The organism is Actinomadura chokoriensis (genome assembly GCF_039529475.1).
In the GTDB taxonomy this organism is placed as follows: Bacteria; Actinomycetota; Actinomycetes; order Streptosporangiales; family Streptosporangiaceae; genus Spirillospora; species Spirillospora bangladeshensis.
The window spans coordinates 723,874-781,544 of sequence record NZ_BAAAMW010000001.1; the positions used below are offsets into that span (position 1 = coordinate 723,874).

The 57,671-nt window shown below is 72.4% G+C and carries 45 protein-coding genes and 1 other RNA gene (1 of these 46 running past the window's edge); 14 read left to right on the plus strand and 32 right to left on the minus strand.

What is annotated here, in order from left to right:
• The 8 genes from ABFX46_RS03505 to ABFX46_RS03540 form a co-directional block, all read right to left on the minus strand.
• On the minus strand, positions 1 to 1,694 hold the 5' portion of the coding sequence (locus ABFX46_RS03505; protein WP_346039866.1) for an MmpA family trehalose lipid delivery protein. Its footprint begins 13 nt before the window's first position; the window shows 1,694 of its 1,707 coding nt (coding positions 1–1,694); the start codon lies at positions 1,692 to 1,694; its stop codon lies off the left edge, out of view.
• Positions 1,695 to 1,760: 66 nt separating this feature from the next.
• Positions 1,761 to 3,890, minus strand: coding sequence for an acyl-CoA dehydrogenase family protein (locus tag ABFX46_RS03510; protein WP_346039867.1), 2,130 nt, complete (start codon positions 3,888 to 3,890; stop codon positions 1,761 to 1,763).
• A 68-nt stretch (positions 3,891 to 3,958) separates the two neighbouring features.
• Entirely contained in the window at positions 3,959 to 5,320 is a 1,362-nt protein-coding gene (locus ABFX46_RS03515; protein ID WP_346039868.1) for a hypothetical protein, read from the minus strand.
• A 75-nt stretch (positions 5,321 to 5,395) separates the two neighbouring features.
• Entirely contained in the window at positions 5,396 to 6,223 is an 828-nt protein-coding gene (locus ABFX46_RS03520; RefSeq protein WP_346039869.1) for an EI24 domain-containing protein, read from the minus strand.
• 11 nt (positions 6,224 to 6,234) lie between these two features.
• On the minus strand, positions 6,235 to 7,101 hold the full coding sequence (locus ABFX46_RS03525; RefSeq protein ID WP_346039870.1) for an SDR family NAD(P)-dependent oxidoreductase: 867 nt from the start codon (positions 7,099 to 7,101) through the stop codon (positions 6,235 to 6,237).
• Positions 7,102 to 7,150: 49 nt separating this feature from the next.
• A complete protein-coding gene (locus ABFX46_RS03530; protein ID WP_346039871.1) occupies positions 7,151 to 9,322 on the minus strand; it encodes a hypothetical protein in 2,172 nt (723 codons plus the stop codon).
• Positions 9,319 to 10,068 carry a hypothetical protein gene (locus ABFX46_RS03535; RefSeq protein ID WP_346039872.1) on the minus strand — a complete coding sequence of 250 codons (750 nt, stop codon included), beginning with the start codon at positions 10,066 to 10,068 and terminating at the stop codon, positions 9,319 to 9,321. The genes ABFX46_RS03530 and ABFX46_RS03535 overlap by 4 nt, the downstream gene beginning before the upstream one ends.
• A gap of 42 nt (positions 10,069 to 10,110) precedes the next feature.
• A complete protein-coding gene (locus ABFX46_RS03540) occupies positions 10,111 to 10,749 on the minus strand; it encodes a Crp/Fnr family transcriptional regulator (RefSeq protein ID WP_346039873.1) in 639 nt (212 codons plus the stop codon).
• Positions 10,750 to 10,801: 52 nt separating this feature from the next.
• Here ABFX46_RS03540 and ABFX46_RS03545 point away from each other — a divergent pair, with 52 nt between their 5' ends.
• On the plus strand, positions 10,802 to 11,668 hold the full coding sequence (locus ABFX46_RS03545) for a TIGR03619 family F420-dependent LLM class oxidoreductase (protein WP_346039874.1): 867 nt from the start codon (positions 10,802 to 10,804) through the stop codon (positions 11,666 to 11,668).
• Positions 11,665 to 12,120 carry a nuclear transport factor 2 family protein gene (locus ABFX46_RS03550; RefSeq protein WP_346039875.1) on the plus strand — a complete coding sequence of 152 codons (456 nt, stop codon included), beginning with the start codon at positions 11,665 to 11,667 and terminating at the stop codon, positions 12,118 to 12,120. The genes ABFX46_RS03545 and ABFX46_RS03550 overlap by 4 nt, the downstream gene beginning before the upstream one ends.
• 9 nt (positions 12,121 to 12,129) lie before the next feature.
• On the opposite strand, the gene ABFX46_RS03555 is transcribed toward ABFX46_RS03550, so the two are convergent.
• The 7 genes from ABFX46_RS03555 to ftsE all read right to left on the minus strand — a co-directional run bounded on the left by ABFX46_RS03555 (position 12,130) and on the right by ftsE (position 19,455).
• Entirely contained in the window at positions 12,130 to 12,876 is a 747-nt protein-coding gene (locus ABFX46_RS03555; protein ID WP_346039876.1) for a peptidoglycan recognition protein family protein, read from the minus strand.
• A gap of 444 nt (positions 12,877 to 13,320) precedes the next feature.
• Positions 13,321 to 13,693: a transfer-messenger RNA gene (ssrA, locus tag ABFX46_RS03560) on the minus strand.
• A 307-nt stretch (positions 13,694 to 14,000) separates the two neighbouring features.
• Positions 14,001 to 15,923 carry a penicillin-binding transpeptidase domain-containing protein gene (locus tag ABFX46_RS03565; protein ID WP_346039877.1) on the minus strand — a complete coding sequence of 641 codons (1,923 nt, stop codon included), beginning with the start codon at positions 15,921 to 15,923 and terminating at the stop codon, positions 14,001 to 14,003.
• Between the two features lie 8 nt (positions 15,924 to 15,931).
• A complete protein-coding gene (gene smpB, locus ABFX46_RS03570; protein WP_163058001.1) occupies positions 15,932 to 16,432 on the minus strand; it encodes an SsrA-binding protein SmpB in 501 nt (166 codons plus the stop codon).
• A 4-nt stretch (positions 16,433 to 16,436) separates the two neighbouring features.
• Positions 16,437 to 17,606, minus strand: a complete 1,170-nt coding sequence (locus tag ABFX46_RS03575) for a S41 family peptidase (RefSeq protein WP_346039878.1) — start codon at positions 17,604 to 17,606, stop codon at positions 16,437 to 16,439.
• A 123-nt stretch (positions 17,607 to 17,729) separates the two neighbouring features.
• Positions 17,730 to 18,635, minus strand: a complete 906-nt coding sequence (gene ftsX / locus ABFX46_RS03580) for a permease-like cell division protein FtsX (protein ID WP_131944149.1) — start codon at positions 18,633 to 18,635, stop codon at positions 17,730 to 17,732.
• A gap of 130 nt (positions 18,636 to 18,765) precedes the next feature.
• Complete coding sequence (gene ftsE, locus ABFX46_RS03585) at positions 18,766 to 19,455, minus strand: cell division ATP-binding protein FtsE (RefSeq protein WP_131944148.1); 690 nt, start codon at positions 19,453 to 19,455, stop codon at positions 18,766 to 18,768.
• Positions 19,456 to 19,876: 421 nt separating this feature from the next.
• On the opposite strand from ftsE, the gene ABFX46_RS03590 reads away from it, so the two are divergent.
• On the plus strand, positions 19,877 to 20,062 hold the full coding sequence (locus ABFX46_RS03590) for a hypothetical protein (RefSeq protein ID WP_163058261.1): 186 nt from the start codon (positions 19,877 to 19,879) through the stop codon (positions 20,060 to 20,062).
• A gap of 34 nt (positions 20,063 to 20,096) precedes the next feature.
• Here the strand turns inward: ABFX46_RS03590 and ABFX46_RS03595 are convergent, their stop codons facing one another.
• Positions 20,097 to 21,155, minus strand: a complete 1,059-nt coding sequence (locus ABFX46_RS03595) for a DUF8094 domain-containing protein (protein WP_346039879.1) — start codon at positions 21,153 to 21,155, stop codon at positions 20,097 to 20,099.
• A 158-nt stretch (positions 21,156 to 21,313) separates the two neighbouring features.
• On the opposite strand from ABFX46_RS03595, the gene prfB reads away from it, so the two are divergent.
• From prfB to ABFX46_RS03610, 3 genes are all read left to right on the plus strand, one after another.
• Complete coding sequence (gene prfB, locus ABFX46_RS03600) at positions 21,314 to 22,426, plus strand: peptide chain release factor 2 (RefSeq protein WP_346039880.1); 1,113 nt, start codon at positions 21,314 to 21,316, stop codon at positions 22,424 to 22,426.
• 142 nt (positions 22,427 to 22,568) lie between these two features.
• A complete protein-coding gene (locus ABFX46_RS03605) occupies positions 22,569 to 23,552 on the plus strand; it encodes a DUF8094 domain-containing protein (protein WP_346039881.1) in 984 nt (327 codons plus the stop codon).
• A gap of 591 nt (positions 23,553 to 24,143) precedes the next feature.
• A complete protein-coding gene (locus ABFX46_RS03610) occupies positions 24,144 to 24,941 on the plus strand; it encodes a DUF8094 domain-containing protein (RefSeq protein WP_346039882.1) in 798 nt (265 codons plus the stop codon).
• Between the two features lie 44 nt (positions 24,942 to 24,985).
• On the opposite strand, the gene ABFX46_RS03615 is transcribed toward ABFX46_RS03610, so the two are convergent.
• Both ABFX46_RS03615 and ABFX46_RS03620 read right to left on the minus strand, forming a co-directional pair.
• Positions 24,986 to 29,827, minus strand: coding sequence for an NAD-glutamate dehydrogenase (locus ABFX46_RS03615; protein ID WP_346039883.1), 4,842 nt, complete (start codon positions 29,825 to 29,827; stop codon positions 24,986 to 24,988).
• 192 nt (positions 29,828 to 30,019) lie between these two features.
• Complete coding sequence (locus ABFX46_RS03620; RefSeq protein WP_346039884.1) at positions 30,020 to 31,603, minus strand: serine/threonine-protein kinase; 1,584 nt, start codon at positions 31,601 to 31,603, stop codon at positions 30,020 to 30,022.
• A gap of 182 nt (positions 31,604 to 31,785) precedes the next feature.
• Here ABFX46_RS03620 and ABFX46_RS03625 point away from each other — a divergent pair, with 182 nt between their 5' ends.
• Positions 31,786 to 32,382 carry a hypothetical protein gene (locus ABFX46_RS03625; RefSeq protein WP_346039885.1) on the plus strand — a complete coding sequence of 199 codons (597 nt, stop codon included), beginning with the start codon at positions 31,786 to 31,788 and terminating at the stop codon, positions 32,380 to 32,382.
• Positions 32,383 to 32,412: 30 nt separating this feature from the next.
• Here ABFX46_RS03625 and ABFX46_RS03630 read toward each other — a convergent pair whose 3' ends face one another.
• The 5 genes from ABFX46_RS03630 to ABFX46_RS03650 form a co-directional block, all read right to left on the minus strand.
• Positions 32,413 to 34,368: an acetoacetate--CoA ligase gene (locus tag ABFX46_RS03630; RefSeq protein WP_346039886.1), complete on the minus strand. Its 1,956-nt coding sequence runs from the start codon at positions 34,366 to 34,368 to the stop codon at positions 32,413 to 32,415.
• Positions 34,369 to 34,667: 299 nt separating this feature from the next.
• Entirely contained in the window at positions 34,668 to 35,378 is a 711-nt protein-coding gene (locus tag ABFX46_RS03635; RefSeq protein ID WP_346039887.1) for an HAD family hydrolase, read from the minus strand.
• A gap of 143 nt (positions 35,379 to 35,521) precedes the next feature.
• Positions 35,522 to 37,153, minus strand: a complete 1,632-nt coding sequence (gene pruA, locus ABFX46_RS03640; RefSeq protein ID WP_346039888.1) for an L-glutamate gamma-semialdehyde dehydrogenase — start codon at positions 37,151 to 37,153, stop codon at positions 35,522 to 35,524.
• A 329-nt stretch (positions 37,154 to 37,482) separates the two neighbouring features.
• Positions 37,483 to 37,986, minus strand: a complete 504-nt coding sequence (locus ABFX46_RS03645) for a DUF6912 family protein (RefSeq protein WP_346039889.1) — start codon at positions 37,984 to 37,986, stop codon at positions 37,483 to 37,485.
• Between the two features lie 24 nt (positions 37,987 to 38,010).
• Complete coding sequence (locus tag ABFX46_RS03650; RefSeq protein ID WP_346039890.1) at positions 38,011 to 38,658, minus strand: HAD family hydrolase; 648 nt, start codon at positions 38,656 to 38,658, stop codon at positions 38,011 to 38,013.
• A gap of 61 nt (positions 38,659 to 38,719) precedes the next feature.
• Between ABFX46_RS03650 and ABFX46_RS03655 the strand changes: the two genes are divergently transcribed.
• On the plus strand, positions 38,720 to 39,916 hold the full coding sequence (locus ABFX46_RS03655) for an acyl-CoA dehydrogenase family protein (protein WP_346039891.1): 1,197 nt from the start codon (positions 38,720 to 38,722) through the stop codon (positions 39,914 to 39,916).
• Between the two features lie 718 nt (positions 39,917 to 40,634).
• Here ABFX46_RS03655 and ABFX46_RS03660 read toward each other — a convergent pair.
• Both ABFX46_RS03660 and ABFX46_RS03665 read right to left on the minus strand, forming a co-directional pair.
• Complete coding sequence (locus ABFX46_RS03660) at positions 40,635 to 41,531, minus strand: N-acetylmuramic acid 6-phosphate etherase (protein WP_346039892.1); 897 nt, start codon at positions 41,529 to 41,531, stop codon at positions 40,635 to 40,637.
• Positions 41,528 to 42,505 carry a MurR/RpiR family transcriptional regulator gene (locus ABFX46_RS03665; RefSeq protein WP_346039893.1) on the minus strand — a complete coding sequence of 326 codons (978 nt, stop codon included), beginning with the start codon at positions 42,503 to 42,505 and terminating at the stop codon, positions 41,528 to 41,530. Before ABFX46_RS03665 ends, ABFX46_RS03660 begins: the two co-directional genes overlap by 4 nt.
• 61 nt (positions 42,506 to 42,566) lie before the next feature.
• Between ABFX46_RS03665 and ABFX46_RS03670 the strand changes: the two genes are divergently transcribed.
• From ABFX46_RS03670 to ABFX46_RS03685, 4 genes are all read left to right on the plus strand, one after another.
• The gene (locus tag ABFX46_RS03670; RefSeq protein WP_346039894.1) at positions 42,567 to 43,874 is read left to right on the plus strand and encodes an N-acetylglucosamine kinase; all 1,308 of its coding nucleotides are present in this window, start codon (positions 42,567 to 42,569) and stop codon (positions 43,872 to 43,874) included.
• A gap of 364 nt (positions 43,875 to 44,238) precedes the next feature.
• Positions 44,239 to 46,440: a transglycosylase domain-containing protein gene (locus ABFX46_RS03675; protein WP_346039895.1), complete on the plus strand. Its 2,202-nt coding sequence runs from the start codon at positions 44,239 to 44,241 to the stop codon at positions 46,438 to 46,440.
• A 99-nt stretch (positions 46,441 to 46,539) separates the two neighbouring features.
• Entirely contained in the window at positions 46,540 to 48,192 is a 1,653-nt protein-coding gene (locus tag ABFX46_RS03680) for a glycoside hydrolase family 3 protein (protein WP_346039896.1), read from the plus strand.
• Positions 48,193 to 48,274: 82 nt separating this feature from the next.
• A complete protein-coding gene (locus ABFX46_RS03685) occupies positions 48,275 to 48,793 on the plus strand; it encodes a hypothetical protein (protein ID WP_346039897.1) in 519 nt (172 codons plus the stop codon).
• Between the two features lie 86 nt (positions 48,794 to 48,879).
• Here the strand turns inward: ABFX46_RS03685 and ptsP are convergent, their stop codons facing one another.
• From ptsP to nagA, 7 genes are read right to left on the minus strand one after another with little or no spacing between them, the layout of a single operon-like run.
• The gene (gene ptsP, locus ABFX46_RS03690; protein WP_346039898.1) at positions 48,880 to 50,562 is read right to left on the minus strand and encodes a phosphoenolpyruvate--protein phosphotransferase; all 1,683 of its coding nucleotides are present in this window, start codon (positions 50,560 to 50,562) and stop codon (positions 48,880 to 48,882) included.
• Positions 50,563 to 50,565: 3 nt separating this feature from the next.
• Positions 50,566 to 50,838 carry an HPr family phosphocarrier protein gene (locus ABFX46_RS03695; protein WP_131943106.1) on the minus strand — a complete coding sequence of 91 codons (273 nt, stop codon included), beginning with the start codon at positions 50,836 to 50,838 and terminating at the stop codon, positions 50,566 to 50,568.
• 12 nt (positions 50,839 to 50,850) lie between these two features.
• Positions 50,851 to 51,528 carry an HAD family hydrolase gene (locus tag ABFX46_RS03700; protein WP_346039899.1) on the minus strand — a complete coding sequence of 226 codons (678 nt, stop codon included), beginning with the start codon at positions 51,526 to 51,528 and terminating at the stop codon, positions 50,851 to 50,853.
• Positions 51,519 to 51,968, minus strand: a complete 450-nt coding sequence (locus ABFX46_RS03705) for a PTS sugar transporter subunit IIA (protein ID WP_346039900.1) — start codon at positions 51,966 to 51,968, stop codon at positions 51,519 to 51,521. Before ABFX46_RS03705 ends, ABFX46_RS03700 begins: the two co-directional genes overlap by 10 nt.
• A gap of 32 nt (positions 51,969 to 52,000) precedes the next feature.
• A complete protein-coding gene (locus ABFX46_RS03710; RefSeq protein ID WP_131943109.1) occupies positions 52,001 to 52,234 on the minus strand; it encodes a PTS sugar transporter subunit IIB in 234 nt (77 codons plus the stop codon).
• A 28-nt stretch (positions 52,235 to 52,262) separates the two neighbouring features.
• Complete coding sequence (locus tag ABFX46_RS03715) at positions 52,263 to 53,303, minus strand: SIS domain-containing protein (protein ID WP_346039901.1); 1,041 nt, start codon at positions 53,301 to 53,303, stop codon at positions 52,263 to 52,265.
• The gene (nagA, locus tag ABFX46_RS03720) at positions 53,300 to 54,460 is read right to left on the minus strand and encodes an N-acetylglucosamine-6-phosphate deacetylase (protein WP_346039902.1); all 1,161 of its coding nucleotides are present in this window, start codon (positions 54,458 to 54,460) and stop codon (positions 53,300 to 53,302) included. Before nagA ends, ABFX46_RS03715 begins: the two co-directional genes overlap by 4 nt.
• Before the next feature lie 448 nt (positions 54,461 to 54,908).
• Here nagA and ABFX46_RS03725 point away from each other — a divergent pair, with 448 nt between their 5' ends.
• Complete coding sequence (locus tag ABFX46_RS03725) at positions 54,909 to 55,649, plus strand: GntR family transcriptional regulator (protein WP_131943112.1); 741 nt, start codon at positions 54,909 to 54,911, stop codon at positions 55,647 to 55,649.
• Positions 55,650 to 55,673: 24 nt separating this feature from the next.
• Complete coding sequence (locus ABFX46_RS03730) at positions 55,674 to 57,044, plus strand: PTS transporter subunit EIIC (protein ID WP_346039903.1); 1,371 nt, start codon at positions 55,674 to 55,676, stop codon at positions 57,042 to 57,044.
• Positions 57,045 to 57,671 lie beyond the last annotated feature (627 nt).

A 57,671-nucleotide genomic window follows, 5' to 3' on the forward strand; every position in this document is an offset into this window, starting at 1 on the left:
CGTCGGTGTTGGGGGCTGCGGGGCTCGATACTGCCGAGTAACGGAAGGCTCAGAGTAGTACCTGTGGCCAGGATTGACCAGAAAACGACCAGACCCATGATGCCCCACGCGACCGCGACCGGCGCTACGGGCACGGTCTCCACGGGCGCCTCAGCGGCCTCGTCGATCCGGTAAACGACCAGGTCAGCGCCTCGCAGCACGGGCGTGGCCGCACCCGTCGGACGGACCGAACCGGTTTCTGCGTCGACCACGACGTACCGGACGCCGGCGTCACGGAGCGTCGCGGCCGGCGGCGCCCCGGTCCTCGCGACCGGCGCGAGCCGCACGGCCCTCGGATCCTCGGGCGGGACGGTGGTGCCGCCCACGGTGACGGCGTCGTCCACGATGACGCGCCGGTGCAGGTACCGGGGCAGCGGGTCGAGCACACGGCGGCCGTTGTTCCACGAGTAGCCGCGATAGGACGCCCAGGGCAGGACGAGCACATCGCCCGGCTCGCGGTCGCCGTCGATGATCCGCTTCGCGCGCGCCCAGTCGTCCGGGTAGTGGACGGCCCGCAGGTCGCCCGCCGCACCCCACGCCAGCGTCGGCAGCAGGAACACCGGCACGGCCATCGCCGCGGCGGCCGCTCCCGGCCACCGCGCCTCGGCGGCCCTGTCCGCGGCGGTACCGAGCCCGACCGCGACGACCACGGCGAGCGGCGCCGCGTACTGCTGCCCGTCCCGCAGCACGGCGAACCCGGGCCAGAGCCCGATGAGCCCTTCGAGGACGGGTGCGGCGACCGCCCCCAAGGCCGCGACGGCGAACCCGGTCACCGCCGCGATCGCGGCACCGCGCCACCATGCGGGCTCCCGGCACCAGCGCCAGTAGGCGGCGAGCGCGACGACCACGACGAGCAGCCAGATCGACGCGGTCACGGGCGCCCCGTAGCCGCGCGGCACCGTCTCGCCGTTCCACACGCCGCCGAGCAGGAGGAGGCTTCCGAGCGTCCCGAACGGCGTGTCCGCCCTGGCCGCGAACAGGCCGACGGCCGACCCGTCCCCCGGCAATCCCGCCGGGCGCAGCACCCCTGGGACCAGCCACGGCAGGCTCAGCACGCCCACGGCCGCCACGACCCGCAGACCGGCGCGGGCACGGGCACCGCCGGTCGCCAGAGCGACGGCGAGGGCCGTGATACCGGTGACGGTCAGCGCGGCGAAGCCGCCGATCGCGGCGGGGAGCAGCGTCCGGACGAGCCGGCGCCCGCCGCCGGGCTCGCCCGTCCGGGCGGCGGCCGCCACCACCCACGGCAGCGCCGCGTAGCCGAGCAGCAGCGCCCACTGGCCGAGGAGCAGCCGTTCGGCGACGAACGGGTTCCAGGCGTAGCAGACCCCGGCGGCGAGGCGCGGCAGGAGCCGGCGGGACGGCACCAGCGACGCCGCCGACGCGCACGCCATGACGAAGATCGCCAGCAGGACGAGCTTCTGCACGACGTCCGCCGGTAGGACATGCGCGAGCGCGGTCGCGAACGCGTCACTCGGGACGTGCCGGGGCACGATCCCGGTCAGCCCGAACGTCAGGTCCGTGAACGCCGGACCGGGCACGAACACCATGTCGTAGGACAGCACGAACCCCGGCGCGAGCCCCGGCCCCAGTGCCGCAAGCCCGAGCCCCAGCCCGGTCAGTGCGGCCGCGAGGTGCCGCGTCCGCTCGTTCAAATGGCCCGTTCTCCCATGTGAGCCTGGACGCTACCCGACCCGCCGCCCTGCCGAGGACCGCCCCCGCTACCGCGACGGGTCGGGGTCCCGGGGCAGCCCGAGGATCCGCTCGCCGATCACGTTCAGGTTGACCTCGGTGGTGCCGCCGCCGATGCTCATCGCGCGGGACGCGAGCAGGTACCGGGTCCAGCGGGCGCGCAGGCCGTCCTTCCAGCCGCCGGTCAGCGCGCCCTCCTCGCCGAGGAGCGTGAACCCGAACTCGGTGACCTGCTGGCCGTGCTCCATCGCGACCAGCTTCCGGACGTTCGCCGTCGCGCCCGGGTCGGTGCCCGACAGCTGCTTCAGCGTCGCGCGGAGGCCGAGCAGGTTGAACGAGTGCGCGTCGCAGGCGAGGCGCCCGAGGCCGTCCCGGACGACCGGGTCGCCGTCCAGGCCGAGCCCGGCGGCGAGGTCGAGGAGCTTCGGCAGATCGCCGCCGAGCTGGAAGCTGCTGGTCAGGCCGACGCGCTCGTTGGCGAGCGTGGTCCGGGCGACCCGCCAGCCGGCGTTGACGGGGCCGACGACGAGCTCGTCCGGGACGAACACGCCGTCCAGGAACACCTCGTTGAACACGGCGTCGCCGGTGCATTCGCGCAGCGGGCGGATGTCGATGCCGGGCGAGGTCATGTCGACGAGGAAATAGGTGATGCCGTCGTGCTTCGGCCGGTCGGGGTCGGTCCGGGCGACGCAGATGCCCCACTGCGCGTCGCGGGCGAGGGACGTCCAGATCTTCTGGCCGGTGATGGTCCAGCCGCCCTCGGCGCGCTCGGCGCGGGTGCGCAGCCCGGCGAGGTCGGAGCCGGCACCGGGCTCGGAGAACAGCTGGCACCAGATGATCTCGCCGCGCAGCGTCGGCGGCAGGAACCGCTCCCGCTGCTCCGGCGTCCCGTACTGGACCAGCGACGGGACGACCCACGCCCCGATCATCAGCGGCACCGGCCGCACCTTCGCCGCCTTCAGCTCCTGCTGGATGACGATCTGCTCCAGCGGCCCGGCGGCGCGTCCCCACGGCTTCGGCAGGTGCGGCGTGACCCAGCCGCCCTCCGCCATCGCCGCCCGCTGTTCGAGGGGCTCCATCGCGGCCAGTTCGGCGACGCGGGCGCGGATCTCCTCGCGGACGGGCTCGGCGTCCTCGTCCAGCTCGACGCTCATCGGCCGCCGGACGCCCTGCACGGCGAGCGCGGCGACGTCGGCCCGGTGCTCACTGGCCCGCCCGAGGAGCGCGCGGAGCGTCAAAGCCCGCCGGTAGATGAGGTGGGCATCGTGCTCATAGGTGTAGCCGATGCCTCCATGGACCTGGATGTTGCCCTCAGCGCAGGTGACCGCGGCGTCGGCCGCGAGCACTGCGGCGACTGCGACCGCATAAGCACGCTGTTCCTCGGGCTCGTCCAGCGCGCGCGCCGCGTCCCATACGGCGGCCCTGGCGCGCTCCACGGCGATGAGCATCCGGGCGCATTTGTGCTTGATGCCCTGGAACTGGCCGATGGGACGGCCGAACTGCTCGCGGAGCTTGGCGTAGGCGACGGCGTCGTCCAGTGCACGTCCCGCCACACCGCATGCCTCCGCGCCCAGCAGGACGGTGGCGAAGGCGTCTCCGTCCACGTCGGCGAGGAATCGCTCTTCGGGGACGGTCACCCGATCGACCGTGACCGACCCCACCGGGCGCGTGATGTCGAGGGACTCCAGCGGCTCCACGGTGACGTCGCTCTTATAGAGGACGACCCAGCCGTCACCGGCGTGGAGCACGAACACGTCCGCCAGCGGCGCGCCCAGCACCGGCTGGATCGTGCCGGACACGGTGGAGCCGTCCCGCTCCAGGCTTCCCGACAGCCCGACCGCACCCGTCGCGGTGCCGTCGGCGAGCCCGTGCACGTCGCTCCCGGCGGCGCTCAGGATCGTGGCCGCCAGCACCGTCGGGGTGTACGGGCCGGGGGCGAGCACCCGGCCGAGTTCCTCCAGCACAACGGCCTGCTCCACGAGGCCGAACCCGTCGCCGACGGGCTCGGGAAGGTGCACGCCCGGGAAGCCCTGCGCGGCGAGGGCGGGCCAGAACCCGGCGTCGCCCTCCCGCACCTTCTCCGCGGTGATGTTCCGCTCCGCGAACCCGCGCACCGACGCCGCCAGCGCCTCGTGGTCCTCGGTCAACCCGATCGCCATGGCCACACCTCTCCTCGGACGTGGCCCCAGCCTATTAGAACGCTATTCGGTTTGTCCCACCCGGTCGGTCAGGGCAGGACCTTCAGGTGGGTGAAGAACGCGTTCACGTCCGGCCAGCGCTGCTTGTGCGTGTTCGGCATGGACGCGAACACCACCGCCGGGGTCGGCCGGCCCGTGTCGATCACCGCGGTCGCGACGATCTCGCCGGTCGCCCGCACGCCCGTCCGCTGGTAGGTCAGGTAGGACGCGATCAGCCAGCCCTTGTGCCCGGCCACGTTCAGCGCCTGCGACGCCAGCGGCTTGGTCTCGTGCGGGAACGCGTAGTACTGCGCCTCGTACCCCTGCGCGACGAGGGCGGCGACGTTCTTCACGCTGTCCGGCCCCTGGTAGGCGCTCTGCATGCCCGGGTGCAGCGTGCCGGTGAGCAGCTGCCCGTACCAGAGCTGCTGGGCGTGCCTCTCGGTGACCAGGATCTGCTGCCCGGACCATCCCGCCGTGCCCAGCTTGTTCTGCTTCGTGGGCACCTGCCAGGGCGGCGCGAGCCGCGGGTACGACAGCCCGGAATGGGCGTCGTTCACCCGGCCGAGCATCCGGCTCGGCGTGCCGGGGAACCGCGCGAGCGGCTTGTCCGGCGGAAGCCGCACCTGCGCGGCCTCCGACTGCTCCGCGGCCGCCCGCTTGTCGGCGTTGCCCGCGGGCTCCGCGGAGTCGTCGCCGCCGCTCTTGGTGAGGTAGACGGCACCGGCCGCGATCAGGGCGACGACCAGCAGCCCGACGCCGCCGAACAGCACCAGCCGGGACCGGCCGGCGCCGTCGTCCAGCACGTCCCGGGGCGGCTTCGGGGAACCGCCGAGCTTGGCGTCGGCGGACTCCTCGTCGGCCATCCAGTCCGGCATCTGCCAGTTGCCGCTGCTCGGCTTGCCCGGCTTCGCGGGCTGCCCGGACCCGGTCGGGACGGCCGGGACGTAGTTCGACACGCCCCCGCCGGCCTCGCCGGCGCCGCCCTCGTCGAAGAGCGACCCCTCCCAGTGGCGCGCGTCCTCCTCAGACGCGGGCGCCGCCGCCGCGGGCGCGGGTGCGGACGCGGGCGTCGGCTCGGGCGCCTTCGCGGGGACGGGCGCGACCTTGACGTCCTCGGCGTCCCGGTCGCCCGGCTCGCCGGCCGGGGCCCCGAACTGCTGGGCCGGGGCCTCGAACTCCTGCTGCGGGGTCTGCTCGACCCGGCCCCACACGTCGTGCGACCCCCGGTCGTCGTCGTACTCGGACGACGCGGCCGGGGCCGGCATGAACGCCTCGGGAGCCTCGGGCTCGGGGAAGGCCGCCTGCGGGCCGGTCGCGCTCTCGGCGCCGGGCTCGGGCCGGGACTCGTCCCGCGGCTCGCTCTCGCTCATCTCGGTCCAGCGCACCCCGCGCTCCCCCTGATCGGACATGCGGCACACGTTACGCGAAGATCCGGACTGGACATCCCGCGCGTAATCACGCTCAGGACACGACTTCCTATCGCATCAGTGATGCTGTGTCATAGCGCCGCCACCCACCGCGACCAGCGGGTCGTCCGCAAGGCGTTCACGCGCCATGAGCGTGGCTCCGGCGACCGCGCCCGGCATGGCGAGCACCGCGCCCAGGGGAATGAGGAACACCACAAAAGTCGCGGCGCCGAACCCGGCCACCAGCGGCCGGTCGGCCCTCATCCGCGCGAACCGCTCCTTGCGGAGGATGCCGCGCCGCTCCAGCGCGACGGACGTCAGCTCGCCCGCGAGGAAGTAGCCGGACACGAGCGCCGCGACCACGGGGACGACCGTCTGCCCCACCACGGGCAGGAACCCGCACGCGAAGAACACGACGGCGAACGCCAGCGCGATCGCCCCGATGATCAGCGTGTCCTTGATCGCCCGTCCGATCCCGACGAGCAGCGGGACGTCCGGGTCCGGCGGCGCGCCGCCCTGCGACTCCTCCACCCGGACCGCGATGGCCTCGTAGAAGGGGTCCCCGACCAGCAGCGTCACCGCGGTGAATGTGATCATCGCCACGAACAGCGCGGACCCGTAGATCGCGATCCCGGCGACGACCCGCGCGGACGTCCGCGCCGCGTCCGCCCAGCCGTCGGCGAACTGCGTCACCCATCCGGCCAGGTCGTCGATCTGGAGCGCCAGGAAGACCAGCGCGGTCACGTAGACGGCCAGCACGATCAGCGCCGGGATCAGCCCGAACAGCCACTGCGCCGGATGCCGCGCCATCCAGCCGATGCCGCGCAGCAGGTAGCCGGCGCCGCCGAACAGATCCTTGACCGCGGACGGCTTCGCGGGCGCCTGCGGGATGTGCGGTTGGCTCACGCACCCAGACCCTATAGTGCAGGGAGCCCCACAAGCCGGGCCGAACGCTCCCAGACCGCCCGCGCCAGCTCCGGATCCTTCAGCGGACCCGCGGTCGGCAGCAGCCCGGCCCCCGGCGTCGAGCTGTAGAAGCCGCCGCTGCGGCCCTCGAACCCGGCGTCCAGCGCGAGCCGCAGCACCGGCCGCGCCCCCTGCGCCGGCGTCCGCACGAACGGGGTGTGCGACAGCAGCGCCCCGACCCTTCCGCTGCCGGGCACGTTCCGCAGCAGCGCCGTCGCGACGACGCCCGGGCAGACCGCGTTGGCGGTGACCCCGCTGCCCTCCATCCGGCGCGCGAGCTCCCGCGCGAACAGGATGTTGAGCAGCTTCGACCGCCCGTAGACCCGCATCGACTCCAGCGGCCCGTAGGATCCGGGCTCCGCGAGCCGCTCCACCTCGAACCGGTCCGCCTGCCGGTGCGCCTCCGACGCCACGACCACCACCCGCGACGGCGCGCCCTTCTCCAGCAGCCCGAGCAGCAGGTTCGTCAGCAGGAACGGCCCGAGATGGTTCGTCGCGATCATCCGGTCGTACCCGTCGGCGCTGACCTTGGCCCGCGTCAGGTGCGCGCCCGCGTTGTCGACCAGCACGTCCAGGCGGTCGAACCGCTCCTCCAGCGACGCCGCGACCCGCCGGACGTCCATCTGCACCGACAGGTCCCCGATGAACGTCTCGACCCGCGCGCCCGGCACGTCCCGTCCCAGCTCCTCGACGGTCGCGGCGGCCCGCATCTCGTTCCGGCACACGATCCCCACCAGGAACCCGGCCCGCGCCAGCCCCCGCGCGATCTCCCTCCCGATCCCGGACGTCCCCCCGGTGACAATCGCGACCCGACCCATCCCCCCACCGAACCACCCCACCCCACCCCCGGCAACACAACCCCCGCCGTCACCCGCCCCCGATGACCTTCCGCCGCAGCCGCACCCAGAGCACCAGCAGGAGCCGCTGCCACTCGGGCAGCAGCAACCGCATCAGGACGTCCTCCCGAATGTCCCGCCGATCCCTGCGGCTCCCGGCCCATGCCCGGACGAAGTCCACCATCAGCTCCCGTCGCGCCGGGTTCCCTTCGGCGACCATGACGATCAGCGAGACGATCCGCGGGCACAGGTCCGGTCGCGCCTCCGCCGTGTCGAGCCAGAGCATGACCAGGTCCGGGAACCCCCCGTAGCCGGCCTCCGTCCCGATCTCCACGGTCGTCATCAGCGACCATGCAGGCACACAGCGCAAGGGGTCGACCGCACCGGGCCCGGTGAGAATCAACGCGAGGCCGCCCGAGTCCCTCTCGGCCGCCAACTCCAGGAACAGCGCGGCACCGAAGAGCGCGAGCTGCTCCCGTCCGGGTGCCGGATCGGCACCGAGGTCCGCCCAGGCGAGAGCCGCCTGGACGACCGCGGCGCGGTGCCCGGCCGCCAGTTGCAGTGCCGCCTCCAGCGCGACGGAACGGACCGCGTCACCGCGGACCGCGAGCCGCGCGATCGCGCCGAGGACGTCGTGCAGCCTGGACGGGCCGCCGTCGGGCGAGTTCGCCAGCCGATCGAGCAGGATCCGCAACGCCACGCCCGCGAGGCCGGCGCCCTGCGAATCCAAGGAGAACCCGGCGGCGGCCCGGCACCACCCGAGCGCCGCCGCGAACACCTCCTCCTCATGGAACCGCGCCACTTCGAGGGCCGCCTCGGTCACCTCGTCGCGGACCCGGACGTCGCCGTGCGTCGCCAGATGCTTGAGCCGGGTCATGGCGACCGACGGATCCGTCCTGCCGAGCACCTGGCAGACCCGGGCGATCGTGAGCTTCAGCGTCTGCGGCCTCCGCCCGTCCCGCGACCACTCGTAGAGCCTGGTGCGCACCTGCCCGCCGACAACCGGATGCAGGCAGGTGCGGGCCAGCACGATGAAGGCGAAGTCCGCCCTGCGGTGATCCGCCCATGCACGGGCGGCCTCCAGGATCCAGTCCCCGAAGCCGTTGTCGGCGGCCAAGTCGGCGAAGACCTCGGTCGTCCTGCGCCGGAGCACCGCATCCAGCACCACCGCATCGTCGGTCGGCAGTCCGGACAGCCATGCCAGCAGGTCGGTCCGCGCCAGCGGATAGTGAGCGCAGACATGCCGCAGAACCGACGGCGCGTAACCATGCCGCCGGAAGACCAGCCGGTCGTCCACGCGGTCGGCGCCGAGCAGTTCGGTCAGCCCCGTCGACGGGCGCCAGGCCAGCCCGCCGCCCTCCACGTTCATCTGCAGGTGCCGGGCCAGCGAGAGCGCGGCCCCGTAGACGCTCGACTCGTCCGCCGGTGCGATCGCCGCGGCGGCGATCAGCAGCGTCTGGTCCCGCAGCCCGGAGTATTCGGTGAACCAGTCGCGCAGTTGCCCGTCCCAACCGAGGTAGGCCCGCTCGACCTCCTGCTCGTCACCGATGTCCTTCACCAGCTCGGCGAGGCGGCGCGCGTCCCCGGGCGAGGCGCCCTTCAGCAGTTCGGCGGCGCGCGGCCAGTCCGGCCAGCCCGTGTCCCCGAGGCCCACGACGGCGAGCCGCCGCCGGTAGACGGCGCCGGCGGGCGGCGGTTCGACCACAACGGTCCGGCAGGCGCCGGCGAACCGGCTCAGCTCCGCCTCGGTGCCCACCACGAGCAGGAGGCCCCTGCCTTTGCGGGACACCACCTCAATGCGGGAACGGAGATCCTTCTGGTCTCCTTCGTCGGCCGCGCGCACCAGGTACGCGCACCCGGCGCTCCAATCCTCCTCGGTGTCCTCCTCGGCGATCGTGGACGGGCGGACGGGCATGCCCGGATGGACGTCCCGCGACGTCGCGATGGCCGTGGTCGTCACGCCCGCCCCGGCCGGTCCGGCGAGCATGATCACGCGCTCCCGGCGGAGGACGTCCACGATCAACCCGTGGTTGCGGGCGGGCACGTAGTCGGCGACGCGGTCGCCGATCTCGCCTTCCGCGAGGTTCATCGCCCCGCGCCCGCGCCCGGCGTGGTAGTGCATGATCAGATCTCGGGAGACGGTGTTCCCGATCGCGTTCTGGGTCTCGTCTCCGGTGACGGCCACGTCGTCGATGTCCGTCATCGGTGCTCCTGCCGGAAGTCGCCGCCGACGGTGTTGCCGATCCCGTTCTGGACGCCGTCGCCGCTGATCGTGATGCCGCTGATGGACGTCCCGGACGTCGGCGGCGCGGGTGCGGCACGTTTCTCGGCCGCCTTCACACCGCCGTCCGCACGCAGAGTGGACGGCGCCGGAACGTACAGGTAGGCCAACTCGGCGTACTGCTTGACCCGTGCCTCCACCTCCGTGAACTGGCTCGCGCGCAGGCCGGTCCGCCCGCCCGCGACATAGTCGCCGAACAGGACCCGCGAGAGCATGAAGGCCGCGAAGGTCACCTCGGGGTCGCTGCGTTCGAGGGCGTCGCGAAGCGGACGGCTGTCGAGCAGGCGGCAGACGTCGATGACGGCGGTCGAGATGCCCGGCGCGTCCGCCCGTTCGTCGTCCACGAGCCCGACATGCAGCGCGACCCGCAGCCGGAGCCGCAGCCCGCGCGCCCGCAGCCCCGGGGCGCCGTCCGCCAGGGCCTCCTGGAGGCGCCGCGGGAAGGGGTCGACAAGCGCGGCCGCCGCCTCGTGCGGCAGGACGGCGAGGATCCCGTCCCCCGTGCTCTGTACGAACCGGGCGTTCCGCCAAGTCGCTCCCAGCCCGCTCGCATGGCAGGCGGCGGCCAGGACACGCCGGATCTCCAGATGCAGGTCCGGCAATTCGACATCGCGGTACGCGCTGAACTTCTCGGCGTCGACAACGAGAACGGCGCGGAACTCTTCCATGCCCACACCTTGCGGCGCGGCGGCGGCGAGCACTGTCAGAAATCAGACAGATCCCCGGCCTGATGCGGCCAGGGACTGGAGCAGGGGAAGGTCGGTGATGACGGTGCGGCCGCGTTCCGTCGAGACGGCGCCGAGGTCGCGCAGGCGCCCCAACTCGACCGCGACGACGCCGCGGGACAGGCCGACCGCCTGGCCGATCTCCGACTGGCCGAGGCCCACCTCCCCGCTCGGCACCGCGAGCCGCAGCAGAGCGCGGACGACCCGGGGACCGGCGGGCAGCGCCGCCGTCTCCGCGCGCCACTCCTCCCCTTCCCGCAGGCGCCGCAACGCGCGGCGCAGCAGGTCGGTCTCCGCGTCCGTCGCCCGCACCAGTGCGCGGAAGCGGTCCGCGGCCACGACGCGGGCGACGCACCGGTCCATCGCGATGACGGTCGCCGACCGGCCGTCCCCGCCCAACACGGCGATCTCGCCGAGGAGTTCGCCGGGTCCGCGGACGGCGAGCAGCAGCACCTCGCCGTCCGGAAGGGTGAGGAGAGCCTTGATCCGGCCCGATAGCAGGAGCAGGACATGCGACGGCGGGTCGCCCTGGCGGAGCAGGACGTCGCCCGGCCGGAACCGCCGCTCCGCGCCCGCCGCGACGAGGGACTCCCACGTCCGCACCGGGACGTCGACGGGGACCATGCACCCATCATGCCCCTGGCACTGGACTAGAACGCGTTCTAGTATCTCGGCCATGAGGTTCACCTATGCCGAGGCGATGACCGATCCGGCGTTCTACGCGCCGCTGGCCAAGGCCGCCGAGGACGCCGGTTACACGAGCATGTCGATCGCCGATTCCGTGGTCTACCCGAGGGAGTCCGACTCGACCTACCCCTACACCGCGGACGGCAACAGGGAGTTCCTGGAGGACAAGCCCTTCATCGAGACGTTCATCCTCATCGCGGCGCTGGGCGCGGTGACCACGACGCTGCGCTTCACGCCGTTCGTGCTGAAGCTCCCGATCCGTCCGCCCGTGCTGGTGGCGAAGCAGGCGACCTCGATCGCGTCCATGACGGGCGGCAGGCTCGGCCTGGGCGTGGGGCTCAGCCCGTGGCCGGAGGACTTCCAGGTGATGGGCGTCCCCTGGGAGCGGCGCGGCCGGCGGATGGACGAGGCGATCGACATCATCCGCGGCCTCAGCACCGGCGACTACTTCGAGTTCCACGGCGAGCACTTCGACATCCCGGCGATCAAGATGACGCCGGCCCGCCCGTTCCCGATCCTGGTCGGCGGGCACAGCGAGCCGGCCCTGCGCCGCGCGGTCGTCCGGGGGGACGGCTGGATGCACGCGGGCGGGGACGACCTGGACGCCCTCCTGGCCAGGCTGAACGACATCCGCAAGCAGGAGGGCAGGGAGAACGACCCGTTCGAGGTCCACGTCATCTCCATGGACGCCTACACGCCCGACGGCGTCAAGCGCCTGGAGGACAAGGGCGTCACCGACGTGATCGTCGGCTTCCGGTCGCCCTACGCCAAGGGCCCCGACACCCAGCCCCTCGCCAAGAAGATCGAGCACCTGGAACGCTTCGCCGAGACCGTCATCGCCAAGGTGGGCCCATGAAACAGGAACACGTTGCAGACGCCGTCGCCTGGAACGCCTCCACCGCCGACCACCCGGCCCGCCGCGCGGCCCGCGCGTCCATGGCGGCCGTCATCGAGGGCCGCAAACAGGACTGGCTGGCCCTCTTCGCCCCCGACGCCCTGGTCGAGGACCCGGTGGGCCCGTCGTTCCTCGACCCCACCGGCAACGGCCACCGCGGCCCCGAGGGCATCGAGGCGTTCTGGGACGACTTCATCTCCACCATCGCCGGCTTCCGCTTCACCGTGGCCGACTCCTTCGCCAACGGCCCCTGCTGCGCCAACGTGGCGACGATCACCACCACGACGCCCGACGGCTCCACCATGACCATCGACTGCGTCCTGATCTACACGGTGAACGAGACCGGCCAGATCACGTCCCTACGAGCCCACTGGGAGCCCGACCGAGCCATGGCCACCCTCACCCACCCCTGACGTGGCCGGTCACGCCTCGTTCCCGGCCGCGAGCCGGGCGGCCAGCGCCTCGGCGACCTGCTCGCCGATGTCGCGCGGGATCGCCGCGGCGATCCGCTCCGGGGTGAGCCTCGCCAGGACGGCGGCGGCGACGGCGTCCTCGTCGACGTCCGCCGGGGCCTGGTCGAGCAGGCTCCTGACCAGCGCCTTCGTCTCGGCCGCCCGGCCGTAGGTCTCCCGGAGCACGTTCTTGGCCTGCATCAGGTCCTTGGACGATCCGGGAGGCGCGTCGAGCGCGAGGTTCCACACCGCGAGGGCGACCTTCTGCACGTCCTTGTCGGTGAGGGGCATGTCGTCTCCTTCGATGAGCCGGGCGACATCGTCCCGGAAGCGCTTCATGTTCACGCTGTGCGGGTCGGGCTTCTGGGTGTTGACCTCCTTGTGGCCCTTCACCCGCGAGACCGGCAACCCGAACTCCCTGCACAGCTCGGCGCACAGCCGCTCGTAGGCGTCGATCTGGACGTCCGGCCACGGCTGCCGGCCGTCGTTCTCCGCCTCGATCCCGAGGCTGTTGGAGTTCGTGTGGTCGGCGGATGTGCAGGGCGCGTTATGCCAGCACCGCCCGGCCGCGATCACGTAGATGCGCCCGGACCGCCCGAGCCCGAACTGCGAGAGAGGCCCGTCCAGCCCCGGCCGCCCGTCCCGGACGACCCCCAGCGACGGATAATCGCCCCCACCGGACGCCCCGGCCGTGTGATGGCAGACGATCCCGCGCACATACGGCTGCGGACCATGGCCGCGCGACTTCCACCCGGACACCTCGGTAACGGGGTAACCGGTACGACGCGCAACTTTGGCAAGTTGCGTCAGGTACGGCAAGAGTCCCTCCCAACGCGGCACGGAGACCGGCGCCGAGCAGCGTACCGACTCCCCTCATCCCCCCAACGCAGACATGCCGCCCGACACCCGACAAGCAGCCCAACCACCCCGAACCAACCGCACCTCGACATGGAGCAACTGGCACCCCGCCCTGAAAAACGAAAACGGCCGCCTGCGCAAGCAGACGGCCACCCCGCAACGGCCGCAAGGCGATCAAGCACCGCAACCGGGAGGGGGCGTGGGGGCGGAGCCCCCACACCGGGGGTCTGGGGGTCGCCCCCCAGAAAGACAGAACCGAACGGCGAAGGCCCCCGCAAAGCGGGGGCCGAGCACACGTCGTCCAAGTGGAGGTGGCGGGAATCGAACCCGCGTCCTTCGGTGATAAGTCAGGGCTTCTCCGGGTGCAGCCTGCTTGGCGTTTTCTCAGTCCCGGCGCTCACGCAGGCGTGTCGCCGACGGACTCAGTCGCTGTTGGGTGTTCCTACCGGCCCCGCGACCGGGTCGGTAGGTGGAGTCTCCTTACGATGCCAGACCCCGGTTCGGAGACGCTACCGGGCTGACAGAGTTCGCTCCTCGCTCAGGCGGCGAGGGCGAACTCGGACTGCTTCTTGTTGGCAGTTATTGGTTTGCTGTCACAGGATTTACGAGGTCACGACAGCAACCCTCGACCCGCTTCCCCTGGCTCGAACGACCGAAGTCGAAGCCGGTCACCCCCATGTTGAGTTGTCAAAGCGGTCGTCCGGGGACGTCCGCACGATGACGTTACTAGGGTAACGCCTGTGCGGGCAACGTTATTTCCCCCTGGACGACCGTGAACCCCGGTGGGCGCGTGCTGTGTCGCGCCCACCGGGGTCGACCGGCAGGGTCGGGCCGGTCCGGACGGCAGAGCCTCCCCCGAGACGAGGCTCTGGTCTCATCACGGCGACTGGGTCCCGCAACCCCCCAAGCGGTGGCCCAGTCACCTGTAATGACGTCCCGGAGCGGCGGGTTGGTTGCGTCCCGCGCGTAAAGACATCCCCAACTCAGGGACGGCCGGTCAGGAACCGGGCGGCGAGCTTCGGGGTGTTGACGGGGCCTTCGACGGCGATCGCGAAGGCGCGGTCGCCTTCGGAGCCGACGAACCAGGAGACGGTCTTGGTGTCGCCGCCGCGCACGTAGGTGGCGAGGGCGGCGACGCCGGCGTCGGCGTAGCCGCCGCGGGCGTTGCCGCGGTCGGCGGTGCGGCCGAGGACGCGCTTGAGGCTGACGAGGGGTTCGGAGCTCAGCGTCTGGGCCGGCGGCGCCTGGACGGTCTTGGTGATGTCCTTGAGGACGTACGGGGGCCGCCAGGTGCCGTTGGACGCCGCGGCCGCGACGAGGGCCATGGCGAGGGGGCTCACCTCGACGTTGCCCTCGCCGACCATGGCGGCGGCCTTCTGCCCGTCGTTGACGGGCGTGGGCAGCGTGCCGGTGAACGCGGGGACGGTGAGGCCCCAGTCCTTGCCGATGCCGAACTTGGCGGCCTCCTGGACGAGGGTCTGCGCGTCCAGCTTGGCGCCGAGCTGCGCGAGGGCCGTCGTGCAGGACGCGGCGAACGCGTTGGCGAAGGCGGTCTCGCCGTGCGCCTTGCTGGTGAAGGTCTTGCCGCCGATGGTGGCGGTGCCGGGGCAGGCCGTCTCGGTGGTCTGGTTCATCCCGGCGTGCGAGAACAGGGCCTCGGCGGACACGATCCCGAAGGTCAGCCCCGGCGGGTAGTGGCCTTCGAACGCGCGGTTCTCACCGTTCGTCCCGTGGTTGGACGCGGCGAGGACCTCGCCGGTGCTCGGCCGGACCACGACCATGGACGCCGGGTAGGACAGCCCCTTGAGCGCGAAGTCGGCGCGGGCCTGGTAGCCGGGGTCGAGGGTGGTGCGGACCTCCTCGGGCTGCTGGCCCTCCCAGGACCGCAGCTCCTCGGTGTTCTTGCCGGACTCGTCCTGCGCCACGACGCGGACGGTCGGGGTGCCGGCGAGGCGGCGCTGCTGGAGCAGCTGGACGCCGCTGACGCCGATCGTGTCGCCCGGCTGGTAGGGGGCGCCGACCTGCTGGAGCCGGTCGGCGGTGGCGGGGCCGAGGTTGCCGATCAGCTCGGGCGCGTACGCGGGCGCGATCGGCGCCTGGATCGGGGCGAAGTGCAGGCCGGGGATGGTGTTGAGCCGCTGGATGAGCGCGTTGTGCGCGGGGACCTGGAGGGTCAGCAGGGGCAGGAAGTCCTGCGGCGGGGCGGAGCGGACGCGGCCGAGGAGGCGCTCGGCGTCGAGCCGGCGGCCGCCGTCGATCTTGGTCTGCTTGGCGAGCTGCTCCAGGGTCTTCGCCGGGTCGGCGAGCTGGCCGGGGTACACGCCGACGTTGTAGGCGCCGACCTCGCGCAGCAGGGAGCGGCCCAGCGTGTCGGTGATGGGCGCGCGCTTCGGCACCTCGGTCACCACGGCGAGCCGCTGCCCCGGCTTCAGCTTGGTGTTGATGACCGACGGGCTCCAGACGACCTTCCACTTGCCGCCGACGCGGCGCAGGTGCATCAGGCCGGGGTACTCCCACGGCTGGCCGTTCTCGCCGAGGTCGATCTTGACGGTGAAGCGGGCGTCGGCCTCGTCGCCCTTCTTGACGACCTGGTCGACGCCGCTGCCCTCCACCTCGGTGCCGAGGGACAGCCGCAGCGACGCCGCGTCGAGCTGCTCGCGGACGCGGCCGAGCGCCTGCGCGACCTGCTCCTTGTCGGCGCCGACGGTCTGGTCGGCGGCGGCCTCGTAGTTGCCGACCTGCCAGGCGATGAGGAAGTCGCGGACGGCGGGCATCGCCGACGGCTCGGCGCGGGCGCCCGGCATCATCGTCGCGACGAGGGCGCCGGAGACCACCAGGGCGCCGCCGGCGAGCACGATCGCCCGCCGCGGGATTCCGCGCCGCCGCCGCCCGTCCTGGTTCTTCATCGACACCTTCACCGTCTCCTGAACCGGGCCGCCGCCGCCTTCTGCATCTCGCGGTCGGCTTCCCGCTTGGCGATGGCCTGGCGCTTGTCGTAGGACTTCTTACCACGGGCCAGGCCGATCTCGACCTTGGCCTTGCCGTCCTTGAAGTACAGGGCGAGCGGGATGAGCGTCCAGCCCGGCTCGGACGACTTGGCGATGATCTTCTGGATCTCGCGCTTGTGCAGCAGCAGCTTGCGGCGCCGGCGCGGCGCGTGGTTGGTCCAGGTGCCCTGGGTGTACTCGGGGATGTGGACGTGCTCCAGCCACACCTCCCCGTCCATCACGTGCGCGTAGCCGTCGACGAGGGAGGCGCGGCCGGCGCGGAGCGCCTTCACCTCGGTGCCCATCAGCACCATGCCCGCCTCCCACGTGTCGTCGATGTGGTAGTCGTAGCGGGCGCGCTTGTTCTGGGCGATGATCTTCCGCCCGGTGTCCTTCTTGTCCTTCTTGCGCCCGGTGTCCCGTGCCACGTCATCAGTCCTTGTCCGGCGTTCGTCTGTCGAGCACGGTCGCGTGCAGGCCGCTCAGCACCGTCCGGGCGCGCCGCTCGGCCGCGTCCGGCGGCCGGTCGGCCGACACCGCGACGTCGGGCTCGATCCCGACCCCGTCGAGGTTACGGCCGCCCGGGGTGCGGTAGCGACCGACGGTCAGCTCGATGACCGACCCGTCGGCGAGCTCGATCGGCTCCTGGACCGAGCCCTTCCCGTACGTACGCGATCCTACGATCACCGCGCGGTCCCGGTCGCGCAGGGAACCGGCGACGATCTCCGCGGCGCTCGCGGTGCCGGCGTCGACGAGCACCACCAGCGGGACGTCGGCGTCGCCCGGCACGGTGACCGTGCGCCGCTGGACGGGCCGGCCGCGCGGCTCGTAGGTCACGACGGGGCCGCCCGGCAGGAACGCCGAGGCCGTGTCGACCGCCTCGTCCAGCAGCCCGCCGGGGTTGCCGCGCAGGTCGAGGAGCACGCCGCCGGTGGGCCGACCGGACGGCGACCGCCCGGTCACGGCGGCGCGGACCTCCTCGCCCGTACCGCGTGTGAAGGCGCCGACGCGGATGAGGCGCGCGTGCTCCGGCAGGGCGGTCACCGTGACGTTCCCTCCAGGGACGGGTGTGCGGACGAGGTGGAACCGTAAGGTTCGACGGCCGCGTTCCACGGTGAGTTCGACGGCTTCGTCCGGACGTCCGCGCAGCGCCGCCGCGACCCGGGAGATGTCCCAGCCGGCCACCGACCGGTTCCCCACGGCGGTGACGGCGTCGCCGGCCCGCACTCCGGCGCGCGCGGCGGGGGTGCCCGGCTGGACGCTCGCGATCAGCACGCCGGTGCCGCGGTCGGAGCCGCCGAGCCACAGCCCGACGCCGCTGTAGCGGCCGGTCAGGCGTCCTTCGACGTCGTCGTACTCGCGGGCCGGGTAGTAGTGCGCCCATTTGTCGCCGAGACCGCGCAGCATGCCCTCGATGGCGGCGCGGTCGAGTTCGCCGCGGCCGACCGGCTCGGCGGCCCGGCGCCCGATCTGCGCCGCGGCCTCGTCCAGCACCGACCCGCCGCCCGCGACGGCCGCGTGCCGCTGCGAGCCGGAGCCGCTCACGACCCCGGCGCCGTACGCGCAGACGATCGCCGCCGCGACGGCCGCGCCGCGCAGCACGCGCCCGGGCCGCCTCCTCAGCGGCGGCACGGGTTCAGCGGCGACACGGTGCGGACCATGCGGCAAGTGTAGGGCGGCCGGACGTCCCGGATCCGGCACTCGCCCCGGATCCGGGCACCGAGGTCAGATCTTCAGGTATCTGCGCAACGTCAGGAACGACGCGACGGCGCAGAGCAGCACACCGAAGCAGATCGACACCACGATGACGGCCATCACCGTGCTCCAGCCGAGCTGGCTGACGAGTTGGACGTCCCCGGCGAGTCTGTCGATCAGGAGTTTCTTGCTGAACACCAGCAGGATCGAGGAGAAGATGCCGCCGATCAGGCCGGCGATGGCCCCCTCCAGGATGAACGGCATCTGGATATAGGTGTTGGACGCGCCGACCAGCCGCATGATGCCGGTCTCACGGCGCCGGTTGAACGCCGACAGCCGAACGGTGTTGCCCACCAGCATGACCGCCGCGATCACCTGGATCAGCGCGATCGTCAGCGCCGCGACCTGCAGGCCGTTCAGGATCCGGAAGAACCGCTTCAGGATCTCCTGCTCGTTGATGACCGTGTCCACGCCGGGCTGGCCGAGCATCGCCTGCGCGACCGCCTTGTACTCCTCCGGGTTGCGGAGCTTGACCCGGAACGAGTCGGGGATGTCGCCCTCGCGGGTGCTCTCCACGAAGCCCGGCGAGCCGGAGAAGCGGTCCTTGAACCGCTCGTACGCCTGCTGCTTGTTCTCGTACTCGACGTCGGAGACCTGCGGCATCTTCTTCAGGCTCGCCTGGAGCGTCTGCCGCTGCTGGTCGGTGACGTCCTGCTTCTGGCAGCTCGGGTTGGAGCTCGTCTTGGCGCACAGGAAGATCGAGACCTCGATCTTGTCGTACCAGTAGCTCTTGGACGCGTCGACCTGCTGCCGCAGGAGCAGCCCGGTGCCGAAGAGCGCCATGGCGATGGCGACGGTGATGACGAGGGAGATCGTCATCGTCATGTTCCGGCGGAGACCGATCCAGATCTCCTGGAGAACGAACTGTACGCGCATGCCTCGCTGTCCTTGATCGCCTTGGGTCCGCCCGGAACCCGGGCGGCCTCATGAGGGAACGCGGCCCGAAGCGGGCGGTCCCCGCCTTCGGGCTGTCGTACGCCCCGGCGGGAATCGATGGTTCAGATGGTCAGTACGCCTGGCCGTACACGCCGCGGGACTGGTCGCGGACGACCCTGCCGTCCTCCAGCTCGACGACGCGCTTGCGGAAGGCGTCGACGATAGCGGCGTCGTGGGTGGCCATGACGACGGTGGTGCCGGTCCGGTTGATGCGGTCCAGCACCTTCATGATGCCGATCGAGGTGGCGGGGTCGATGTTCCCCGTGGGCTCGTCCGCCAGCAGGATCATCGGCCGGTTCACGAACGCCCGCGCGATCGCGACGCGCTGCTGCTCGCCGCCGGACAGCTCGTCCGGCATCCGGTGGGCCTTGCCCTCCAGGCCGACGAGGTCGATGACCTCCGGGACGACCTTGCCGATGAAGCGCCGCGGCTTGCCGATCACCTCGAGGGCGAACGCGACGTTCTCGAAGACGTTCTTGTTGGGCAGGAGGCGGAAGTCCTGGAAGACGCAGCCGATCCTGCGGCGCAGGTGCGGCACCTTCCAGTTGGTGAGCCTGCTCAGGTCCTTGCCCGCCACGTGCACGTGACCCTGGGAAGGACGCTCCTCCTTCAGGATGAGGCGCAGGAAGGTCGACTTGCCGGAGCCGGACGGACCCACCAGGAACAGGAACTCGCCCTTCTCGATGGCGACGTTCACATGCTGCAGGGCGGGCCGGTTCTGGCTCGGGTAGACCTTGGTGACGTTGTCGAAATGGATCACGGCTGCATCACGGCGGTTCGCTGTAGGGGTTGGGGAGCGGCCCGGCCCGCGGCCACGGACGGGTCCGTGGGCACTTGCCTGCGCCGCCCGGCTTCACGACCGGGTGGGACGCGGAGCCTTCGAGCAGTGTAGAGGGGACCGGCAACTACCTCGTCCCACTCGGCGAGGTACGGGTATCCGAGGACGTCGTTCAGCCCGATCGGTGTCCTCCGTCCGATCAGTGCCATGTGATCCGTCTCCCGACGTCCGGCCGTTTCCTACCGTCAAGGTCCCGGACTTGCCGGAACGACCATACAGTCCGGCTACGCTGGATGATGGCGAAAGATACCTAATAAGTGGACGGACACCGAAGAAGCGGACGCTTCGCCGGACGCTTCCCGCACGGACCCGCGAACCGATCCCGGAGATTGGGGCCCACGACATGAGCTGCGAACATCTCATCTGCGCTCGGTGCTCGAACCCGGTGGTGGAGGGGCGCTGCCCCAGCTGCCGGGCCGCCCGGTCGGAGATGCACCGGCACGGGCCGTCCATCCCGCCCGCGATCGTCCTGGCCGCGCTGGTGGCGCTGCTGTTCGCCGCCCTCGTCCTGCGCCGCGTCTACGGCTGAGCCCTCCCGGCCGCGCTTCCGGCGCGCCGGCCCGCTAGGGCTGCTTGAGCGGCGGGGTCGCGGCCTTGGTGACCGCGCCGTCGTCGGCGATCATCTGCGCCTTCGGCTGCGGTCTGCCCTTCTTGGCCTTCGCCGGGTCGTAGGCGGCGAAGTGCATGGTGCTGGTCGTGTCGACCTCGTTGCCCTCGACGGTCCCGTCCAGGAGGTGCTCGGCGTCGTCGGGGATCTCCGGCTTCGGGGTGCCCGGGTCTTCGGCGACGAGCGAGGTGTTGCGGAACAGCGAGTAGACGACGAGCCCGCCGCCGGTCTCCGTCCGCAGCCCGAAGTAGGGGAACGGCGTCGCGGTGTAGACGGCCTGGAACGCGAGGTCCTTCTTCTTGGCCTTCTTCTTCTCGTGCCTGTCGTCCCGGTAGAAGCCGGTCGTCACGTCGTTCGGCTTCATCACCTTGGCGGCGACGCTGCCGCCGCCCTCCGCGGCGATCGTCGCCTGGATGCCGCCGACGTCGCGCGGGCGGATCAGGAGCGAGGTGTCATCGCTGCTCAGCGCCTGCGCGTAGCCCTCGTCGTCGACCGCGACCTTCGGCACCTTGGCCTTCTTCTGCAGGAGCGTCGCCAGCGTGAGCTTCCAGTGGTCGGACGGCCCGCGCAGGACGAACGCCATCAGCGCCGTGTGCTCGCTCTTGGGCCGGCCCAGGACGGATCGGTCGACCGACACCACGAACCACTGCGGGTAGGCGGCGTCCTTCAGCCTCGGCACGTACAGCCTGGGCTCGCCGTAGACGAAGCGCCGCACCGGGTCGCCGTCGTAGGCGGCCTTGCGGAACTCGGCCGCGGTGAGCTGGGACTGGCCGTCGGACGTCCAGGTCAGCGCGAGCCTCTCGTCGCCGGCGGCGCGCGCCACGTCCTCGTCGGTGACGTAGGTGCGGAACGCGCGCTCCGCGACATCGGGCGTCAGCGGCGCCGGCTCCGGCGGCAGCGTCTCGGGCACGCCTGCGACGGGCCGCGCCTCCGTCCTGCTCTCGGCGCAGCCCGCGGCGGTGAGCGCGAGGATGAGCGGCACCACGGCCGCGATCACCCGCAGGAACCTGTGCACAGACCCGTCCCCCGGACCGAACTCCGCGCCGGCCGTCGGCGGCCGGCCCTCCCGGCCCGTGATTCTGCCATCGACACGATATCGGCCGGTGCACGGACGTTACCGCGAAGCGTACGCATCTCGGCAAGGCCACTGCATAACGGCGATAAGCTCGGACCGTGGCAGGCATCGATCCGGAAGAGCAGCTCAAGGAGCTCGGCACGACGCTCACCAGCATCGAGCAGGTGCTGGACCTCGACGGCATGCGGCGCGACATCGCCGAGCTGCGCGAGCAGTCGGCCGACCCCGACCTGTGGAGCGACCAGGAGCGCGCCCAGTCGGTGACCCGCCGCCTGTCGCACCTCGAAAGCGAACTGGGCCGGGTGGAGGGCCTCCGGCAGCGGCTCGACGACGCCGGCACCCTCTACGAGCTGGCCAGCGAGATGGACGACGCCGACACGCGCGCCGAGGCCGACGAGGAGCTCGCGGCGCTGCACAAGGCCGTCCAGCAGCTGGAAGTGCGCACGCTCATGTCGGGCGAGTACGACGCCCGTGAGGCGCTGGTCACCATCAACGCGCAGGCCGGCGGCGTGGACGCGGCCGACTGGGCCGAGCAGCTCCAGCGCATGTACCTGCGCTGGGCCGAGCGGCACGGCTACCCGACGGAGGTCTACGAGACGTCCTACGCCGAAGAGGCCGGGATCAAGTCGACCACCTTCACGGTGAAGGCCCCCTACGCGTACGGGACGCTGCGCGGCGAGCACGGCACGCACCGCCTGGTGCGGATCTCCCCGTTCGACAACCAGGGCCGGCGGCAGACCTCGTTCGCGGGCCTCGACGTCGTCCCCGTCGTGGAGCAGAGCGACCACGTCGACATCGACGACAGCGACCTGCGGGTGGACGTGTACCGGTCGTCCGGGCCGGGCGGCCAGGGCGTCAACACCACCGACTCCGCGGTGCGGATCACCCACATCCCGACCGGGATCGTGGTGTCCTGCCAGAACGAGCGCAGCCAGCTGCAGAACAAGGCCACGGCCATGAACGTCCTGCAGGCCAAGCTCCTGGAGCGCAAGCGCCAGGAGGAGGCGGCGAAGATGTCCGAGCTGCGCGGCGAGGGGACGAGCAGCTGGGGCACGCAGATCCGCAACTACGTGCTGCACCCGTACCAGATCGTCAAGGACCTGCGCACCGGCGTCGAGGCGGGCAACCCCTCCGCGGTGCTGGACGGCGACCTCGACGAGTTCATCGAGGCCGAGATCCGCTGGATGCGCCAGCAGGAGACGGCGGTCTGACCCCGGCGGCCCGCCCCTGACCTGCCGCGGGGTCCTCTCGGCGGTGTCTTTCGGGCGGAGTTCCGCATTCACAGAGTGACTGCACGGTCACTCTGCGAGGATGGCGCGTGGTCCGGATCACCGTCGCCATTCGGGGGGCTTCATGGCCGCACGCACGCACGTTCCGATCCTGGTGCCCGGCTGCCTGCTGGCCGCGGCGCTGTCCGCCGGTTGCTCCGGCGGCGGCGCGCCCGCCGAGGCGGCGAAGGCCGCCGGGGCGCCCGCGCTGAGCAAGGCGCAGGCGCAGCAGGTGCTCACCTCCTACGCCGCGGGGGCGAACCGCGCGGGGAAGCGGCTCAGCGGCAGGCACCTGCGCGCGATCGAGGCCGATCCGCAGCTGTCGATGGACGCGGCCGCGCTCAAGCTCCGGCGGGCCGTCCGCAAGCGCCCGCCGAAGCTGGCCTTCTCGCACACGACGTTCTACATCCCGCGGCTGACCGGCTACCCGCACTGGTTCGCGGCCGACACCGTCACGGGCGAGGGCGACCGGGCGCTGCGGCACGCGATGCTGTTCACGCAGGCCAAGGCGGGGGCGCCGTGGCTGCTGACCGCCGACCCGTTCCCGTCCGCGCCGTCCCTCGCCACGATCGCCCTCGACCCGGACGGGTTCGCCACGCCCGTCGACCCCGGCGCGAAGGACCTCGCGGTCGCCCCGGAGAAACTGCCGCAAGCGCACGCCGCGCTGCTCACGAGCGGGCCCGGCGCGTCCGGCGCCGCACTGCTCGCCGACGGGGCGAAGACCAACGAGACCTACAAGGCGCTCAAGCAGGGCGAGCAGACCCTGGCGAAGCGCGGCGTGACGCTCTCGTCCCGCTTCTCCCCCGCCTCCTACCGGACGTACGCGCTGCGCACCAAGGACCGCGGCGCGGTGGTCTGGTATGTCCTGAAGCAGAATGAGGCGTACTCCGCGGCGAAACGGGGCAGGTTGGCGGTGAGCGGGGATCTTGTCGGGCTCGCCCCGGCCAAGGCCGCCAAGACGCGCATGGACACCACCGTCCTCGTGCAGTACCTGGCCACCGTTCCACCCAAGGGCCGCGCCACGGTCAACGGCATGTACCGCAAGGCCGTCGCGGCGCACGGCTCCTGATCTCCGTCGGGTGCCGGGCAGTCCCGCTCTTCTGACCGCTGCAGCGGAACCGCCCCGGCACCCGACGGCTGTGTTTTTTTGCTTTTTTCTCCTCCTTCGGGCCCTAGAGGGCCCTCCATCGTCGAAAAACGCTGTGCGATCGCTGTGTTTTTCGCCTTCTTCTCCTCCTTCGGGCCTGGCGGCCCTCCATCGTCGAAAAACGCTGTGCGATCGCTGCATCGCATCCGACTCGCCTAGCGGCTCGCTGCGCGATCAGGTTCTCGCTTCGCTCGAACCTGCCTTCGGTCGCGATCGCGCGGATTGAGGTCGTCGCGTGGTTGCGGCGGTGGCTGAGGTCTGCGCGCCCCTACCCGACCAACAAAGGCCAACGGGCCCGGTGATCCCACCGTCCGGGTAAGGCCCTGGCCACGTACGTTGCTAGCAGGCTGCCGCCTGGGCGGGCGGACGTTCTACACTTGCGCGGCGAGTCTGATCAATCGTCTGCCGGGGTGGGTTGTGCGCCTTGTGCCTTTCGTGGCTTTGGCCGCGCTGGTCGCCGGGTGTTCGGCTTCTGGGGCGGGTGCTGGGGGTGGGGCTCAAAAGCCTGGTGGTGTGCCTGCGGTTACCGCTGATGAGTCGGTCACGGTGCTCCGGGAGTGGACGGAGCGGCACAACAAGGCGATCACGTCGGGTGATGTGGGGCTGTGGCGCGAGGCGGTGATGGGGGCGCTGGAGGCTCCTGTCAGTGCGCGCGTGCGTACCTATGGGAAGTTGCCCGCGTCAGCGAAGATCTCGTTATCGAATCCGGTGTTCTACGTGCCGCGCCTGGACGGGCTCCCCAGGTGGTTCGGGGTTGCGGGGCTGGAGCGGTCGGGTGGCGAGGACCAGCAGGTTCTCGGTGTTTTCGTGAAGGCGAAGAAGGGTGATGAGTGGCGCGCGGCGCACTGGTTGACGTTTCAGGGGAAGCCGCCGCAACTCGCGTACGACCAGGAGGGGTATGCGATTCCGGCACCCGATCGCGGGCTGCCGGCAGCGCATGCGAAGTACCTTGCGGACGGTGACGAGAGCGCCGTGGTGCCGGACACTTATTCGCGGGACGCCCGGACGAAGAAGGTCGGTGACTGGACGGCCGAGCCGGCGACGTTCACCCCTGGGCCCGGCACGTCCTATGCCCTGCGCACTCAGGACGGCGGGTCGCTCGTCTGGTACGGGTTGAGGCAGGAGCAGACGCTCACCGACGGTACGGAAGGCACCCTTCCTGCGGAGGTCGGCGACTATCTGGAGAAGAACGGCGACAAGCCTGAGAAGGCACTGCGCGTCTCCTGGCAGTGGCTCGCCCTCGGGTATGCGCCGTCTTCGGGTAAAGCCCGTGTTCTGGGTGAGTCGGTTTCTCTGGCGTCCGCGGGCTGAGAAGCGTGCGCCCGCCCCGGGGTGGGGCGGGCGCCGATGATCTCTTACGCTTCGCTGCTCGGCAGGGAGCTGGCCGTGACCAGGGTGCGGATGGCGCCCAGGGCCACCGAGAGGGTGGCGAGGTCGAAGCTGTCGCTCTCCCAGATCTCGCTCAGCGTCTGCTGGGCGCGCTGGACGGCCGGCTTGTTCTTCTCCGCCCAGAGGATCATGCGCTCCTCAGGGCGGCCGCCGGGCTCACTGGTGATCAGGACGTCCCGGGTGAGGGCCGCGTGCGCCGCGTACAGGTCGTCGCGGAGCGCGGAGCGGGCCAGCGTGCGCCACTTGTCGTCGCGGGGCAGCGCGATGATGCGCTCCCGCAGGCGGGACAGCTGGAGGCGGTCCGCGAGGTCGAAGTAGACCTCGGCGACCTCCTCCACCGGGCGGCCCGTGTCGTGCGCGACGCCGACCAGGTCGAACGTGGAGTAGGCCGGGACGAACGCGGCGCACTGCTCGGCCAGCTCGTCCGGCACGCCCAGTTCGGCGAAGCCGTCGCGGCGCTGCTCGAACGCGGCCAGGTCGAGGCCGACGAGCAGCTTCGACACGTGCGCGCCGAGGGTCGCGGCGCCGCCGCTGAAGAAGTCGATGCTCTCCCTTATGTCGAACGGGGGCCGCCGGTTGTGCAGCAGCCAGCGGGCGGCGCGCTCGGTCAGCTTGCGCGCCTCCAGCAGCATCGCGATCTGCGTCGACTCCTCGACCTGGTGGGAGAGGCCCTCCACCGCCGTCCAGAAGCGCGGCATCTGGAAGACGTCGCGGGCGACGAGGTAGGCGCGGGAGATGTCGGACGCCGACGCGCCCGTCTCCTCGTTCATCCGGAACACGAACGTGGAGCCGCTCGCGTTGACCACGTCGTTCACCACGGCCGTCGTGATGATCTCGCGGCGCAGGGGGTGCCGGTCCATGTAGGCGCGGAACCGCTCGCGCAGCGGCGTCGGGAAGTAGTCGACCAGCCACGACTCCAGGTAGGGGTCGTCGGGGAGGTCGGAGGCGACGATCTCGGCGTCCAGCGCGAGCTTGGCGTAGGCGAGCAGGACGGAGAACTCCGGGCCGGTCAGCCCGAGCCCGGACTGGCGCCGCTCCGCGAGCGCCTTGTCGTCCGGCAGGAACTCCAGGTGCCGGCTGAGCCGGCCGTCGCGCTCCAGCTTGCGCATGTACCGGGCGTGGACGTGCAGCATCGCGGGCGCCTGCGCGCGGGACGCGGCGAGCACCACGTTCTGCGCGTAGTTGTCGCGCAGGACGAGCCGCCCGACCTCGTCGGTCATCTCGTAGAGCAGGCCCTCGCGCTGCTTGCCGGTCAGCTCGCCGTCCCGCACGACCTGGTCGAGCAGGATCTTGATGTTGACCTCGTGGTCGGAGGTGTCGACGCCGGCGGAGTTGTCGATGAAGTCGGTGTTGATGATGCCGCCGCCGCGCGCGAACTCGATGCGGCCGAGCTGGGTCACGCCGAGGTTGCCGCCCTCGCCGACGACCTTGCAGCGCAGCTCGGCGCCGTCCACCCGGACCGGGTCGTTGGCCTTGTCGCCCACCTCGGCGTTGTTCTCGATGGACGACTTGATGTAGGTGCCGATGCCGCCGTTCCACAGCAGGTCGACGGGCGCCGTGAGGACGGCCCTGATCAGCTCGTACGGGGTGAGCGCCTTCGCCCCGTCCTCGATGCCGAGCGCGGCCCGGATCTGCGGGGTGACCTGGATCGACTTGGCGGTGCGGGGGAAGATCCCGCCGCCCTTGGAGATCAGCGCGGTGTCGTAGTCGGCCCAGCTGCTGCGCGGCAGCTCGAACAGGCGGCGCCGCTCGGCGAACGACGCGGCCGCGTCCGGGTCGGGGTCGATGAAGATGTGCCGGTGGTCGAACGCGGCGACGAGCCTGGTGTGCTCCGACAGCAGCATGCCGTTGCCGAACACGTCCCCGGACATGTCGCCGATGCCGACGGCGGTGAAGTCCTCGTTCTGGACGTCCTTGCCGAGCGCCCGGAAGTGGTACTTGACCGACTCCCAGGCGCCGCGGGCGGTGATGCCCATCGCCTTGTGGTCGTAGCCGACGGACCCGCCGGACGCGAACGCGTCGCCGAGCCAGAACCCGTACTCGGCGGCGACGCCGTTGGCGATGTCGGAGAACGTCGCGGTGCCCTTGTCGGCCGCGACGACCATGTAGGTGTCGTCGCCGTCGTGGCGGACGACGTTCGGCGGCGGGACGACCTTGCCGTCCACGAGGTTGTCGGTCAGGTCGAGCAGGCCGGAGATGAAGTCCTTGTAGCAGGCGATCCCGGCCTTCTGCCATGCCTCCCGGTCGACGGACGGGTCGGGGAGCTGCTTGCCGACGAAGCCGCCCTTCGCGCCCGCCGGGACGATGACGGTGTTCTTCACCGCCTGCGCCTTGACCAGGCCGAGGATCTCGGTGCGGAAGTCCTCGCGCCGGTCCGACCAGCGGAGCCCGCCGCGCGCCACCGACCCGAACCGCAGGTGCACGCCCTCGACCTTCGGCGAGTACACGAAGATCTCGTACATCGGCCTCGGCTGCGGCAGGTCGGGGATGAGCGCCGGGTTGAACTTCATCGCCAGGTACGGCTTGCCCTGGTAGTGGTTCGTGCGCAGCGTCGCCTGGACGAGCGCGAGGTAGGCGCGGAGGATGCGGTCCTCGTCGAGGCTGGCGACCTCGTCCAGCTTGCCCTGGAGCTCCTCGGTGATGCCGAGGCTGCGCTCCTCCTCGCCACCCTGCAGGGACGGGTCGAGGCGGCTCTCCCACAGCCGGACGATCAGCCGGGTGATGGAGGCGTTGCGCAGCAGCACCTGCTCCACGTACCGCTTGGAGAACGTCATGCCGGTCTGCCGCAGGTACAGCGCGTAGGCGCGCAGGATCATCGCCTCGCGCCAGTTCAGCCCGACGTGCAGGACGAGCGCGTTGAACCCGTCGTTCTCGATCTCGCCGCGCCACAGCGCCGTGAAGGCGTCCTGGAAGAGGTCCTTGATGGCCTCCTCGGGGACGTCCGCCGGCGGGACGTACCGGAGCCCGAGGTCGTAGATCCAGAACCGGCGGTCGTCGGAGGTGCGGATCTCGTACGGGCGCTCGTCCACCACCTCGACGCCCATGTTCTGCAGCAGCGGCAGCACCCGGGACAGCGAGATCGGCTCGCCCAGCCGGTAGATCTTCAGCCGCCGCTCGCCCGGCTCGGCGCTGAACGGCTCGTACAGGTTGATGGAGGTGTCGCCGTCCCCGGTGAGCTCGTCGAGGCGGCGCAGGTCGGCGACGGCGGTGCGGGCCGGGAAGTCGGCCTTGTAGCCCTCGGGGAACGCCTCCCCGAACGCGCGGCCGAGCGTCCCGGAACGCTCCTCGCCGCACTGCTCGACGACCGCGTCGGCGAGGTCGTCCTCCCAGGAGCGGGTGGCGTTGGCGAGCCGCTCCTCCAGCTCGGCGACGTCGACGTCCGGCAGCGGGCGGCCGCGCTCGCCGCGGACGACGACGTGCAGCCGCGCCAGCAGCGACTCGGTCACGTTCGCGCTGTAGTCGACGCTGACGCCCTCGAACGCCTGCTTCAGCAGGTCCTGGATGCGGAGCCGGACCTTCGTGGTGTAGCGGTCGCGCGGCAGGTACACCATGCACGACATGAAGCGGCCGTACAGGTCCTTGCGGAGGAACAGCTTCAGCTGGCGGCGCTCGCGCAGCCGCAGCACACCGAGGGAGATCTTCAGCAGGTCGTCGACGGAGATCTGGAACAGCTCGTCGCGCGGGTAGCTCTCCAGCACCTCGACGAGGTCCTGGCCGTCGTAGCTGTCGCGGGTGAACCCGGCGAGCTCCAGCACCTCGTCCAGCTTGCGCTTCAGGACGGGCACGTGCGCGATCGACTCGCTGTAGGCGACGTGCGTGAACAGGCCGAGGAAGCGGCGCTCCCCGACGACCTCGCCGGTGTCGCCGAACTTCTTCACCCCGATGTAGTCGAGGTACAGGGGCCGGTGGACGGTCGAGCGCGAGTTCGCCTTCGTCAGCACCAGCAGGTGCTTCTCCGTCGCCCGCTCGCGGACCTCGGGCGGCAGCGCCGCGAAGCTGTCGGACTCGCGCTTGTCGCTGCGCAGGATGCCGAGGCCCGTGCCCGGCTCGGGGCGCAGCGCCGTGCCGTCGCCGGTCAGCGTGTAGTCGCGGTAGCCGAGGAAGGTGAAGTGCCCGTCGCGCAGCCAGTCGAGCAGCTCGACGCCCTCGGCGAGCTCCTTGTCCGGCAGCGGGGGCCGCTTCTCCTGGATCGCGGCGGCGATCTCGCCGGCGCGGGAGCGCATCTTGGCCTCGTCCTCGAAGGCGACCCGGACGTCCTGCAGGACGCGGAGCAGGTCGCTCTCCAGCGCGTCGAGGACGGCGCGGTCGCTGGTGCGGTCCACCTCGATGTGGATCCAGGACTCGTCGACGTCGGTGTCGCTGTCCAGCTTGTGGCGGAACGCCTTCAGGTGGCCGGCGACGTCGCGGTCCACGCCGAGCAGCGGGTGGACGATCAGGTGCGTGGTCAGCTGGTGCCTGGTCAGCTCCATCGTCACCGAGTCGACCAGGAACGGCATGTCGTCGGTGACGACCTGGACGATGGTGTGGCCCGGGTCCCAGCCGTACTCCTCCAGCGTCGGCGTGAAGACGCGCACCTTCGCGCGTCCCTGCGGACGCTCCTCGCCGAGGGCCCGGTGCGCCATCGCCGGCCCGCCGATGTCGGCCGGGTCGCGCGCCAGCAGGTCCTCGTGGGCGACCTGCCGGTAGTAGAGGCGGAGGTACTCGACGACCTCCGCCACGTCCCCACCGCGCGCCCCCGGGCGCTGCCCGCACGTCTCAGCGGCCCGCCGGAGCAGGTCGTCCTTCGCTTGATCGAGCATGCCGCTCATCAACAACTCCCCTTGAGACCCTTCGCCACCTCGTTGTGGCGCCGCTCACTGCATGAGCGTAGCCAGGAATCACCTCAAAGCCGACCTGCTATGCAGCAAGCTCAACGTGGCCTGCGCCACCCTGCGAGCCCACCCTGCCAGGCAGCCCGGCCGCCGCGGCGATTCCCCTGCCGTGGTATCAGAACGGGGACGTCAGCCGCCGTTCACCTGGCCGGTGCCCGGCCCCGGAGTGCCGGACGGGTCGGGCGGATCGGGCGGATCGGGCGTGGGATCGGTGGGCTCGACCGGCGGCGGCGACGACTTCGTGGGCGCGGTCGTGGTCGGCGTATCCGGCTGCGTCGGGCTGGTGGACGGCGTCGGGCTGTCGGACGGCGACGCCGTCCCGGTGGGGTTCTGCGTGTAGGACGGGGCCGTCGTCCGCTGCTCCGGCCGGTGCGTCGTCGGCGGCGCCATGCTCGGCACGACGCTGCTCGACCCGGGCGGCGCGCTCGGGTCGCTGACCTTCTGCCCGGCCTTGCCGTTGTCGCCGGTGCTGAGCATCAGCACGGACGAGACCACCACGATCGCGACGAACAGCGCGGCGGCGCCGGCCAGCGCCGCGGACCGCCCGGAACCGGCGAGCGCGTGCCGCAGCCCGCCGCGGCCGCCCTCGGCGCCCCGCTCGCCCACCAGGACGAGGTCGGGCGGCAGGGTGGCGTCGGCGGCCCATCCGGCCGGGGCGCGCCGCCGCTCGTCCTCGCCTGCGGCCGGGTCGGTCTCGACCGGGGCGCCCTCGTCCCGGAACGCGGCGGCCGGAAGCTCGAGGTCGTCGAACACGTCGGCGTCGTCATCGTCGAAGACCGGGTCGTCGCCGAACACCGGGTCCGGGTCGAACAGGTCGTCGTCGGCCTCGGCGGCGCGCACGGACCCGGCGGCGAGCATCGCGGTCTCGTCGGTGGCGCTCGACCGGGGCGCGGGACGTCCCGCGCTCTCCTCGTGGCCGAGCAGCCGCATCAGCACCTGCCGCGCGCCGGGGCGCAGAGCCGGGTCCTTCTCCAGGCAGTCGAGGACCAGTTCGCGCAGCGCCCCGCCGAGGTCGCCGAGGTCGGGCTCCTCGTGCAGGATCCGGTTGATCACCGCGGGGATGGTGTCCTGACCGAACGGGGGCTCCCCGGTCGCGGCGAACACCAGCGTCGCGGCCCAGCAGAACACGTCCGCGGGCGTGCCGACCTCGTCGCCGCTGATCTGCTCGGGCGCCATGTAGGACGGGGTGCCGATCACCCGGCTGGTGAGCGTGGTGGCGCCGCTGATCGCGCGGGCGACGCCGAAGTCGATGACGCGCGGGCCGTCCGGGCCGATCAGCACGTTGTGCGGCTTGAAGTCGCGGTGGACGATCTTGGCCTGGTGGATGGCGGCGAGCGCCGTCGCGGTGCCGATGGCGAGCCGGTCCAGCGCCGCGCCGTCGAGCGGGCCCGCGTCCAGGACCTGCTGGTTCAGCGACGGGCCCGGCACGTACTCGCTGACGATGTAGGGGCGGTCGCCGTCGGCGTCCGCGTCGATCACCTGGGCCGTGCAGAACGGCGCGACCTGCTTGGCGACCTCCAGCTCCCGCAGGAAGCGGGCGCGCGCCTTGTCGTCGGAGGTCAGCTCGGCATGCAGCAGCTTGATCGCGACCTGCCGGCCGTCCTCGTCCACGCCGAGGAACACCGCGCCCTGACCGCCCTCGCCCACCCTGCCGATCAGGGCGTACGACCCCAGCCGATCCGGGTCACCGGATCGCAGCGCCCCAACCTCCATGCGTGGAACCGTCCCTCTCCTCGATCGACGGGCCGCCTGGTTCGGGCCCGGATCACCCCTCCGACTGTGTGACGCCCGAACCCCGAGGGAAGTTCACCCGTTCCGGCGGGGTACCACCCTAATGGCGTCACTTCCCCCAGCGATACCGCCGCGCACGATGTCACACAAGCGAGACTGGAGGCATGGCAACGCTCGACGGGCGCCGCGTCCTCACGCGCGCCGACCTCATGGCCGAGCACGGGCTCGGGCGCAGCACGCTGGAGAAGTGGTACCGCGAACGCGCGTCCAACGGCCACCCCGAACCGGCCGGGACGGTCGGCTCCCAGCTCGCCTGGGACGCCGGCGAATGGGACCGATGGTACGCGACGCACCGCTCCCGCGGCGTCCCGACGGGCCTCGCGAGCCGCGACGAACTCGCCGCACGGCACGGCGTCAGCCGGCACCGCCTCAAGCAGCTGTGGGCGGACCGGGCGGCGAACGGCCACCCCGACGTCGCGCACCGGTCCGGCAAGGCCATGTACTGGGACGAGGCCGCCTGGACGTCCTGGTACCGCGCCCTCGGCGAACGGCCCGCCGCCGAGGACCCCGACGACCTCGTCTCGCTGGCGGACGCGGCCCGCATCCTCGGCCTCGCCCAGACGAGCGTCACCGTCTACGCCAAGCGCCCGCCCGCCGGCTGGCCCGAACCGGCGCAGGTGGAGCCCCTGGGCGGCGGCCGCGTCCGGCGCCTCTACCGCCGCCGCGACATCCTCGCCTACGCCGCCTCCCGCACCCGCTGAGACTCGGCGTTCTCGGCACGCTGCAAAGCCCTACGGGGTGAAGTGGGTGAGAACCTCGGGGTTGGCCATGGAGTCGCGGTTGGCGGCCTTGTCGACCGGGGTGCCCTGGAGGATCTTGCGGACGGGGACCTCCAGCTTCTTGCCCGACAGCGTGCGGGGGATGCCGGGGACGGCGGTGATCTCGTCCGGGACGTGCCGGGGCGACAGCGACGAGCGGATCTCGCGCCGGAGGTTCCGCACCAGGTCGTCGGTGAGGTCCGCGCCCTCGGCGAGCTGGACGTAGAGGAGCAGCCGGCCCTCCTGGCCGAGGCGCCCCGTGTCGATGACGAGGCTGTCGGTGATCTCCTCGAACGCCTCGACGACCCGGTAGAAGTCGGACGTGCCCATGCGGACGCCGCCGCGGTTGAGGGTGGAGTCGGAGCGGCCGTAGATGACGCAGCCGCCGTCCGGCAGGATCTTGATCCAGTCGCCGTGCCGCCACACGCCCGGGTACATGTCGAAGTAGGAGTCGCGGTAGCGGTCGCCGTTCTCGTCGTTCCAGAAGAAGACGGGCATCGAGGGCATCGGCTCGGTGATGACCAGCTCGCCGACCTCGTCCACGACGGGCTTGCCGTCCTCGGCGAACGCCTCGACCCTGGCGCCGAGTCCGCGGCACTGGATGACGCCCGCGCGCAGCGGGAGCAGCGGCGACGGGCCGACGAAGCCGGTGCACAGGTCGGTCCCGCCGGAGAATGAGCCGAGCAGCAGGTCCTTGCCGACCGCGTCGTAGACCCAGGCGAACCCCTCCGGCGGGAGCGGCGAACCGGTCGAGCCGATGCCGCGCAGACCGGACAGGTCGTGCTCCTCGCCGGGACGGCGTCCCTCCTTGGCGGACGCGGTTATGTAGGGCGCGCCCACACCCATGTAGGTGACGCCGTTGTCGGCGGCCAGCGACCACAGGTCGAGCGGGGCGCCGTCGTACATGACGATGGTGGAACCCACCAGGAGGCCGCCGATGAGGTAGTTCCACATCATCCAGCCGGTGGTGGTGAACCAGAAGAAGACGTCCTCGGGGCCGAGGTCCTGGTGGAACGACAGTGCCTTGAGGTGTTCGAGGACCACACCGCCGTGCCCGTGCACGATCGGCTTGGGCAGACCCGTCGTGCCGGACGAGTAGACGACCCACAGGGGGTGGTCGAACGGGACGTCCTCGAACTCCAGCGTGTCGCAGTCGGGCCGGGGCAGCTCGCCGTAGTGCATGCCCACCCGCAGCCCCTCGGGGGTCGCCGCCGGGTCGAGGTACGGGATCAGGACGGTGGCGGCCAGGCTGGGCAGGGCGGCCTCGATCTCGCCGACGACGTCCCGCCGGTCGAACCGCTTGCCGTTGTAGGCGTAGCCGTCCACGGCGATCAGGACCTTCGGCTCGATCTGCGCGAACCGGTCGATGACCGAGGACGATCCGAAGTCGGGCGAGCAGGACGACCAGATCGCGCCGAGGGACGCCGTCGCCAGGAAGCAGATCAGCGCCTCGGGGATGTTCGGGACATAGGCGGCGACCCGGTCGCCCCTGCCGACGCCCAGGTCCGCGAGGCCCGCGCGGACCTCCGCGACGTGCAGCGCCAGCTCCCGGTACGTCAGGACCCGGTGCCCGCCGGCCTCCGACCGGAAGATCACCGCGGTCTCGTCCGGGGTCTCCTCCGCCCGGCGCAGCGCGTTGGCGGCGTAGTTGACGGTCGCGCCGGGGAACCATGTGAGGCCGTCCACCGGCATGGGGCCGCCCGTCCGGACGGGGCCGTCACCGCGCTCGCCGACGACGTCGAAGTACGACCAGATCGCGTCCCAGAACGCGTCGACCTCCGTGACCGACCAGTGCCAGAGCTCGTCGTAGGACTCCGCGCGGACGCCCCGCTCCCACAGCCAGTGGACGAACCGGGTCACGCGCGCGTCGGCGACGACCTCCTCCGACGGCTCCCACAGCGCCGAACCCTCGGAAACCCCACCGGCCATCTCGCTCCCTCCCCTGCCGCGCCACGGTGCGCGGCCATCCCAATATCGGCCCGGCCCCGGACACCGCGCAACCTGCCCGATCCGCCCGCCGCTACGCGCTGGGCGCCCCGCCTTATCCCAGGCGAAACCCCCGTCCGCGAACACCCCGTGCGCCCACACACCCCTGGGCCGGGTCATCCTCACCGCCCACACAACCCGGCTTTTCCACAGAACCGCATTCCAGTTCCCCGGCTCCCCGAGCCTGCCGACACTGGGTGCCACGGGGGCGCACCGACAGGAGGAGACGGATCGGTATGGGGTCAGATACGGGTCAGATCGGCCACGGCCGACACAACGGCGTCGGTGTCGGCGAGAGTCGCGAGGACGGTCTCCGCACCGGCGGCACGGAGTTCGGCCTCGGTGGCACTGCCGGTGGCGACCGCGATGATCGGGGAGCCGGCGATGTGGGCCGCCTGGACGTCGCGGGGCGAGTCGGCGATGTAGACGGTCGCGGAGTCGGGGTAGCTCGTGCCGTGCCGGTCGCCGGCGCGGCTGCGGGCCAGTTCGAGGAGGGCGGCCTTGCTGTAGACGCCGTTCTCGTAGCCGCCGGCGTCCAGGTCGAGGCGCCCGGCGAGGCCCAGCTCCCTGACCTTCAGCATGGCGTTCGGCTGGATGGAGCCGGTCAGCACGGACTGCACGACACCGGGGACGTGCGCGAGCGCCTCGACGGCCTCCCCGGCACCGGCCAGGACCCGCCCGTGCGAACGCAGATCGGCACCGCGGGACGCGAACGCCTCCGCGAGCGCGTCGAAGAACGCGGGCAGATGGTCGTCGGTGGTGACGACGTCGTTGAACGCGAGCGTCTCAAAGATGATCTCGGACTCGGTGCGGCCGGGGGTGGGCGCGAGCCGGACCAGCGGCCGCCCGATGGTCCGCTGGAACGCCTCGGCGTAGGCGTCCCGGGTGACCCGCCCGACGTCGACCAGCGTGTGATCGATGTTCCACAGCACCAGACGGTTCAGCGTCGACATCCCGTTCCCATGCGCGGTCGGAGGAGCATCGGCGGACACGCGACCCCGGCACCCGCCACGATGAGCGACCTTATCGTCCGGCCTCCCCGGCCCCACCGCAACCACCCGCCCGAAACCCGCCCGCGCACCGTGCGGGACGGCTGTCAGGGGCCCATGTGGGGGTAGCGGTAGTCGGTCGGCGGGACGAAGGTCTCCTTGATGGAGCGGACGCTCGTCCAGCGGGTGAGGTTGAAGATGGAGCCGGCCTTGTCGTTGGTGCCGGAGGCGCGGGCGCCGCCGAAGGGCTGCTGGCCCACGATCGAGCCGGTCGGCTTGTCGTTGATGTAGAAGTTCCCGGCGGCGAACCGGAGCTTCTCGGTGGCCTCGGCGATGGCCGCGCGGTCCTCGGCGATGATCGCGCCGGTCAGGCCGTATTCGGAGACGCCCTCCATCTGGACGAGGACGGTGTCGTAGTCGCCGTCGTCGTAGACGTGCACGCCGAGGATCGGGCCGAAGTACTCGCGGGTGAAGATCTCGTCGGTCGGGTCGGACGACTCCAGGACGGTCGGGCGGACGAAGTAGCCGCGCGAGTCGTCCAGTTCCCCGCCGACGAGGATCTTCATGGTGTCGATGCCGCGGGCGCGCTCGATCGCCGCGCGGTGCTTGGCGAACGCGCGGTCGTCGATGACGGCGCCCATGAACGTGGACAGGTCCTCGGCGACGTTGCCCATGGTCAGGGACTCGGTCTCGGCGCAGAAATCGTCCCGCATGCGGTCCCAGACGGAGCGCGGGATGTAGGCGCGGGACGCGGCGGAGCACTTCTGCCCCTGGTACTCGAACGCGCCGCGGACGAGCGCCGTCTTCAGCACGGCCGGGTCGGCGGACGGGTGCGCGACCACGAAGTCCTTGCCGCCGGTCTCGCCGACGATCCGCGGGTAGCCCCTGTAGCCGCCGATGTTCTCGCCGATCGTCCGCCAGAGCGCCTGGAACGTGGCGGCCGAGCCGGTGAAGTGCAGCCCGGCGAGGTCGGGGTGCCGCAGCGCCACGTTGGAGACGGCCCGCCCGTTCCCGGTGACCATGTTGATCACGCCGGGCGGCAGTCCGGCGGCCTCCAGCAGCCGCATCGTGAAGTGCGCGGCGAGCTGCTGCGTGGGCGACGGCTTCCAGACCACGACGTTGCCCATCAGGGCGGCCGAGGTCGGCAGGTTCCCGGCGATCGCGCTGAAGTTGAACGGGGTGATGGCGAGGACGAAGCCCTCCAGCGGCCGGTACTCCAGCCGGTTCCACACGCCCGGCGACGACAGCGGCTGCTGCTCGTGGATCCGCTGCGCGTACGCGACGTTGAACCGCCAGAAGTCGATCAGCTCGCAGGCGGCGTCGATCTCGGCCTGCTGCACCGACTTGGACTGGCCGAGGACCGTGGCGGCGTTCAGCGTGGCCCGCCACGGCCCGGCGAGCAGATCGGCGGCGCGCAGGAAGATCGCGGCGCGGTCGTCGAACGCCATGGCCCGCCACGCGGGCGCGGCCTCCTCCGCCGCGATGACGGCCTCGGTGACGTCCGCCTCGGTGGCGTCGCCCATGCGCCCGAGGACGTGCGCGCGGTTGTGCGGCTCCACCACGTCGATGGGCGTGCCCGCGCCCATGCGCCGCTCCCCGGCGATCGTCATCGCCAGCTCGGTCTGCGTCCCGCCGAGCTCCTTGATCCGCGCCTCCAGCGCGGCCCGCTCCGGGCTCCCCGGCGCATATCCCTTGACCGGCTCGTTCACCGGTACCGGCACTGTGGTGGCGGCGTCCATCTCACGGCTCCCTGCGCTCCGACGACGTTGTCGACCTGCCCGAGCCCCTACCCGCCCCAACCCAAAAATCGACAAACCGAAGAAGCCGACCGAGTCCCACCCGCCACCGCGAGGACGGTCGGGTGCTTGCGAAGCTGGGTGCGCTCACCCCAGAACAGCTCCGCCCCCTCAACGCCGTCCATGCCACCCACCACCCACGACCAACGCCATGCCCAAATGTTCAGCGGTCTCGGCCTGGGACGGTCTCGACCTGGGACGGTCTCGGCCTGGAGCGGTCTCGGCCTGGGGCGGCGTCGCCTGGAGCACCGGTTCGGTGAACCCGGCCGGGGTCAGGGGAGGAGGTCTGGGAGTTCTTGGGTGGCGTACCAGAGCAGGTCGTGGCCTTCGGCGCCGTCCACGGTGAAGCGGGCATCTTCGTCGCCGGCGTCGGCGGCGGCCAGGGCTTCCACCGCGGCGGTGATGTCGGGGGCGGCGTCCGGGTCGTCCACGTGGCCGGAGGCGATCTTCTTCCACGGGACGGTCGTGGAGAGTTCGACCAGGGCGCGGTCGCCGTTGGCCAGGTCCGTGTTGGACCAGGCGATGGCGGCGTCGGGCACCTCGGCGGCCAGGACGACGCGGCGGCGCGGGGCGGACGGGTCGGCGGCGAGGAGGCGGAGCGAGGCGCGGGCGGCGGCGGACATCGCCGCGTACTCCAGCTCCTCCAGGTCACCGCTCGCGTACCACTCGCGGAGCGCGGGCGTGACCGCGTGGGCGGCGAGCGGCGCGGGGCCGATCTCGCGCGCGGCGTGGACGCCGGCGAGGAGCGGCAGCGTGGACGGCAGGTAGACGCGCATGACGATCAGCAGTCTGCCAGAACGTCAGGGCAGGAGGTCCAGGGCGCGCAGTTCCGCGATCGTGGTGTCGGGGGCGGTGTGGTGGATGCCACGGATGCCGAGGGCCTCGGCGGCCCGGATGTTGTGCTCGATGTCGTCGATGAAGACGCATTCGGCGGCGTCCAGGCCGAGCAGGTCCAGGGCGTGCCGGAAGATCCGCTCGTCGGGCTTGCGCATGCCGACCTCGGCGGAGATCACGACGGCGTCGAACAGGTCGGCGAACAGGTCGCGCGGGTACTCGTTGCCCCAGGAGTTGGACAGCAGCGCGGTGCGGGTCCCGGCGGCGCGGGCGGCGCGGAGCGCGGCGTACATCGGCTCGACCGGGGTGAACGCGCCGAACATGCGGGCGATGAGGCCGGCGGCCTCGACCGGGCCGCCGTCGACGGTGAGCAGCTCGGCGGCGAGCAGGCGCTCGAACTCGGCCACGCCGAGGGAGCCGTCCTCGAGCCCGTGGATCGGGTTCGTCCCGGCGCCGTCGTAGGCCTGCTTCACCCAGGCGCGCATGACGTTCTTGTAGTGCTCGGCGTCGATGCGGTCGGCGGCGAGCCAGACGGCGATGGCGTCGGCGAGGGGGGACGTCAGCACGCCGCCCCAGTCGGTGATGACGGCTTTGACCGGTTGTTCGGAGGGCACGGCCCGATGGTAGGCGATCCCGGCCCCTCCGACCGAATCTCGTTCTGCCAGAATGCGCGGCATGGACTTCGAACTCAGCCCGAAGGCACGCGAGTACCAGGAACGCCTCCAGGAGTTCATGGACGGGTTCGTCTACCCGGCCGAGCCGGTGTACGCAGCGTGGCGTGCGGAGAACGACCCGCACGCGCTGCCGCCGGTCGTCGAGGAGCTGAAGGCCGAGGCACGCAGGCGCGGGCTGTGGAACCTGTTCCTGCCGGACGTGTCCGGGTTGACGAACCTGGAGTACGCGACGCTCGCCGAGCTGACCGGGCGGTCGCCCGACCTCGCGCCGGAGGCGGTCAACTGCGCCGCCCCCGACACCGGGAACATGGAAGTCCTGCACATGTTCGGGACGGACGAGCAGAAGCGGCGGTGGCTGGAGCCGCTGCTGAACGGCGAGATCCGCAGCGCGTTCGCGATGACCGAGCCCGAGGTCGCCTCCTCCGACGCCACCAACATCACGACCTCGATCGTCCGGGACGGCGACGAGTATGTGATCAACGGCCGCAAGTGGTTCATCACCGGCGCCGCCGACGAGCGCTGCAAGATCTTCATCGTGATGGGCAAGACCGACCCGGACGGGCCCGTCCACCGGCAGCAGTCGCAGGTGCTCGTGCCGCGCGACACCCCGGGGCTGACGATCGTCCGGCATCTGCCGGTGTTCGGCTACCAGGACCAGCACGGCCACTCGGAGATCCTGTTCGAGGACGTCCGGGTGCCGGTGTCGAACCTGATCGCCGACGAGGGCGACGGGTTCATGATCGCGCAGGCGCGGCTCGGGCCCGGCCGCATCCACCACGCCATGCGGGCGCTCGGCATGGCCGAGCGGGCGCTGGAGCTGATGTGCCGGCGCGCCGTCGACCGGGTCGCGTTCGGCGGCCCGCTCGCCAAGCAGGGCGTGGTCCGGCAGCAGATCGCCGAGTCGCGGATGGCGATCGAGCAGGCCCGCCTGCTCACCCTGAAGACCGCCTGGCTGATCGACAGGCACGGGTCCAAGGGCGCCCGCTCCGAGATCGCCGCGATCAAGGTCGTCGTGCCGCGGATCACCCACGAGGTGCTCGACCGCGCCATCCAGGTCCACGGCGGCGCCGGGGTGTCCGACGACACGCCGCTCGCCGCGATGTACGCCTGGGTCCGCGCCATGCGGATCTTCGACGGCCCGGACGAGGTGCACGTCCGCACCGTCGCCCGCCAGGAACTGCGCCGCTACGAGAGCTGACCCCGCCCCGGCGGGAGGCGTCCGTGATCATGCGATCGATGCGGGGACGATCGCATGATCACGGATCCCTCGATCGGCCGGCGTCTCCCCCGGTCCGCCGGCCCCCTGGCCGGACGGTCCCCGGACTGACTCCTCCGGTCCCCTGGCCTACACGGCCCTTCCCCGTTCCCCTTTCCCCGGTTCACCGGCCCCGCACAACCCGGCCCCGGCCTACTTCTCGCCGATTCACCGACCCTGCACGGGCCGCTCCCCGGTCCTTTCTGCCGGTTCACCAACCGCACAGTCCGGCCCCGGCCTACATCTCGCCGGCTCACCGGTCCTGCACGAGCCGCTCCCCGGTCCCTTCCTTCAACTCACCGGCCCGCACAGCCCGGCCTCGGCTTGGTTCTTGCCGGGTCGGTGTTGCGCGGCCGTTCCCCTGTTCCTTCTTCGGGTTCACCGGTCTTGCGCAGCCGGTCTCCCGTCCGCTCACGCCGGTTCTCGGTCCTTCATGGCCGGTCTGCGGCTGTTCTCGCGGGCCTTTGTGGCTCGTCGCGGTCCCCTCTTCCGGTTCCGTCGGTCCCTTGCCGGGTGGTTTCGGGGTGGACGGGTGCCGGGCATTTTTCGGGTTGCCGGCCCTGCACGGCCGGGTCCCCCGGGTTCTTCTCGTCGGTCTTTTCCGGTCCCTTTTGGCGGGGCTCTGCGGCCCTTCGCCTCGGGGGGTGTGCGCTGTCGGAGGTCAGGCTGAGCGCAGACGTTGCAGTGCCTCGCGGACGCCGCCGTCCGTCTCCTCCAGGACGGTCGTCGCGCGTGCCGCGGGCACCTCGCCGAGCAGCGAGACCAGTGCCACGCGGGTGTTCCCCCCCGCCTCGGTGAGCGCGTTCTCGCAGGTGCGGGCGTCCATGCCGGTCGCCTCCGTGAGGATGCGCACCAGCCGGGCGCGCAGCTTGGAGTTCAGCGCGTTCACGCTGACCATCAGGTTGGAGTACGTGCGGCCCATCCTGATCATCAGCGTGGTGGAGAAGGAGTTGAGCACGAGCTTGGTCGCCGTGCCCGCCTTCATCCGGGTGGACCCGCTGATCACCTCGGGCCCGGTGGCGAGGCCGATGTGCACCTCCACCTCGTCGCCGTAGGGGGTGTGGGGGTTGCAGCTGATCAGCGCGGTGCGCGCCCCGACCGCGGCGGCGGCGCGCAGCGCCCCCACCACGTACGGGGTGCGCCCGCTCGCCGCGATGCCGATCGCGACGTCGCCGGGCCGGACGTCGCGGGCGTCCCGGCGGCCGAGCTCGACGTCGTCCTCGACGTCGGAGACCGCCTGGGACAGCGCGCCCGGCCCGCCGGCGTGGTGGGCGACCACCCGGCCCCAGATCCCGAACGTCGGCGGCAGCTCGGCAGCGTCCAGCACCGCGAGCCGGCCGGACGTGCCGGCGCCGAAGTAGTGCACCCGGCCGCCCGCGCGCAGCGACGCGACGGCGAGGTCCACCAGCCGGGCGACCTCGGGCAGGACGGCGGCGACGACCATCGGCACGGCCGCGTCCTCGGAGTTGATCAGTCGCAGCACCTCCATGGTCGGCAGCGTGTCGACGTCGAGGGTCCGGGGGTTCCGTCCCTCGGTGGGGAGCTCGCAATCGATCACCGACGCCTCCGGTCGGGTCGCACGGTCCGCCCGCGGACCGCCTCGAATGTGGCTTCCAGGGCCTTGCGGGTCGGCCCGTAGGTGCGCTGCGCCACTCCGACGAAGACGCAGTCGACCACGGTGAGCTGCGCCAGCCGGCTGGCGGTGGCGCCGGAGCGGAAGGTCGTCTCCCGCGCGGCCGTCGTCAGGATCAGGTCGGCCGCGTCCGCTATCGGGGACTTCGGGAAGTTGGTGAGCGCCACGGTCTTGGCGCCCCTGGTCTTGGCGACCTCCAGCGCGTCGATGGTCTCCACCGTCGCGCCGGTGTGCGAGATGCCGATCGCCACGTCGCCGCTGCCGAGGACGGCGGCGCTGGTCAGCATGATGTGCGCGTCCGCCCAGGCCGAGCACACCCGGCCGATGCGGTGCAGCTTCTGCTGGAAGTCGGCCGCGACGAACGCGCTCGCGCCGACGCCGTACACGTCGACCCGGTCGGCGGCGACGACCGCGTCCACGACCTGTTCGAGCATCTTGATGTCGAGCTGGGAGGCGGTCTCCTCGACGGCGCGCGCGTCGGCGAAGGTGACCTTCTCGACGATCTGCTCGAGGGAGTCGTCGGGGCTGATGTCGCTGCCGATGACCCGGCCGCCGGACGCGCTCTGCGCCCGTCCGGCCTCGGTCGCGAGGGTCAGCCGCAGCTCCGGGTAGCCGTGGAAGCCGATCGCCCGGCAGAACCTGATGACGGTGGTCTCGGACGTGCCGCAGGCCTGGGCCAGTTCGGTGATGGTGGAGTTGGCGACCCCCTCGGGGTCGTCGATGACGCGTTGCGCGACTCGTCGCTCGGCGGGGGGCAGCGAGGGCAGCAGCGAGCGCACCCGCACGACGGTGCTGAGCGGCGTCGCATCCCGGCCGGACGCCGCCGTCTCCGGCGGTACGCCGTGCTCCCCCGTGATCCCCCGCTCGGGGCCCTGGTCAGGGCCGATGGGTTTCCTCATGGAGGAAATTTTCTTACGCACAGGATGTCACGTCAACGGTAGAAAAGGCTACGGTCGCCATGTGTTGACCCATTTGGCCGGTCCTTACGTGGTCGGTATCGACGCGGGTGGCACGAAGACCCGCTGCGTCGTGCTGACGCTAGGGGGTGCCCTGGCCGGTTCCGGCACCGGCCCGGGGGCCAACCCCAACTCCGGAGGCGACACCGCGGGGGCGCTGACCACCGCCCTGCGGGAAGCGCTCGGGGACCTGGACCGAACCCTGATCCTCACCGGCGTGTTCGGCATCGCCGGCGCCGGCTCGGCCGGCCGGCCCGCCGCCGTCACGGCGGCGCGGCAGGCCTGGCAGGCCGTCGGACTGCGCGGCTCGCCCGCGGTGGTGACCGATATCGCGGTGGCGTTCGCCGCCGGGACCAGCGAGCCCAAGGGCATCGTGGTGTTCTCCGGCACGGGCGCCGGCGCGGCGGTCATCAGCGACGGGACGATCGTGCAGCGCGCGGACGGCTACGGCTGGCTCGTCGGGGACGAGGGTTCGGCGGTCTGGCTCGGGAAGGAGGCCGTCCGCGCGGCGCTCGCCGCCTACGACGGCCGCGGCTCCCCGACCCTGCTCACCGATTCGGTTCCGCGCGCGCTGCTCGGCCCCACCGTGGTCGCGGAGATCGACGGGGAGCGGCGAAGACCCCGACGTCCGAGGGCGCTGGCCATGGCCGGCGCCCCCTTGGCGTCTTCGGGGCCGCATCCGGGCGTCTCCGTGCTGCCGCACGCCGCCTCGCTCGCCTCCGGAGGGGCACCCCCCGCGGGGACCGGGACGGGAACCGCCGTCCTGCTCCCCGGCGACCCCTATCCCCCGTCCGGCTCCCGGCCGCCGCCCGGCGGCGGGGCCGGCTCGCACGGCCCGCCGGGCCCGCCGGGCCACGCCGGGCATACCGGGCCGCCGGGCTCGCTGGGGCCGCCGGGACACCCGGCGGCCCCCGGTCCGCCGGGGCACCCCGAACTGCCCGGAACGCCGCCCAACCCGCGGCTCGCCCAGGCGATCATCAAGGAGGTCTACGGCCGCCCGCCCGCCGCCCTCGGCCGGCTCGGCCCGGTGGTCGCCGCCGCCGCGGCCGCCGGCGATCCCGTGGCCCGGCGCATCACCGAGGAGGCCGCGCAGTGGCTGCTGCGCGACGTCGACGCGGTGCGCCCGGCCCTGTCCGACCCCAGCGCACCGGTCGTCATGCACGGCTCGGTGCTCCGTGAAGGCCCCGTCGCCGAGGCCGTCCGCACCGGGCTGCGCGACCGCTTCGCCGAGGCGCCGCGCTGCGCCGGCGACGGAGCCGTCGGCGCGGCCGGGATGGCGCTGCGCCGCCTCGGCCATCCCCTGCCCGGCTGAGCCGCCCCGCCCGCGCGCGGCGCAGGACATCCGGAGGACGGCACCGCGGCCGTCCGGTTCATCGCGATGGACCCCACAGATTTCGCAATCGCTTGCGAGTCCGGGGTCCATCGTGATTAAGCTGTTACCACGGTGGCACCAGAGCCGTCAGAGCGGTCCCGTTGGGACCGTGTCCGGCGGGACCACCGGCCACAGGCGTGGCACGTACCGACTTGGCTGCGCAATTCCGCAGCGTCGTCCGCGCGGGGCTTCTCCCGACCCGCACAGCGCATCCACTCACGCGCATGCCCCCGAGAGGCATGCCCGCTCGCGCTCCCATGCCCGGACGACGGCCGACTCCGTACTCCACGTCGAACGAGGTCGCATGCACTCCCTGCCCAGGGCCCGCCGTGTCCGGCCGGCCCTCTCACGCCTGCTGCGGTTCATCCCGTCCCGACTGATCCGTCCCGTTCTGCCCGGGTGGCGTCCCGGCCGCCGGCTGGTCGTGATCATCCTCACACCGGTCGTGCTGGCGGCCGCCGCCACCGTGGTCGCCTACCTCCGCACGCCGCTGCCGACGCAGCCGCAGGACGGCGTCACCGACGAGGGCTCCACCGTCTACTACGCCGACGGCCGGACGCCGCTGTTCCGCCTCGGCGCCAACCGGGAGGCCGTCCGGCACGACCAGATCCCCGACCGGCTGCGCTGGGCGGTGCTCGCCGCCGAGGACCGCGGCTTCTACGGCGACCACGGCGTCTCCCCCACCGGGACGTTCCGCGCCCTGTGGAACAACGTCGCCGGCGGCGACACCCAGGGCGGCTCCACCATCACCCAGCAGCTCGCCCGCAACTACTTCAAGGGCCTCAGCCGCGACCGGACGATGCGCCGCAAGGTCAAGGAGATCTTCATCGCGCTCAAGCTCGACCGGAGCCGCGCCAAGGACGAGATCCTCGACCTGTACCTCAACACCATCTACTTCGGCCGGCAGACGTCCGGGGTGCAGGCCGCCGCCCGCGCCTACTTCGACAGGGACGTCTGGCAGCTCGACGTCGCGCAGTGCGCCCTGCTCGCCGCGATGATCCAGCGGCCAACGTACTTCAAGACGCAGGGCGACGACGCGGCCGCACGGGCGCTGCGCTCCCGCTGGGCCTACGTCCTGGACGGCATGGTGTCGATGGGCCGGCTGAGCCGCGCCGACGCCGACCGGCAGCGCTTCCCCCGCACGCAGGACGAGTGGACCGGCGTCGGCCTGTCCGGGCAGGACCTCCTCGTCCGCCACCGGGTCGAGACCGAGCTCGCGAGCGCCGGCATCCCGATGGACGGCGTCGTCAACGGCCGCCTGAAGATCTACACCGGCCTCGACCAGCGCTGGATGCGGTACGCCGAGCGGGCCATGCGCGGGGCGCGCGAACCGGAGTGGCCGCGCACCGTGCACGGCGGGCTCGTCGCCGTCGACTCCCGGACCGGCGCGGTGAAGGCGCTCTACGGCGGCGACCCGAAGCGCAGCCAGGTCGACTCGGTGTTCGCGCCGGTCGCGCAGGCGGGCTCGACGTTCAAGCCGTACGTGCTGGCCGCGATGCTGCGCAAGGGCCTCAGCGTCCGGACGAAGGTGAGCGGCAGGTCCCCGCAGAAGTTCGCCCCGAACGGCGACGCCACGCCGATGACCGCACCCGGCTACAAGGTCGAGAACGACGAGGAGATCGGGTCGCTCGGCACGATCGACATGGTCGAGGCGACCGCCCTGTCGGTCAACACCGGGTACGTGAAGGCGGCCTTGAAGGTCGGCATCGCGAACGTCATCGAGACCGCGCGGCTGTTCGGCGTGCCGGACGCCGCGCTCAAGCCCTTCGCGGGGCAGGCGGGCGTCGCGCTCGGCATCCCCGACGTCTCGGCGGCCACCCAGGCCGCCGGGTACGCGGCCTTCGCCAACGGCGGCACGGCGGTCGTCCCGCACCTGGTCACCAAGGTCGTCGACGCGAAGGGCCGCCGGGTCCCGCTGCCCTGGGACGGGCCGGGCCGCCGCGTGCTGGACGCGGAACAGGCCGCGCAGGCCACCGCCGCGATGCGGGCGACCGTCCTGAAGGGGACGGGCGGGCGCGCGGCGCTGACCGGCCGCGAGGCGGCGGGCAAGACGGGCACGACCGAGCACAACCGCGCCGCCTGGTTCGTCGGGTACGTCCCGCAGGTCTCGACGGCCGTGGTGGTCGGCAACGCCCGGCCCGCCACGCTGCGGAACCTGCCCGGCTTCACCGGGACGGTCGCCGGGGAGAACGTCCCGGCCGCGATCTGGCACGCGTTCATGGAGCAGCTCTCCCGCGGCCTGCCGGCCGAGGGGTTCCCGCGCCCCGCCTTCAGGGGCACCGCCGCCGACTGGACCGACCCGGACCCGGCCGCGCGGAACGCGACCCCGCCCGATTCCGCGGGCCCGGGCCCCAGGAAGACGCCGCCCTCCGGCGGTGAACCGGTCACCGGCGCCACCCCGGGAACCGGCGGCGACCCGCGCACGCTCCCCGAGACCCCGGACGGCAGGCCGCTCCCCACGGGCAAGGTCCGCACAACGGACGAACCGCGGTCCGGGACCGGCTGACCCGCCGGAGATCGAGTCGACAGCGCCCCCGGGAGCGGCTAGCGTCGCGGGCGTCCGATGCGAGCGAGGAACCGAGACCATGTCGGGGGGCCTGGTCAGGTGGGTGCTTCACGTCCCCTCGCGCTCGCGGCGGCGGCCCTGCTGGCCTGCGGGGTCGCGGGCTGCGGCGGCGGTGGGAGCGGCGAGGGCCGGCGGACGCCGTCCGCCGGGTCCGGCACGCCGTCGGCCCCGCCGAGCGCGCGCACGACCGCGCCGGACGCGTGGATTCCCGGCAGGGTCGCGCGGATGAGCGTCCAGGAGAAGGTCGGGCAGCTGTTCGTCCCGGCCTTCTCCAGCCGCGCCGACGCCCTCGCCAAGGTCCGGAAGTACCACGTCGGCGGGCTGATCTACTTCCCGGAGAACTTCGGCTCCCCGGCCCGCACGGCGGCGCAGTCGAACGCGCTGCAGAAGGCCGCGAAGATCCCGCTGCTGCTCGGCGTCGACGAGGAGCAGGGCATCGTGTCCCGCACCCCGTTCATCACCCGGTTCCCCGGCAACATGGCGCTCGGCGCCACCCGCAGCCCCGACGACGCCCGTGCCGCCGCCCGCGTCACCGGCACCGAGCTGCGCGCCGTCGGCATCAACCTCGACTACGCCCCGGACGCCGACGTCAACGTGAACCCGCGCAACCCGGTGATCGGGCTGCGCTCGTTCGGGTCCGACCCGGCGCTCGCCTCCACGATGACGGCCGGCGCGGTCCGCGGCTACCAGGACGCCGGGGTCGCCGCCACCGCCAAGCACTTCCCCGGGCACGGCGACACCGCCGTCGACAGCCACACCGGGCTTCCGGTCATCAAGCACTCGCCGGCGGAGTGGGAGCGGCTCGACGCGCCCCCGTTCAAGGCGGCGATCGCGGCCGGTGTCGACGTCATCATGACCGCGCACATCGTCGTCCCGAAGCTCGACAAGTCGGGCGATCCGTCCACGCTGTCGAAGACCGTGCTGACCGGGCTGCTGCGCGGCAAGCTCGGCTACCAGGGCGTCATCAGCACGGACTCGCTGCAGATGGCGGGCGTGCGGGAGAAGTACGGCGACGCCGCCGTCCCGGTCCGGGCGATCAACGCGGGCGCCGACCAGCTGCTGATGCCGCCGAGCCTGCCGCGCGCCTACAAGGCGGTGGTCCAGGCCGTCCGGTCCGGGAAGATCACGGAGAAGCGGCTCGACGAGTCGGTCACCCGCATCCTCACGCTCAAGCAGCGGCGCGGCCTGTTCCAGGGCACGGCGGCCGACCCGGCCAAGGCGGAGGCGGCGATCGGGACGGCCGCGCAGGCGGCCACGGCCCGGCGGGTCGCCGAGCGTTCGGTCACGCTCGTCCGCAACAAGGGCGGGCTGCTGCCCCTCAAGGGCCGGAAGGTCGCCGTGTCCGGGCCGGGCGCCGACCGGCTCCTCGCGGCGCTCCGCCGGCAGGGCGTCGCGACGGCCGCCCGGGGCGCGGCGGACGTCACCGTGCTGACCACGCAGAACGCGGGATCGGCGACCGCGTCCCGCATCCGGGCGCTCGGCCCGAAGCCGGTCGTCGTCGCCGCGCTCGAACGCCCCTACGACCTCGACGCCGCGGGCGGCGCGGCGGCGGCGCTCGCCACCTACTCCTCCAGCACGGCCTCCGTCACCGCGCTGGCGAAGGTGCTGAGCGGGGCGGTGAAGCCGACGGGCAGGCTGCCGGTGCCGGCGGGCGGGCACCCGGCCGGCTACGGGCTCGGCTACCCCTCCTAGCCCCCGGTCAGGGGCGTTCGTTGGACGCGGAGGCCCGCTTACTGGGAGGATCGGGCCGCCTTCTTCCCCCCGGGAGGTCTCCGTGCGCGTCCGTCCGCTTCTCGCCGCCGTCCTGGTCGTGCTTCCGCTGCTGGGCGCCTGCGGCGGGCAGGACGAGGTCACCATGCCGCCGCTCACCCCGGAACCGGGCGACTCGCAGTTCGCCGACACGACGACCACGGCGACCACGGCGACTGCGGCGGCGTCCGCGAAGGAGACCCTCCCGGCGCGGATGGCGCTCTACAAGTACCTGCGCGGCATCGCGGTGGGGAACGCCAAGGCGTGCGCCTACCTGACGGCCGCCTACCAGCAGCGGGTGTTCGGCGGGCCCGCCGCCTGCCGCACCGGCTTCGCGCGGGCCCGCGCGAAGCTGCGCCCGGAGGACCTCGCGGCGCTGCGCGGCGTGACCGTCCCGGTGTGCCAGCCGGGGCCGGGGGACGGCGTCTACACGGTCCGGTTCGCGGACCTGGCCTGGAAGGGCGCGCCCGCCCGTCCGGGCGGCCTGCTCAAGACGACCTTCACCCTCCGCAAGACCGGCCCCTACTGGCAGATCACCACCTGACGCGCCTCGTTGACCTGCGGCGTGTTGTTGTTATCCGCGCGCTCATAACAACAACACGCCGCAGGTCAACGGGTCGGTGGAGGCGGCTACAGGCCCAGGTCGGTCAGGGCGGGGAGGTGGGTGCGGGCCGCTTCGCGGGCTTGGGCGGCTGTGCGGGCGGTTCGGGCGGCCTCCGCTGCCTGCCGGCATTGGTCCAGGGTGTGGCGGGCCAGGGCGGCGCGCACCAAGGGGAGGGACGGGGCGCTCATCGACAGGGATGTCACGCCTAGGCCCACCAGCACGCAGGCCAGCGCCGGGTCGCCGGCCGCCTCGCCGCAGACCCCGCACGGGACGCCCGCGCCGGCCGCCGGGGCGACCAGGTCGAGGACGGCGGGCTGCCACGGGTCCTGGAGATGCGCGAGGCCGCCGACCTGCCGGTCCGCCGCGCACGCGTACTGGGTGAGGTCGTTGGTGCCGATGCTGAAGAACTCCACCTCCGCCGCGATGTCGCGGGCGCGGAGCGCCGCGGCCGGCACCTCGATCATGACGCCGGGATGCGCGACGCCGGCGTCCCGGCACTGCTCGGCGAACCAGGCGGCCTCCCCGGCGTCGGTCACCATCGGGGCCATGACCTGGAGTTTCGCGGTCAGCCCGGCGGCGGCGCGGACGAGCGCGGCGAGCTGCGCGGCCAGCACGTCCGGGTGCCGCAGCGACATCCGGACACCGCGCTCGCCGAGCGCCGGGTTCGGCTCCTCGCCGGGCGCGGGCAGGAACGCGAGCGGCTTGTCGGCGCCCGCGTCGAGCGTCCGGACGACGACCCGGCCCTGCGGGAACGCCTCCAGCACCGTGCGGTACGCCTCCTCCTGCTCCGCGTCGGACGGCGGCGTCGCGCGGTCCAGGAACAGGAACTCGGTGCGGTACAGGCCGACGCCCTCGGCGCCGTTGGCGAGCGCCGCCTCCAGGTCCTTCGGCCCGCCGATGTTCGCCAGCAGCGGCACCGGACGGCCGTCGGCGGTCGCGCCCGGCCCGGTGACCTCCGCCAGCGCGGACGCCCGCGCGGCGACCGCCGAACGCGCCGCCCGCACGTCCTCCTCGGACGGGTCGAGCCGCACGGTCCCGGCGGCGCCGTCGACGAGGACGCGGACCCCGTCGTCGAGCGACGTCGCCCCCGGCAGCGCCACGACCGCGGGCACGCCCATCGTCCGGGCGATGATCGCGGTGTGGCTGGTCGGCCCGCCCTCCTCGGTCACGAACGCGACGACCTTCGCCGGGTCGAGGACGGCGGTGTCGGCCGGCGCGAGGTCGCGCGCGACGAGGACGAACGGCTCGTCCGACTCCGGGACGCCGGGCACCGGCAGGCCGAGCAGCCGGGCGACCGCGCGGTCGCGGATGTCGTCCAGGTCGGTGACCCGGGCCGCGAGATACTCGCCCGCCCCGGCGAGCATCTCCCGGTAGACGCCGAACGCCTCGAACACCGCGCGGGCGGCCGCGACGCCCTCGCCGACCTTGGCGCGGACCCCGTCGGCGAGGCCCGGGTCGCGGGCCATCAGCGCCTGCGCGCCGAGCACGTCCCGGCCGTCGGTGTTGCCGGCCGCGGCGGCGCGCTCCCCGCGCTCCTCCAGGTCGGCGGCGACGGCCTCCAGCGCGGCGAGCGCGATGTCCCGCTCGGCGTCCGCGTCGCCGCCGTGCCGGTCGCCGGCGGGCGGCTCGGGGACGTCACCGGCGATCTTGCGCACCGGCCCGGCGCCGGCGCCCGGGCTGACGCCCGTGCCCTGCAGTACGTCCGGCACCGGTCAGGCCCCCTCGGGCTCCGGCGTGGACAGCAGCTTCTCCAGGCTGTCGAGCAGCTCGTCGGCGCCGTCGCCGTCCGCGGACAGGACGATCTCCTCACCGTGCCGGGCGTCCAGCCCCAGCACCGCGAGGATGCTCTTGGCGTTCACCGGGTCGCCGCCGCGCTTGGCCACGGTCACGTCCATCGGGGCCTTGGCCGCGGTCTGGACGAACAGCGCGGCCGGCCGCGCGTGCAGCCCCACCCTGGATTCGATCTTGACGTTGCGCTCGCTCACCGCACACTCCCTCTAGTTGTGTCCGAGGCCCGGCACGCGCAGCGCCGGGCCCGGGACGACTTCCACTCTCTTGAAATCGGCCACCACGTGGTCGGCCCCGGCGAGCGCGCCCACCGGCTGCGTCGTGCTGACGCCCACGCAGGTCATGCCCGCGGACTTCACGGCCGCCACGCCCGCCGGGGCGTCCTCGAACCCGACCGCCTCGGCCGGCGGGACGTCCAGGTCGCGCGCGGCGGCCAGATAGCCCTCCGGATGCGGCTTGCCGGTGACGACGTCCCCGGCCGTCACGACCAGGTCGAGCAGGTCGCGGACGCCCAGCTCGGCCAGCAGCCGCTCCGCGTACGGGCGCTGGCCGGACGTCACCACCGCGAGCGGCACCCCCGCGTCCGCCAGCGACCGGACGAGGTCGACCGCGCCGGGGACGGGCGCGACCGCCGGCATCCCCGGCAGCGACTCGTAGGAGACCGCCTGCTCGAACAGCTCCTCGACCGTCCGGCCGGGGAACAGGTGCGCGAGGTCGGCCAGCACCTCCAGCCCGCGCCGCCCCGCGAACGAGGCGATCAGCCCGTCGTCCCAGGGGACGCCGTGCGCGTCGAACAGCCGGGACCACATCACCCGGTTGCGCGGCTCGGTGTCGATGAGGGTGCCGTCGAGGTCGAACACCGCCGCGCCGAGGCCGATCACCGCCATGTGAAGAGCTCGGCCCCCTTCGTCACCTCGCCCGACTCCAGCACGTCCGACAGCGCGTCGGCGCCCGCGTCCAGCGCGACGACCGCGCAGATCGGCGAGCGGCCGCCCGCCTCGATCACGGCCGGGTTCCAGCCGACGACCGGCTGGCCGGCGGTGACCTCCTCGCCCTCGGCGGCGAGCAGCTCGAACCCCTCGCCCTTGAGCTTCACGGTGTCGATGCCGAGGTGGACGAGGACGCCGTGGCCCTCCGCGTCCACCACCACGTAGGCGTGCGGATGCAGCTTGACGATCTTCCCGGTGACGGGGGCGATGGCCTCGCCGGGGCCGCGCTCGGGATCGACCGCCGTGCCCGGGCCCACCATGGCCTGGGCGAAGACCGGGTCGGGGACGCCGGCGAGGCCGACGACCCGGCCGGTGACCGGGGACAGTACTCGGGTCATTGGGGGCCTCCCATGGGTCCTTGCGGACCGGGTCAGTCGAGGATGTCCTCGATGTCGCTGGCGAGGGTGTCGGCCTCGGTCCCCACGACGACCTGCACGACGGTGCCGCTGCGCATGACGCCGAACGCGCCCGCCTTCTTCAGCGCGGCCTCGTCGACCTTGCCGGCGTCCTCGACCTCGGTCCGCAGCCGGGTGGCGCACGGCTCGATCTCGACGATGTTGTCGGCGCCGCCCAGCGCCGCGATGATGGCCTCGGCCTTGTCCATGTCCTTCTCTTCTCTCGGTGGGGGTGGGTCAGTCGGTCTGGGTGACCTTGTTCAGGCCGCGCGGGACGTCGGGGTCGACGCCGAGCCGGCGGGCCAGGTTCTCGACCAGCAGCTGGCCGGGGACGATGAGGCCGAGCGGTGCCAGCCACTCCGGCAGGCCGGGGCCGGGCAGCGCGGCCGAGCACGCCGCGGCCAGCTCGGCGCCGCCGCCGACGCCGTAGGCGCGGGCGCCCGCCCCCTCGACCCGGCGGGCCAGCGCGACCGTGCCGGCCAGCGTCGGGCCGGAGTCGGCGGCGACCAGCAGCGCGGGGGTCTGCGCGTCCACGACGGCGATCGGGCCGTGCAGCAGGTCGGCGTACGACAGGCCCATGGCGTGCAGGTAGCACGCCTCCTTGATCTTCAGCGCCAGCTCCAGCGCGGTGCCGAACGCGATGCCGCGCCCGGACACGACCGCGCCGGGGACCTTCGCCAGCTCCTCGACGATCTCCGGCAGCGCGGGCGACGCCTCGGTCAGCGCGACCATCCGGGCGACCTCGTCGGGGACGCGGCGCAGGTCGTCGACGGCGACGTCCGCGCCGAGGCCGAGGCCGAACACCGACAGCGCGGCGAGCTGCGTCGTGTAGGTCTTGGTGGCCGGGACGGCGATCTCGTCGCCCGCGTCGGTGACCAGCGCGACCTCGGCGGCCTCGGCCAGCGGGGACCCGGCGCCGTTGGTGACGGCGACCGTCCGGGCGCCGCAGTCCTTCGCCCAGTCGAGGGTCTCGACGATCTCCTCGGTCTTGCCGGACTGGCTGATCGCCACGGCGAGCACGCCGTCCAGGTCCAGCCTGCGCTTGTAGGTCGTCGCGATGGACGGCGCCGCGAGGGTGGCGAGCCGGCCGGCGTGCGACTCGACCAGGTAGCGCCCGTACACCGCGGCGTTGTCGGACGAGCCGCGCGCGATGAACAGCACCTGCCGGGTCTCCCGCGCGAGCGCCGCGATGTCGGCGGTGCGCGGGAGGAGCGCGTCGATCGTCCGGCGCAGCGCGTCCGGCTGCTCACCGATCTCGGCGCGCATCTGACTGGTCATGATCCCCCTCCGTAGAGTTTCTGCCCGCCCGACCACGTGGTACGCGCGCGGTGGTCCGGCCCCAGCCACACGAGGTCGGCGGCGGCGCCGGGCGCGATCCGGCCGAGGTCGGGACGTCCGATGAGGTCGGCCGGGACCCGGGTGGCCGCGTCCACCGCGGCGGCCGGGTCGAGGCCGAGGCCGATCGCGTTGCCGACCGCCTCGTCCAGCCGGAGGCCGGACCCGGCGATGGTGCCGTCGGCGCGCAGCGGCGGGCCCTGCTCGGGCATCGTGATGGGCTCGCCGCCGAGGTCGTAGGTGCCGGGCGGCATCCCGGCGGCGGACGCGGCGTCGGTGACGAGCACGACCCGTCCCGGCGCGGCCCGGAACACCAGCTGCGCCACCTCGGCCGAGACGTGGTGCAGGTCGAGGATGAGGCCGGGGCTCAGCCGGTCGTCGATGAGCGCCTGCACGGCCACGCCCGGGTCGCGGTGGTGGACGCCGCTCTGCGCGTTGAAGATGTGGGTGACCATGCGGGCGCCGGCGTCGGCCGCGGCCCTGGTCCGCGCGGCGGTCGCGTCGCTGTGCCCGACGCTGACCAGGACGCCCGCGCCGGTCAGCGTGCGGATCGCCTCCAGCGCGCCGTCGCGCTCGGGCGCGAGCGTGACCAGCTTGACCAGGCCGGTCTCCAGCAGGGTCGCGATCGCGTCCGGCGCAGGGTCGGTGAGGTGGCCGGGGTTGTGCGCGCCCTTGCGCTTCTCCGACAGGAACGGGCCCTCCAGGTGGACGCCGAGGACGCGCGTCCCCGCCGGCAGGCCCGGCAGGAGGTCGCGGGTGCGGCGGAGGGCGGCGGCCTGGGTCTCGACCGGCGCGGTGATGAACGTGGGGAGGAACGCGGTGACGCCCGTCTCGGGCAGACGCGAGACGACGGTGTGCCAGGCGGCCTCGTCGGCGTCCACCATGTCGTGGCCGTAGAAGCCGTTCACCTGGAGGTCGACCAGGCCGGGCGCGAGCAGGCCGTCGGGGAGGTGGACGTCGGGCGCCTCGTCCGGGCGGCCCTCGCCGGCCTCGGTGATCACGCCGTCCACCGCGCGGACGTATCCGGGGGAGACGACGCGGGTAGGACTGCCCGCGGGGGTCATGATCATGCGGTCGGCCGTGATCAGGAGTGATGCCATGGGTGCGCGCTCTCTGTGACGCGATGATCGCGGGGTCGTTCCTCCGGTCAACTGGTCTAGTCCGGACTAGACCAGTACGCACCATACTCCACGAATCGGATGGAGAAGAAGATGCGGGACGAAACTCGTCCGGTGCCGGATCGATCGCGGGCCGAGGCCGTCCACGGCTCCCGCCGCGGGAGGCCCGGCCAAGGTCAGACCGTCTCCGCCGAACCGGACGGCGCATCCGCGATGCCGCCCTGACCTGCGCATTCTTCGATCTTGACCCCGTGGGGACGTGACCGGTTCGTTACGAAGTCGTGCATTGACATGCCTTTCGGACCTGTGGTCTAGTCCGGCCTAGACCAGTACGAACCGAATCGCATACCTTCTATCCACCGACTAGTCCACTCTTCCGTCGAAACCCGGCGAACCCCGTCGATCCGGCCCCCGGCCATCGAGGACCCCCGTGACCACCATCGATCCGCATAGTCCCGTACCGAAGTACTTCCAGCTCCGCGCGATCCTGCTCGATCTGATCGAGAGCGCGGAGCTGCCCGTCGACGCCCCGATCCCGTCGGAGCGCGAGCTGTGCGTCCGGTACGAGCTGTCCCGCATGACCGTCCGGCAGGGCGTCGACCAGCTCGTCTCCGAGGGGCGGCTCTACCGCGTCCCGGGGAAGGGCACGTTCGTCGCCCGGCCCAAGATCGAGATGCCGCTGCGGCTCGTCTCGTTCACCGAGGACATGCTGGCCCGCGGGTTGCGGCCGGGCGCGATCGACCTCGACCGCCGGACCGTCCCGGCCGACGCGCGGCTCGCCCGGATCTTCGATGTCGAGACCGGCACCGAGATCCACGTCATCGAACGCCTCCGCACCGCCGACGGGGAGCCCATGGCCCTCGAACGCGCGCACATCCTGGCCTCCCTCGCCCCCGACCTGCTCGACCGCCGGCTCGCCGACCGCTCCCTGTACGGCGTCCTCGAGGCGGTGTACGGGCTCGTCTTCGACGCGGGCGACCAGACCATCGACGCCAGCCTGGCCGACGCAGCCGACGCCAGGCACCTGCAGATCGCCCGGGGCAGTGCCGTGCTGCTCCTGCAACGCCGCTCGTACACCGGAGGTGTGTGCGCCGAGCTGGGCGTGTCGACCTACAGGGCGGACCGCTACCAGATCCACACGGCCCTCGGAAATCCCCCGCCGCACTCCTGAACACCCCTGAGGAGGAACCTCGCGATGACTGCGACAACAGTGGACTCAGCACCGCGACGAGGGTCGAGCACCCTCGCGGTGCTGCAGCGGATCGGCCGCAGCCTCATGCTGCCGATCGCCGTGCTGCCCGCCGCCGCGCTGCTGCTGCGCTTCGGCCAGGCCGACATGCTCGGCGCCGACGGTCTCGGCTGGGACCGCGTCGCCGAGATCGTCGGCGAGGCCGGCAACGCGCTGTTCGCCGCCCTGCCGCTGCTGTTCGCCGTCGGCGTGGCGATCGGCTTCGCCAAGAAGTCCGACGGCTCCACGGCGCTCGCCGCCGTGGTCGGCTACCTGGTCTTCGACCGGGTCTCCAAGATCATGTTCTCGCACACCAGCGAACTCAAGGGCAACGTCCTGATCACCAAGGTGACGGACGGGGCGCAGGCGCAGGTCATCGACTGGGGCGCCAAGAACCCGACGGACGTGCTCGGCGGCATCCTGATGGGCGTCATCGCGGCGCTGCTCTACCAGCGGTACTACCGGATCAAGCTGCCGACCTGGCTGGCGTTCTTCGGCGGCCGCCGGTTCGTCCCGATCATCACCGCCGTGGCCGGCCTGGCGCTCGGCATCGTGATCGGCTTCGTCTGGCCGGTGCTCGGCAGCTGGCTCACCGACGCCGGCGACTGGATCACCGGGGCGGGAGCCGCGGGCGCGGGCATCTACGGCGTCATCAACCGCCTCCTGCTGCCCTTCGGCCTGCACCACATCCCGAACTCGCTCATCTGGTTCGTGTTCGGCGACTACAACACCCCGGACGGCGTCGTCCACGGCGAGATCAACCGCTACCTGGCCGGCGACCCGAACGCGGGCGGCTTCCTCGCCGGGTTCTTCCCCGTGCTGATGTTCGGCCTGCCCGGCGCGGCCCTCGCGATCTGGCACGCGGCGCCGCCGCACCGGCGTCCCGCGGTCGGCGGCATCATGATCTCCGCCGCGCTCACCGCGTTCGTCACCGGCGTCACCGAGCCGATCGAGTTCGCGTTCATGTTCGTCGCGCCCGTCCTGTACGGCGTGCACGTCGTCCTCACCGGCATCTCGATGGCCGTCCTGGAGGCGGCCGGCGCCAAGCTCGGCTTCGGCTTCTCCGCCGGCGGCATCGACCTGCTGCTGAACGCCCGCAAGGACAACACCCAGGGACTCTGGCTGATCCTCGGGATGGGCGTCCTGTACTTCTTCCTCTACTACTTCATCTTCAGATTCCTGATCCAGAAGTTCAACTTCGCGACCCCGGGCCGCGAACCCGACGACGAGGAGTCGACCGCCGCCGACCCGGCCGCCGACCCCGAGCTCGCCGGCGGCGAGAAGAAGAAGCGGAACCGCAAGGGCACGGCCGACCCCCAGGAGACACCGGCCACCTGACCCTCCCCCGGGGCGCCGTGAACCCCTCACCCCCTATTCGCGGCGCCCCACCACCGGGCCGGCAGCCCACCGGCCCAGCTCCCAAGGCCCCGGACCCTCCGCACCCGGTCCGGGACCTGCTCCCAAAAGGCGGCGGGACGCCCCCAGCGTCCCCCCGCCTCTACTTCGCCCCCACCCCCGCACCACACCTCCCCCACAGACGGCCCCAGGCGAACACGCCTCCGCCCACAGACGGTCCCGGCCGCACCGCGCCTCCCCCACGGACGGCCAGCCGAACACGCCTTCGCCCGCAGACAGCCCTGGCCGACCGCGCCTCCCCCACGGACGGCCCAGGCGAACACACACCCGCCAACAGACGGCCCAACCCGAACGTGCCTGGGGCGTCAGCGGCTCTCGCTTGCACGGCGTCTCGTTCCAACGCGGCCATCGCGCATACCTGGGCCGTCTGCACGTGGTCGTCGAGCTACAGGGCCGGTTCGTCGTTGAGGGCGGACGTTACAGGTGAGGCCGAAGGTGGTCAGGATGTATTTTCTGCGCGGCTTCTGACTCCTGTTTCCAAACGAGTCGGGAGGTTCTCATGGGACGTCGTCCGGTCAGTTCTTCGGTGGTTCGGATCATTCGGTACCG

What these genes read in the sequence shown, in the direction of transcription:
- ABFX46_RS03510 (WP_346039867.1), bottom strand. Translation starts at nt 3,890, where the DNA reads ATGGCGATCGGGTTGACCGAGGACCACGAGGCGCTGGCGGCGTCGGTG.
- ABFX46_RS03515 (WP_346039868.1), bottom strand. Translation starts at nt 5,320, where the DNA reads ATGTCCGATCAGGGGGAGCGCGGGGTGCGCTGGACCGAGATGAGCGAG.
- ABFX46_RS03525 (WP_346039870.1), bottom strand. Translation starts at nt 7,101, where the DNA reads ATGGGTCGGGTCGCGATTGTCACCGGGGGGACGTCCGGGATCGGGAGG.
- ABFX46_RS03530 (WP_346039871.1), bottom strand. Translation starts at nt 9,322, where the DNA reads ATGACGGACATCGACGACGTGGCCGTCACCGGAGACGAGACCCAGAAC.
- ABFX46_RS03535 (WP_346039872.1), bottom strand. Translation starts at nt 10,068, where the DNA reads ATGGAAGAGTTCCGCGCCGTTCTCGTTGTCGACGCCGAGAAGTTCAGC.
- ABFX46_RS03540 (WP_346039873.1), bottom strand. Translation starts at nt 10,749, where the DNA reads ATGGTCCCCGTCGACGTCCCGGTGCGGACGTGGGAGTCCCTCGTCGCG.
- ABFX46_RS03545 (WP_346039874.1), top strand. Translation starts at nt 10,802, where the DNA reads ATGAGGTTCACCTATGCCGAGGCGATGACCGATCCGGCGTTCTACGCG.
- ABFX46_RS03550 (WP_346039875.1), top strand. Translation starts at nt 11,665, where the DNA reads ATGAAACAGGAACACGTTGCAGACGCCGTCGCCTGGAACGCCTCCACC.
- ABFX46_RS03565 (WP_346039877.1), bottom strand. Translation starts at nt 15,923, where the DNA reads ATGAAGAACCAGGACGGGCGGCGGCGGCGCGGAATCCCGCGGCGGGCG.
- ftsX (WP_131944149.1), bottom strand. Translation starts at nt 18,635, where the DNA reads ATGCGCGTACAGTTCGTTCTCCAGGAGATCTGGATCGGTCTCCGCCGG.
- ABFX46_RS03590 (WP_163058261.1), top strand. Translation starts at nt 19,877, where the DNA reads ATGAGCTGCGAACATCTCATCTGCGCTCGGTGCTCGAACCCGGTGGTG.
- ABFX46_RS03605 (WP_346039881.1), top strand. Translation starts at nt 22,569, where the DNA reads ATGGCCGCACGCACGCACGTTCCGATCCTGGTGCCCGGCTGCCTGCTG.
- ABFX46_RS03615 (WP_346039883.1), bottom strand. Translation starts at nt 29,827, where the DNA reads ATGAGCGGCATGCTCGATCAAGCGAAGGACGACCTGCTCCGGCGGGCC.
- ABFX46_RS03620 (WP_346039884.1), bottom strand. Translation starts at nt 31,603, where the DNA reads ATGGAGGTTGGGGCGCTGCGATCCGGTGACCCGGATCGGCTGGGGTCG.
- ABFX46_RS03625 (WP_346039885.1), top strand. Translation starts at nt 31,786, where the DNA reads ATGGCAACGCTCGACGGGCGCCGCGTCCTCACGCGCGCCGACCTCATG.
- ABFX46_RS03630 (WP_346039886.1), bottom strand. Translation starts at nt 34,368, where the DNA reads ATGGCCGGTGGGGTTTCCGAGGGTTCGGCGCTGTGGGAGCCGTCGGAG.
- ABFX46_RS03635 (WP_346039887.1), bottom strand. Translation starts at nt 35,378, where the DNA reads ATGTCGACGCTGAACCGTCTGGTGCTGTGGAACATCGATCACACGCTG.
- pruA (WP_346039888.1), bottom strand. Translation starts at nt 37,153, where the DNA reads ATGGACGCCGCCACCACAGTGCCGGTACCGGTGAACGAGCCGGTCAAG.
- ABFX46_RS03645 (WP_346039889.1), bottom strand. Translation starts at nt 37,986, where the DNA reads ATGCGCGTCTACCTGCCGTCCACGCTGCCGCTCCTCGCCGGCGTCCAC.
- ABFX46_RS03655 (WP_346039891.1), top strand. Translation starts at nt 38,720, where the DNA reads ATGGACTTCGAACTCAGCCCGAAGGCACGCGAGTACCAGGAACGCCTC.
- ABFX46_RS03665 (WP_346039893.1), bottom strand. Translation starts at nt 42,505, where the DNA reads ATGAGGAAACCCATCGGCCCTGACCAGGGCCCCGAGCGGGGGATCACG.
- ABFX46_RS03675 (WP_346039895.1), top strand. Translation starts at nt 44,239, where the DNA reads ATGCACTCCCTGCCCAGGGCCCGCCGTGTCCGGCCGGCCCTCTCACGC.
- ABFX46_RS03700 (WP_346039899.1), bottom strand. Translation starts at nt 51,528, where the DNA reads ATGGCGGTGATCGGCCTCGGCGCGGCGGTGTTCGACCTCGACGGCACC.
- ABFX46_RS03705 (WP_346039900.1), bottom strand. Translation starts at nt 51,968, where the DNA reads ATGACCCGAGTACTGTCCCCGGTCACCGGCCGGGTCGTCGGCCTCGCC.
- ABFX46_RS03710 (WP_131943109.1), bottom strand. Translation starts at nt 52,234, where the DNA reads ATGGACAAGGCCGAGGCCATCATCGCGGCGCTGGGCGGCGCCGACAAC.
- ABFX46_RS03715 (WP_346039901.1), bottom strand. Translation starts at nt 53,303, where the DNA reads ATGACCAGTCAGATGCGCGCCGAGATCGGTGAGCAGCCGGACGCGCTG.
- nagA (WP_346039902.1), bottom strand. Translation starts at nt 54,460, where the DNA reads ATGGCATCACTCCTGATCACGGCCGACCGCATGATCATGACCCCCGCG.
- ABFX46_RS03730 (WP_346039903.1), top strand. Translation starts at nt 55,674, where the DNA reads ATGACTGCGACAACAGTGGACTCAGCACCGCGACGAGGGTCGAGCACC.